Raw genomic sequence first — 57671 nt, forward strand, 5'->3', positions numbered from 1 at the left:
CGCCGTTCGGATGCCCTGGCCTCGCGACTGCTGGACGACCCGCGGGTCCGCAAGGTGTCATTCACCGGCTCGACAGAAGTCGGTCGCAGCCTGTTGGCGCACGCTGCGCGCACCATCGTGAACTCCGGGATGGAGCTCGGCGGCAACGCCCCGTTTGTGGTCTTCGGTGACGCTGACCTCGATGCGGCGGTCTCTGGAGCCATGGTCGCCAAGCTGCGCAACGGGGGGTCGGCGTGCACCGCGGCGAATCGGTTCATCGTGCACGCCTCGATCGCCGAGGACTTCGCCGGGCGCCTGGCCGAGGCGATGAGCCGGCTCACCGTCGGGCCAGGCTTGGAGCCCGGGACCGATATCGGTCCGCTTGTCAATGCCAAGACTCGTGACAAAGTATCGGGGTTGGTCAGCGGCGCCCTAGATAGCGGGGCCAAAGCTCTCGTCGGCGCCGCGGCCCCCAACCGCCGTGGCTTCTACTACATGCCCACGGTGCTGAATGCGGTGCCCGCGGATGCCGCGATCCTCGGTGAGGAAATCTTCGGCCCTGTCGCGCCGATCACCACGTTCGAACATATCGATGATGCTGTGGCGTTAGCCAATGCGACCGAGTACGGGTTGGTGTCCTACGTGTACACCACTGACCTTCGCACCGGTCTTCGTGTCGGCGAACAGCTCGACTCGGGGATGGTCGGCATCAATCGACCGGTGGTATCGGATCCCGCTGCTCCGTTCGGGGGCACGAAGCAGTCCGGGCTCGGCCGCGAAGGCGGCCACGAGGGGATGCTCGAGTACACCGAAACGCAGTATCTGGCCGTCGACTGGTAGCCGGTCGCCGCGGCCCACCGCGGCGGGACGAGTGATCGGCTCGTCTTCCGCGTAAACGACTGTGCAGCGGAGTTGCGTGACGGTAGGACTGCGCGCGTTGATCTGGTGCTGGTCGGTCGCCCGTGGATGCACTGAATTATTCTATGGCCGCGGGTTTCACTGGCCTCACGGATTAGCCTACGTCCTGCAAGTAGAGCGGTGCTGCGGTGATATGTGGCGCAGCATTTACCAACCAAACATCGTGGCGAACCTGCGCGGCGACCTGCGGCTTGCCAGCCGCCTTCCAGGGATTCGGTGTGCGCTCACGCAGGAGAGACCGGCCGCACAGGTTCCTTACCGACGTTCGTGGGGCTTAAAGCTTGACGTCGACACCGCCGGGCAGCGGTAGCATGCAGCACCAACCGCACACTCGCGCTTGGTAATTGGTGATGCGTCTCTAGTCGAAGGCCTCGGGGTTGCGCAGGTATGCCTTGCCGTTCGGGTAGGAGACAAGTTCACAGTTCAGGCCCCAGGGGGTGACGAAATACACCCAGCGCTGGCCTTCGTGCGGACCGCGACTCGGCGTTGGATCACCGAGCACACGTACGCCGCGGCGGCGCAACTCGGCAGCCGCTGCGTCGATGTCATCGACGTAGAAGGCCAGATGATGACCACCTATATCGCTGTTGAGAGGCACATCGCGCCGCTGGTTGGGTGCTTGGTACTCGAAGACTTCGAGCATGGCCTGCTCTCCGACACGAAAGAAATAGATCCGCGGGGCGATCGCGTCGTCGTCGATGTTGAGATGTTCGCTCATCCAGGTGCCCTCGCCACGCAGCGGACCGAGTCGGTAGAGGTATTCAAATCCCAACACATCTTCGAAGAATGCGCGTGCCTGGTCGAGATCGGGGACGGTGATACCGATGTGGTCGAGTCGGGCGATTGCGAGCGAGGGCATGGCGGCCTCCGATGGTCGAGGGGAATGGGTGTTGTGCGGGTCAGTGCTCATGGTCGGTGCAGCCCTCAGTCGGCGGGAAGAACACGACCGATGGTTTGGCATTCTCGTCAAGGCGCAGGCTGTGGTACATCGTCAGCGTGTGGTTTACGGCCAACGTTTCAACGCCGCCAAGTCGGCCAAGCCACTTGTCTAGGACGGGCTTGGCGGCTTGGGCTGCAGACGATTCATACATTGTCTTGAAGTACCAGTAGATGTGCTCGATCCCGACTTCCTGCCGCGCCAGTTCGCGTTTCTCGCCGGTGATCTCGAGTGCGTGTAGGGCGGCGTCGCGGATGTCCTTCATGTACTCGCGCTGAACGAGAACGTCCTCCCGCGTGCCGAGTCGAGTCAGGTGCCCGGTGATCATGGTCTGGAAGTCGAATTCGAGCGCGTAGTCGTGGTATGCCATGAAACCGGGGATGTGTTTGGACTGGGCGATGTTCGTGAACGGGACCCAGCCGGGATAGATAACGTCGACCAGCATCAAAACCTTCTGCTGGGGTAGGTAGATGAAGCTGTTTCCCGGCGCATGGTTATTGCCGCGGTAGTGCATCTCGATGATCTGACCGCCGAGGTCAAGACGATAGGTGTCCTTGAAGGTGATGTCTGGTGGTCGCCGGCCAGGGTCTGCGATTTCGCTCAGCAGTGTGTGGGTCTCCTGCTGAGCGATTCGAAGTGCTTCGTCGGGGAACTGATCCACCGCACCGATGTGATCGCCGTGGTAATGGGAGTAGATCACGTGGGTGATTGGCTTGTCCGTCACGTCGCGGATGGCTCGGGTCACTCGATCTTCCAGCGATGGTGGCGCATCAATTGCGATTACCCCGTCCTCGCAGACGATGAAGGCGCATTGGTAACCGCCGTCGGTGATCCAGTAGACGCCGCCGGCCACTTCCTCGACCAGATAGCCTGATGGCGGCACGGCTGGCCCTTTGGCCACCTCCGGGATAACGGGAACCTCGAATCCGCCAGTGTTGCTTGTCATTTGTGTCCTTAAGCGCGCCGCTGGGGAACCGATGACTACCCGCATCCGATCTGGTTCAGCGGCGGAGCGCTGCACCGGAGGAAATGACGAGCTGTCAAGTCGGATGGGCCTGAAGGTGAACTGATTCTTCGGACGTCCAGCGACGCACTGTGTTATCTGCAGGTGATAGTGGGCTGAGATGTGCACAGTGTGGCGCAGGTGCGTTAATCGAATCGAAATCGGTCATCTCGAGACATTGGACGTGCCCGCCTACGGCTGGTAGGACACCTGTTTTCGGCGGCGAAGTCGTGTGACCAACCTGTGGACCGCGGCAGACGGCGCGACGCCGAGGTCACGCATCGCGCCGCCACATAGCGCTGATAGAGCGCCGGCACCTCGTCGCCGCAGTCGCTGCGGTCTGTCACGTACAGCGAGGGACAGGTAACGAATAGACGAAGACGCTGAGCGGATCTCCAAAGTATCGACTACGCACCGTCGTAGTGCTTGACTGGGTTCATGAGGACGAACCTGCCCGACGGTGATGGTGGACGTCGAAAGCTGCAGATGATTCTCGGGGCGCTGGCGGTGATACCGTTCCTGTCCGGGTTAGCCGGGCTGCTTGCCGGTCCGAAGGCCCTGCCGGGAGTGGCCGCGTCGGATGCCACCGTCGACAGTGAGTACCGGTTTGTCAGTGCGTTCTGGCTGGCGTCAGCACCAGTGATCTGGTCAGGACTTCCGCGCATCGAACATCGCACAGGACTTTTCCGCTTCGTGACGGCCGTTATCTTCCTGGGCGGCCTGGGACGCCTGCTCTCGTGGTGGCAGAGCGGTCGGCCACATCCGGTATTCCTTGCCGCGACCATACTGGAGCTGGTCGGCATTCCCGCGCTGGCGATGTGGCAATCCCACGTTGCGCGGCGCAGCGCCCAGTCGGCGCTGAGATCTCCGGTCAGCGGACGCGGCAGTCGGGGCAAGCGGTCCCACTGCGTCGACGGCGCGTAGAAACGGCGGCTGCCCATCCGTCGCGGAGAACTTCTTACCAGCGTGATCGCGGCGGTCTACAGGTCGGTGACATTCGCCACGGCTTCGCGTATTGACCGGCTGCACAGAGACTTTGGTCCATAGTCCGGCGGCGGCGTGATCGCCGAGATGAATGTCATGTCCGAGACAGCAGCCGATCGAGACGTGCGCGGGGCTTCATCGCCGTCACGAGAGGGCTGCTGTCGCCCCTTCGTGAACTTGGTCCTCGCACCCGGTGATCTTCAGTAGGACCGCGGTGGGGTCGCTGTCGGCTGAACCGCGCCAGGCCACGTGCTGATCGGGTCGCACGACGGTGAGCGGGTGGTCGTAGCGGATCGCGGCGATCGGGTCGGTGAGCTCGATCGGGGTCAGCGGTATGCCGATGCGGTTGGCTTGGGCGACGAATCCCATCGCCGCCGTGGCGTCGCCCGGGTGGTAGAGGATGCTGAACCCGATTCCCATCGCGTCATAGAGCGACACCTGCGCGGACAGCCACGCGTGCGGCGCCCGGTGTCCGGGATGGCTAGACGGGCTGTAGACGGTGGCCGACCACGGCGTGACGGGTGCGGGATCTTCGGCGATGACCTCACTGTGGTAGCGCTGGTCGAGGGTTATGCCCTCACTATCGAACTGCGCCCTGACACCTCTCCACAGTGCATCGCCCCACGCCCGGCGGCGGCTTTCCGCCTCGTGGCCGTCGGCCTCGAGGACCTCGGCATCGATGGTGCTGAGCACTGTCTCATAGGTCTCAATCCACCGATCCACGTTGCTGGAGGCCTCCACGGCGTTGGTGACCGCGATCGGCCGCCGCTCGGCTTCGTAGCTGTCGAGCAGTGCGTCGCCACCCCAGCCCATCAGCGTCGCGGCCAGCTTCCACCCTAGGTTGAGCGCGTCGGCCATACCGGCGTTCATATTGTGGCCACCCCACGGTGCGCAGAGGTGTGCGGCATCCCCGGCGAGGAACAAGCGGCCCACTCGATAGCGATCGGCGATACGCTCGTGAATTTTGTAGACCCCCTTGTAGGTCAGGGTGAAGGGGATGTCCGGCCCGACGATGCGTTGCACGATCGCGTCGACGTCCACCGTGTCGAGATCGAGGTCGACGGGGTAGCCGGCGACGTGCGCGCACCAGCTTTTCTCGTCGATCGGTACTGCGAGTGCGTTGCCGTCCGGGTGGTACAGGGCGTTGAACGCGCCTGGCGTGATGCGCGAGTGCGTGAACACCTCGGGGGACTCCCAGTGCAGGAGCAGGTGCGCGGCGACACCGCCGCGCCCGGATCGGCTGATTCCTGCCGAGACGCGCACCGTGCTCTGCGCTCCGTCACAGCCCACGAGGTAGTCACTGCCTATGACCTGGCGGGTCCCCGTCGTGACCTGCTCGACTTCGGCGATGCATCCGTTCTCGTCCTGGTCGAGGGACACCAGCCGCCATCCCAATGCGACGGTGGCCCCGAGTTCGACCGCCCGGTCCCGCAGCACCTTCGTCGTGGTGGGCTGCATCACCAGCTGCGCGCTCTCCGCGACCCGGTCGCTGTCGTCGGCCCCCCGGAATGAGAGGCCCTGACGAAATGCGCCGTACTCGCGGCCGGTCAACGAGGTAGCGAGGACGACCTGTTTCTGCCAGGCCGGGGGTGTGGTGGCCGCTTGGCGCAGCGTGGTGGCAATCCCCCATCGACGAAACTGCTCAAGCGCGCGCGGGTTGAGCAGCATCGCCTTGACCGGCACGGAAGGGACTTCGGTGTCTTGTTCCACCAGCAGGCTCGCAACGCCGTGCATGCCGAGTTCGACACCGAGCGCCAACCCGATGGGTCCAGCGCCGATGATCAGGACGGGAACGCGATCGGGAAGACCGTGGGCGTCGTTGCTTGAACGCGCGTCGTGCTTGGCCCGCTGGTGTCCGGGTGTCGTAGATGGCGTCATAGCATCCTCAATCGTGACCTGATCTCGACCATGACGGTGCGTTCTGCGCAGGTGATAGTGGGCTGAAATATGCTTAGTGTTGCGCTGGTGTGTTAATCGGATCGAAATCGGTGATCTCAAGACACTGGGCGCGTCGACGTCTGGCTCGGGCGTCACGTGTTTTCACCTGCGGAGTCGTGTTACCAACCTGTGGACCTCGGCAGACGGCGCGACTCCGAGGTCACGCATCGCGGCCATATAGCGCTGATAGAGCGCCAGGACGGTGTCGTCGCGGCCGCTTGCATGCGCCAACGAGATCGCTAGCTGCCAGGCCTGTTCGCGGTCGGGGCTTACGCGCAGAACTTCATCGACCATCAGTCGCGCCTCTCGGTACCGGCTGAGCCGAAACGCCAGCTTGGCCGCGTCAATGCGTCCGTCGGTGAGACGCGCACCGACCTCGAACCGCCGTTGCTCCACCCACGGACCGGAGAGGGCGGCAAGGTACTGTCCACGGTTTGCCCGGGTGAGCGCCTCGATCATAGTGCGCAGCCGGATTTCGTCGTCTTGGCGGTCGGCCTGGGTCAGCCCGTCGAGCACGATCTGCGAGGTTCCGCAGACGAGTTCTGGGTGCGGAAAGGCGAACCGATTGCCGTTCTGCTGCGGAGCAAGCTCGTCGGGCAGTACCGCGCGCAGCCGGTAGAGCGCCTGCCGCAAGTAGCTGCTATCCGCGGCGTCGTTGCGGCTGTCAAACAGTGCGCCCAGGAGTTCCTCACGGGTCACCTCGCGCCGCGCGGCAAGCAGATAGCTCATCAATTCGATGCTCTTGCTTAGCCGCGGGTTGGCGGGCATGCCGTCCAGGGTCAGGGTCGCTTCACCGAACTCTTCCAGAACCAGTCGCGGAGCGCGTGCGGAGAGTTGGACTTGACTGTCGCCGGATAGCAGCGCCGTGAGCTCGTGCCAGCGTGACTGACGGTTGGGCGAGGCGTCGGCCGCGCGAACAGCCACTGCCGGAACGTCGGCCAGTGCGTTGAGCAGCAGATGCTGCGAACCGCGTGCCGAGGCTTCGCGTAGCGCCAGTTCGGCGGCTTCATCAGAGGCATCTTCTTTACCCAGTCGCCAATACGCTTCGGCTAGGTATGTTGCTACGGTCGCTAGCTCGAGTCTGCGATCGCCCAAGCGCATGCTCTCCACACACGCCTCGAGCTCGGTCAGTGCTTCGTCGTTGCGGTTGTCGAGTAGATGACACAGTCCACGCCACAGCTGGCAGAGTTCGCGGCTGAAAGCGTGGTTGTCGGCTCCCCCGGATTCAGCCTCCGCCAACGCCCGCCGTGCGGCCTCGGTGTCTTGGTGCAGCCGCAGTTGTAGCTTGGCCTCGTTGAGATAGCCGAAGATCCGGTAGACACGGGAACCCGTACCGGCGATGAGTTGGTGGCCCCGGTTCTGGGCCGTCCATGCCTCGTCGCGCCGCCCAAGGTCGATCATCAGGTCGACGGCGTCGAAGGCGTGCAGCCATGGCGGCTGCCATCCGCTACGGAGGACCTCGTAGATCTGCATCGCTTCGTGGATACGTCCAGTCGCACGCAATCCAGCAATCACCCACGGGACGCCTAGCGAACCTGGCCCGGAGTTTGGCCCTGTGGGTCTATCGAGTTCGCGCAGCCGGCCACGGAAGTAGCCGATACGCATCAGCAGCGCGTCTATCGTGTCAGACGGTGTGGAGGAGAACTCCGGAAACGGTGGTGCCCCACCCTCAGAAAGGGCCAGCAAGTTTTCGGCCGCGTCGCGTGCGCGTCCGGTTGGCAGACGGTCAGCGAGCACCCGTGCCTCAGTGAGCCGCCCGTCGTGCCAGCGGCACCAGGCAGCCAGTAACAGTGCTTCCTCGAAATAGGGCGAGTCCGGACCGGGTAGCCAGTCGTGTCCAAACCGTTCCAGAAGTCGGTTGCCGCGGCCGCTTTGCTCCATGGCGAATGAGCCGCGCAAGACGATCATGCCGACCTCTGGTGTCGGCGTTTTCTCGATTGCCACGAGGTCGTCGAGCCACCGTGTCGCCGAGGTGAAATCCATCCGCGCGACCATGTTGGGAAGGGCAAGCGCGGCTTGGCGCCAAGCGCGTTCGGTCTCACCCAGGCTCAACAGTGTGTCGACTGCCTCCACGGGATGACCGTTTTGGGCCAGCACCTCGGCGTAGTTGCTGCGCAAACGCCGTATCGTCTCGGCGTCCTCGGAGCCTGCAAGCCGTGCGGCAAGCCATTCGCGGAACAGCGGATACAGAATCAGTCGCTTCCGATCCGCTGACCAGGTGGCGGGAAGTCGTGTGGTAGTCAGTTGGACCATCAGCTGTGCTGCGTCGGGCTCCTCGAGCGCTATTGCAAACTCGACCGTTACTTCAGCTAGGAGGCTGGTGCGGGTCAGGAAGCTACGCGCGGACTGTGATAGCGGGGCTAGTACTTTGGCTGTCAAGCGGTCCGCCGTGCGGTTGCCAGCATTGTCGAGGCTGCGCCGCTGGGCGACTGCGAAGCGCGTGCCCGCCAGCCAGCCGTGGGTTTGGGCGAGCAGATCGGCGATCTCCTGGTCCGGTATGCCGAGTCCACCGAGCGCCTGTCCTGCCTCGTCGACATTGAGGTTCAAAATGTCATGGTCAATTTCCCCAACTGAGGTGTCCGGGTCGGCGGGGTCGATCTCCAGAACCACCTCGCTGTCGGAGATGAGCAGCATCCCGATGCCGGCGGGCAGGTATCTTGCTAGCGCTGAGAGGATGGCGAGAGCGTCGGTGTCAGCGGTTACTTTCTCGACGTTGTCGCAGACCAGCAGCAGTCCGCTGCCGGCCCAACTCTCGGCCAGCAGGCCGGCTGCCTCCACTGGCGGGATACCGTTGGCTAGCGCCTGGGATGCCGCCGGTGGGATGTGCGGCAGATGACAGGCTGCGGCGGACTCCAGGTATTTCAGCAGTCGTCCGGGCGCGGTCTCCGTGCCGTCCAGGGATAGCCAGGCCACAACGCGGTCAAGGGTGCGGACGGCCATTGCGACGCCCGTGGTTTTGCCGCTTCCTGCAGCAGCACACACCGTTACGACTCGATGGTCCTTCAGCAGATCAGTAATGCGCCGGTTGAGCCGATCACGGGTGAACATCTCGCCGCTGATCGCCGGGGGTGCGAGTTTGCGTTGGATCACCGGCTGCTGTTGGGCAGCCGAAACCGCACCGCACTCGTTTACCACTGCGCCAGCCTCATTCGGGTGACCAGCATATCGCCGCATCAGGATCACGCTGTGTGGTTTGGTCGATGATCTGCTTCGCTCAAAGGTGCTGCGTACGTATGACTTACTTGAGCCCACTCGCGGCGACCAGCTGAACTCCGGGCGTGCTCCATGGGTGGTTAACGCATTACGGCCATGGTGCATCGCTGTGCACACAGACAGCGACCAGCAGCGTATCGGACCGGGACCGCGACTACGCGATATCACCCCCCGCGGTGGACATCGCTAGTCAGCTGGCCCGGCAAAGACGCGGCAGGAGCTGCCATCGCTCAGCGGTTGCCCAGAGCCCAGACATAGCCGGCAAGCGCCTCGTTCCTGTCCAGCATCGAAGCGGTTTAGCCGCGGTGGCCCCGGGGCGCCGGCGGCCTCCTGAGGTCGCGTAAGTCACCGTTGTTCGTGCAACAAAAGTTGTCGATCCCGACAAAGCGGGATCGGATAACTCATACCAGCGGGTGGGTGCACACGTTGGCGCGGACAGCTCGCTGGATATGGCGTTCGACCGTGGGCTTGGCGGTGCCGCCCTTCTCCTCCCCTACCAGTACGGTCACTTCACGCCCGTCGATGGCCTCTGTCTGGTCGATCATGGCATGCGAGGACCAGCCGCCGACGTTGACCGTAAAGCCCGCGCTGGCCGAGACGCCGATGAACTGACCGTCGGCCACTACTTGGTCGTAGGAGTTGGTCCCGTAGTTCGACACCGGCATTTCCAGATATTTGGTGGGTGGACCGGCGCCGAAGAGGCTATCGGCGATGAGCTCGGCCACGTCGCGGTCATTCCACCGGAGCCAGACTTTTTGACGGTGCGGCCCGGGCGCCATCTCTTCCAGCGCTGCGCGCCCGATGAAGTCGTGGTCGAATCTGATGAGATGTCCGTAGCCCAGATCCCATGGGGTGACGTAATAGTCTTCGATGTGGTCGGACGCGAAGCTGCCCCCTATCGATGCATTGGCCTCGAAACCGTTGCCCGGCAGCCATTCCCGGAATGGCCTCATGTCGTCTCCGGAGTAGATCGCGGGAACGGGAGCAGCGATCCAGCCCGATTCGATGGCTGTGGAGGTGTAGGCGCGTGCTCCGCCTAGCCGAAGCCCGAATTCGTGGCCCGCCTCCAGCAGTGCCTCCCAAACCTGTTGTCCACCCTCGGAGGGTCCGACGAGCTCGAGGCCGGTGAATTCCTGTCCAGGAATTCCTGCCATCGTGTGGTTGAGCGCCCTGATGGGAAACCCGCTGATCTCGAACTCGCCCATGTTGAAAAATTTGATTCTCGGCAACGGCCCGCCCACAGCTTTTTCGACGATGCTGTGCGTCGCTGGGCCGTTGATCTGGTAGCGGAAGGTGAGACGCCGGCCGAGATTGGCTGCGGATCGTTCGTCTCGGGTAACTGTCACTCGGTAGTCACCTACCTCGGCCTGAAAGGCAGCCCAGTTGGGGCCGACTGGACGGGCGACGAGGCTGAATTCGTCGTCTTCGAACGCGAACAGGATCGCGTCGCCCACGAAGTAGCCGTCGTAGTTACACATGATGAGTTGCTTGGCTTTGTTTCGGCCGAAGTTGGTGAAGCCGTTGACCCCAATGTCGGACATCAGCCGTAGTGCGTCGGGGCCACGGAAGTAGATGTCGGTCATGTGCAGCGATTGATCGAACATGACTGCCGTCTCCTTCCAGGCTCGCTGTTCATCGCGCCAGTTCGTGTACTCCGGCTGCATGGGGAACACGTAGGGGCCCTGCGGCGCGTTGCGCAGCATTGTGACGACATTTCCGGCAGCGCGGATCTTTTCGTCGAGGTTCATTTCGCTTAGTACTCACTTCCTGAGGACGACGGTGGACGGTAGGGATATTCGGGTCGGCAGTCAGAGTTGGGAGCCAGCTTGGCGCCGGACCGGCAGGGTGTGGAACGGTCTGGACCACAACTTCCCCGTCGAAGGCGGGCAAGTTGTGCAGTGTCGCCGTGCAGTGGCCATGACGATGAACGACGACCTCGCCACCCCAGGTCGAGTTCGAGTTCCGCCTAACAGTGGGTTTTCCTCACACGACAAGGGAGCGGTCTGGTCGCCCGCCGGTTGCGAATGTACTGCCGCTGGTTGTGCCGGCACGGTGGAAGTGTCATGCGATCTCGTTAGAAGCCCGTTAGTGGGGTTGGCGTGCAGTTATGGACGTGTTAACCACCATTGCAAACGGCGTGGGCTGATTTGCACACTGAGGGTCAGAACGGCCACCGCGCCGGTCATTTCAGTGAATGGAGATTAGCTTTGACGCTTGGGATTCGACTGGACGGGCGGGTCGCACTTATCACCGGTGGCGGTAGCGGCCTAGGCTTAGCGATCGCCGAGGCGCTGCACGCCCAAGGCGCGGCAGTGGCACTTTTGGGCCGAAGCGAGAGCAAGCTGAAGCTGGCCGCCGAGCAGATTTCCGCCCTCGGCGAGCGTGTACTTGTCGTGCCGGCTGACGTGACCGACGATGCTGCTGTTACCGCAGCGATCAGCAAGGTGCTGGATTGGGGGGGCCGGCTGGATATCCTCGTCAACAGCGCAGCACCATTGTTGGTCAGTAGTCCGTTAAGTGATGTGGATGAGTCGGCGCTAACGGACGCGATGGCCGGCAAGACGACTGGCTATCTGCGAGTCTCCCGGGCGGCGCTACCGCATCTGCAAGAGGGCACGGGGCGCATCATCAACATCGCTGGGATGGCGGCCCACGTGATCGTCCCCGGCATCGGCATCGCAGCTGCCGTCAACGCCGCGGTAGTGGCTATGACCAGCTACCTCGGAGCCGAGGCTGCAGCAAAAGGTGTGCTCGTCAATGCGATATCTCCCGGTATGACGTTGACACAGGTGTGGAAGGATCGCCACGCGGCCACCGCTGAAGCGACCGGCAGTACTGCCGAGGCGGTACGCGACGGCATGGTGGAGAAGCTCGGCATTCGCCTTGGCCGATGGGGGCAGCCTGAGGAGATCGCCGCTGCGGCAGTCTTTCTCGCCTCCGACCTGTCGTCATACGTAACCGGGCAGGTGCTTCAAGTAGACGGCGGTCTTGGCAAATCGGTTATCTGAGACCAGCGGCTCGCCACGTCGTCCGTAGCTGGAATAGACAAGCAGCCAACAGTATCCGTCTGACCGGCGCTGCTGTTCGACATGCATCAACGACTGCCGGCGCGGGGCGCTGAAGTATCCGCGTTTGTCGCGGTCGGCGAGGATCTGTGAATCGGAACTGGCCAACGGTAGAGCCGCGCGTGATTCATCCGTGGGACAGCATGTCTTTTCGGGTTGTGTTCGGGATGCTTGCTGGCCCTCATCGTCACTGCGACGGCTAGGGCCAGTCAGCTTTCCTGGCCGATGGCAACGATAGCGACACCGAACGTTCCGCTGTGCGCCGGCATGGTCGTCGAACGATGCCGCGTAGGTCAGCTGCCGTGCCGACTTGAACATCTGAACACGCAACCAGGACGCGCTGCCGGGTGTGTCCACTGCAGTAGAGGATCTCCTTGTCGTAGCAGCAGTTTCGCGACGCGATGTCGGGGTTGCCAAGATACCGGGGCGATAGTGAGCGTACGGACGTTCAAGTGACCTCTCGATCTGAACGAGGGCGTTGGGTGGCACGTGCTGCGGGCAGACCCGGTGCGTTCGATCGGACCAGCTGCATTCGTCGCATCTGCGACCATATTTGTTGCTCTTATATCGGGTGAAATATCGCACATGTCTTGCTTTTTGCGACTAGAGCGCCGCTAAGATCCCTCAATGAGCTTCGACGAACTGGTACGCACACCGCAGGTCTCCATCGACGACGCGGACATCTTCGAAGCCCACGAGGGCGGGAAACTCTCCATCGAGCTGAAGGCGCCGTTAGACACACAACGGGCGCTTTCCATCGCCTACACGCCCGGTGTGGCTCAAGTCAGCCGGGCTATCGCGACCGATCACACACTGGCGAAGAAGTACACCTGGGCGAACCGATTGGTCGCGGTGATCAGCGACGGCACTGCCGTACTTGGCCTCGGCGACATCGGGGCTTCGGCGTCGCTACCTGTCATGGAAGGCAAGAGCGCGCTGTTCAAGACCTTCGGCGGGCTGGACTCCATCCCTATTGTGTTGGATACCAAGGATCCCGACGAAATCGTCGAGACAATCGTGCGGCTACGTCCGACGTTTGGCGCGGTCAACCTGGAGGACATCTCGGCGCCGCGTTGTTTCGAGATCGAGCGGCGCGTCATCGAGGCATTGGACTGCCCGGTGATGCACGATGATCAGCACGGAACCGCCATCGTTGTGCTTGCTGCTCTGCTGGGGGCCACCAAGGTGCTCGACCGCGACATGCACACGTTGCGTGTCGTTATCTCCGGCGCTGGGGCCGCGGGCATCGCGTGCGCGAACATCCTGTTGGCCAAGGGAATCAGCGACATCACCGTGCTGGACTCGCAAGGCATCCTGCACGCCGGTCGCCGGGACATGAATCCGTTCAAGGACGAGATGGCCACCAGAACCAACCCGCGGGGACTCACCGGTGGTCTCGCTGAGGCGCTCGATGGCGCGGACGTATTCATGGGGGTGTCGGCGGGTCTTGTCCCCGAGGAACTCATTGCGACGATGGCGCCGGGCGGCATCGTGTTCGCGATGTCCAATCCCGACCCCGAGATCCACCCCGACGCTGCACGCAAGTACGCCGCGGTGGTGGCAACGGGGCGTAGCGACTTCCCCAATCAGATCAACAACGTGCTGGCCTTCCCCGGCGTGTTTCGTGGGGCGCTGGACGCGGGCGCGCGCCGTATCACCGAAGCGATGAAGGTGGCTGCAGCTGAGGCGATCTTCTCGGTGGTCGGTGATGACCTCGCGGTCGACCACATCGTTCCCAGCGCTTTGGACCCGCGGGTCGGCCCCGCGGTGGCGGCCGCGGTGATCGCGGCATCGAAGAGCTGACCACGAGGATTCCTGGGCGATTCGGCCGTGACGGGTTTGGCCGGCGTCTCTCACGCAGTCAAGACGACGGAGAGAAAAGGTAGCGTGATTTCCAAAGTCTTGGTGGCCAATCGCGGGGAGATTGCGATCCGCGCGTTTCGCGCCGCATACGAGATGGGCTTGGCGACAGTCGCGGTCTATGCGTACGAGGACCGGAATTCGTCTCATCGGCTCAAGGCCGACGAGTCTTATCAGATTGGCGAGGTCGGCCGCCCTGTGCGCGCCTATCTGTCGGTCAACGAGGTCATCCGGGTGGCTCGGCACGCCGGCGCCGATGCCGTCTATCCTGGCTACGGCTTCCTCTCGGAGAATCCGGAACTTGCTGCGGCCTGCGCCGATGCGGGCATCACGTTCATCGGGCCCAGCGCGAACGTGCTCGAACTGACCGGTAACAAAGCGCGGGCCATCGCCGCGGCCCGGGAGGCGGGCCTTCCGGTACTGAGATCCTCGACGCCATCGGCATCGGTGGAGGAACTTCTCGGTGCAGCAGCGAACATGGCATTTCCGTTGTTCGTCAAGGCGGTGTCCGGTGGCGGTGGACGTGGGATGCGCCGCGTAATGCGGTCCGGGGACCTTCCCGAGGCGATCGAGGTCGCAAGCCGGGAGGCCGAATCGGCGTTCGGAGACCCGACGGTGTACCTCGAACAGGCGGTGCTGAACCCACGCCACATCGAGGTGCAGATCCTGGCCGACGGTCGGGGCAACATCATTCATCTGTTCGAGCGGGACTGCAGTGTCCAACGTCGTCACCAAAAGGTCGTCGAAATCGCGCCGGCGCCCAACCTGCCCAAGGAATTGCGAGCGAAGATCTGTGCCGATGCGGTCGCGTTCGCCCGACAGATCGACTACACGGGCGCGGGCACCGTCGAGTTCTTACTCGACGAACGCAGTCACCATGTTTTCATCGAGATGAATCCGCGCATCCAGGTCGAGCACACGGTGACCGAAGAGATCACCGACGTCGATCTGGTGGCCAGTCAGCTGCGTATCGCCGCGGGCGAGTCCCTGGCCGACCTCGGACTGAGCCAGGACTCGGTGCGATTGCGCGGTGCGGCCATGCAGTGCCGGATCACTACGGAGGATCCGGGCAACGGTTTCCGGCCCGACAGCGGTCGTATCACCGGCTACCGCTCGCCGGGCGGTGCCGGCATCCGGCTCGATGGCGGCACGAACCTCGGCGCCGAGATCGGGGCCCACTTCGACTCGATGCTCGTCAAGATGACTTGCCGTGGCCGGGATTTCACGACAGCGGTGGCGCGGGCCCGACGCGGGTTGGCGGAGTTCCGGATCCGCGGGATATCGACGAATATCCCGTTCCTGCAGGCCGTGGTCGACGATCCCGACTTCCGCGCCGGGCGGGTGACGACGTCGTTCATCGACGAGCGGCCACATCTGCTCACCGCGCACACCCCCGCCGATCGCGGCACCAAGATCTTGAACTACCTCGCCGAGGTCACCGTCAACTCTCCCTACGGCGATCGCGCCCGGGTATACCCGCAAGACAAGCTGCCCAATATTGACACTTCTATCGATCCGTCGGAGGGCTCCAAGCAGCTTCTAACGCAATTGGGACCGGAGGGGTTCGCACGCTGGCTTCGCGAGTCCGATGCCGTCGGTGTCACCGACACCACGTTCCGGGACGCACATCAGTCGCTGCTCGCGACTCGTGTGCGCAGCAGCAGCCTGTTGGCGGTCGCCCCTTACATCGCGAGGATGACCCCGGGACTGCTGTCGATCGAATGCTGGGGTGGGGCGACTTACGATGTCGCCCTACGGTTTCTGAAGGAAGACCCGTGGGAACGGCTGGCCGCGCTTCGGGAGTCGATTCCCAACATCTGCCTGCAAATGCTGTTGCGGGGCCGCAACACTGTCGGCTACACCCCGTATCCCGAAGTGGTCACCTCCGCGTTCGTCGACGAGGCCACCGCGACGGGGGTCGACATCTTCCGGATCTTCGACGCGCTCAACAGCGTCGAATCGATGCGGCCTGCCATCGATGCTGTTCGCGAGACCGGCTGTGCGGTAGCCGAAGTCGCCATGAGCTATACCGGCGATCTCTCCGATCCCGACGAGACGCTGTACACGTTGGACTATTACCTCAAACTCGCCGAACAGATCGTGGATGCCGGCGCGCACGTGCTGGCGATCAAGGACATGGCCGGGCTGCTGCGGGCACCCGCGGCCACCACGCTGGTGACCGCATTACGCCACCGATTCGACCTTCCGATTCACGTGCATACCCACGACACGCCCGGCGGCCAGTTGGCTACCTATGTGGCCGCCTGGCAAGCAGGCGCGAGCGCGGTCGACGGCGCAGCAGCACCGCTTGCGGGTACCACGAGTCAGCCTGCGTTGAGTTCGATTGTCGCTGCAGCGGCACATACCCGGTATGACACCGGACTTTCGCTACGTGCAGTGTGCGACATCGAGCCGTACTGGGAAGCGCTTCGAAAGGTGTACGCGCCTTTCGAAGCCGGTGGTCCAGCACCGACGGGCCGCGTCTACGAACATGAAATTCCTGGCGGCCAACTGTCGAACCTTCGTCAACAAGCGATGGCGCTTGGCTTCGGTGACCGCTTCGAGCAGATCGAGGCGAACTATGCTGCGGCCGACCGGATTCTCGGTCATTTGGTCAAGGTCACACCGTCGTCGAAGGTGGTCGGGGACCTCGCCCTCGCCTTGGTCGGCGCAGGCGTCACTGCCGATGAATTCGCGGCCGATCCAACACGATTCGACATCCCTGACTCCGTTGTTGGGTTCCTACGCGGTGAACTCGGCGATCCTCCCGGTGGTTGGCCAGAACCGCTGCGGACCAAGGCATTGGCGGGACGGACGCTAGCCAAGCCGATGGTTGCACTCACCGCAGAGGACGAAGCTCTACTGGCGGTGCCCGGGCTCAACCGCCAAGCCGCGCTCAACCGGCTGCTCTTTCCAGGACCGACAAGAGAGTTCGAAGCACATCGCGCAATCTACGGCGATACCTCGCGCCTATCGGCCAACCAGTTCTTCTACGGCCTGCGCCACGGCGACGAACACCGCATCCAGATCGATAAGGGTGTCGAACTGCTCATCGGGCTGGAAGCGATTTCCGAAGCAGACGAACGAGGCATGCGCACCGTGATGTGCATCATCAACGGCCAACTCCGGCCGGTGGTGGTACGTGATCTCAGCGTCGCCATAGACATCCCGGCTGCGGAGAAGGCCGACCGCGACAACCCCGACCATGTGGCCGCCCCGTTCGCCGGCGTGGTGACCGTGAACGTCGCCGTAGACGACGTCGTTGAGACCGGCGCGACCATCGCCACTATCGAGACCATGAAGATGGAAGCCGCCATCACCGCGCCAAAGGCCGGCACCGTGCGGCGAATCGCGGTGCTAGCGACCGCTCAAGTCGAAGGCAATGACCTACTAGTCGTCATCAACTGAGCAACACAGTCGACGACTCGTAGGTTCCACAGCGGCGATTGCTCGACGACGGCCCGGTCAGGGACGAGCGTCCAGCATCTCGCGATCACCTGTCCGCCAGCAGTGATCAGCAGTGTGTCACGGACAGGCAGGGGCAGCTCCCACCGCGCCCAGCGCGGCAGCCCGGGGCCTGTCGGGTCGCGGCGATTACCGCATCGGGCTTCGTCGCCCAAGACATCGACGAGGCGGTGATCGTGAGTCGCCGGTAGCCGAGTCGAGCTGGAGCCACTCACACAGTCGGCCTAAACCGCCCAGCCGGGTATTCCCCTTTGTCGTCATCCAATCTTGCAGTCAGTGCAATGCCCTCAAATTCTGCACCACGCAGCAATTCGTGTGTGGCCCTTGCGTTGAACGGGACGTAACTGCCGACGCGGACGGCCATGACGCCCCGGCCTGTGTGGGGCGGGGGCTCGGCGGCCGTAGCTGACGGCCGGCGGCTAAACGAGGATCTGCAACGGATTTTCGACGATGTTGACGAAAGCACGCATCCATTCGGCGGCGGTCGACCCGTCGATCGGTCGGTGATCCACCGACAACGTCACCCGCATGATCGTCGCGATCGAGAGTTCTCCGTTGTCGGCGACGGGTTCGCTGAGCGCGGCCCCGACTGCCAGGATCGCCGATTGTGGCGGGTTGATGATGGCGGAGAACTCTTCGGTGCCATACATTCCCAAGTTGGAAATGCAGAATGTGCCGCCCTCAATTTCTCGCTGGGCGAGTTTGCCGAGCCGGGCGCGCTCCGCCAAGTCATTGAGGTCTGCCGAAACCGCGGTGAGGCTTCGCCGCGCGACATCGTGTACCACAGGGGTGACCAGGCCGCGTTCAGAGGCCACGGCGACGGCGATATCCACTGCATCGAACTGCCGGATCGCGTGGTCGGTCCAAATCACGTTCATTGCGGGAATCAATGTATGGGCCCGGGCGGCCGCTTTGACCACCAGGTCGTTGACCGACACCTTGCGTGCGCCGGCCTTTTCCGCATCAGTATTCAGATCTTTGCGCAGTGCAAGCAGTTTGTCGACGCGACAGCTACCGCGCAGGTAGAAATGCGGGGCATTGCGTTTACTGTCGGTAAGCCGGGCCGCGATCGCAGAGCGGATACGTGTGTGCGGAATGTCTTTGTATCCGGCAAGGACGGTGTCAGCGCCAGCCGCGGTCGCTTCGATGGCATCCTCAGTCTGCTCGGTCGCCTCCGCCGTTGCCGGACTGCTGGGTGTTTGGGTGAGCAGTCCCTCGATGTCACGGCGCACGATCCGGCCGTTGGGTCCGGTTCCTGTCACCGCGGCGAGGTCGAGGTCGGCGTCGCGCGCTAAGCGGCGCACGAGCGGTGTGGCGAAGATCCGCCCGCCAGGCCGATGTTGGGTAGGTTGCGAGGCGGATTGGGCAGTTTCAGCCCGCACGTTCGTCGCGGGGCCATCGGTGTCGGATTGCGTTGTGCCGCTGGATTGCTGGGCCGATCCGTTGCTTGCGCTTGGCTCTGCACTAACTCCGAGGTCGCGCAGGGCGGCATCGACGTCGGCGACCGATTCGCCTGGTGAGCCGCTGAGCGCGATCGGCGCCCCGACCTCTACCTCGGTTCCCGGGTCGACGAGGAAATGCAAGATGACTCCGGCGTCCTCGGCCTCCATGTCGACCATCGCTTTGTCGGTCTCGACGGTGGCGATAGTGTCCGACTTCTTGAAGTCAACGCCCTCTTCGACTTGCCATTCGGAGAGGATGGCGGTTTCGGCGCCGGCTGCGATCGCGGGCATCCGCAGCAGTATGGGCACGTCAGGCCTCCAGCACTTGAGCGAGCTTGGCGGCGACCTCTTCGGTCTTGGCGATCGCGGCGCGTTCGAGCACCTTGCTGATGCTGGGCGATGCTTCTCCTCCGACCACACGTTCGATGGGGTGATCGAGCCAATCGAAATAGCGGCGTTGGATTTCGTCGGCCAGCCACCCGCCGTATGAGGTGCCGCGGGCCCCTTGTTCGGCGATGACCACCCGGTTGGTTTTCTTGATGCTCTCGCCGATGGTGTCCCAGTCGAGGCTGGCGCGGTCCAGCCACCGAAGGTCGATGACGTCGGCGTCGACACCACCGGCGTCGACGGCCTCCAAGCAGTAGTTGACCATCGCCAGATAGGAGATCACCGTGATCGCCGAACCAGACCGCCGCAGCGCGGCTTTACCCACCGGCAGTAGGTAATCCAGGTCCTCGACCGGCGCGTCTCCTGTGGAGGTGTAGAGGTCGACATGTTCCAGTACGACCACCGGGTCCTTGCACGTCAGAGCCGAATTCATGAGGCCGACATAGTCGAACGGTGTTGACGGGGCCACGATGCGCCAGCCGGCGGAGGTGGCGAAGATGCCGGCCGGGTCCATCGAGTGCTGAGAGCCGTACCCGGTTCCCATCGCGACCTTGCTGCGCAGCACTAGTGGCACGGGGTTGTCTCCACCGAACATGTGCCGTGCCTTGGCGATCTGGTTGAACAACTGGTCGGCGGCCACCCACATGAAGTCGGCGTACATGAATTCGACGATCGGTTTGTACCGTCCGTCTAGTGCAATCCCGCCGCCCAGGCCGGAGAACGCGTTCTCGCTGATGGGGGTGCCTAGTACTCGGTCGGGGAACTTGTCGCTGAGGCCTTTGGTCGCGCCGTTGGTGCCACCGTTGAGTCGGTGAATGTCTTCACCGAGGACGACGACTGAGGGGTCGGTTTCCATCCGGCGGTACAGCACCGCAGCGATGGTGTCGACGAATTTGCGTTGTTCGAGGGTGCCAGTGAAAGTGTCGGTATCGGTGAACTGCACATCGTCGAACTCGGAGAGATCGCCGCGCACGCCGATATCGACGAAGTCGGGGTCCGGCCATTCGTCAGGTTTGATGCGGCGCTGTCCGGGTTTGCCGCCGGGCAGCGGCTCGATGATCTGCGTGGCGACGTCGGTCATCGCAGCCTTCGCCCGGTCGGTGAACTGCTCCACCTGTTCGGCAGTGAGGATGTCGCGGCGGACGAGATGTGAACTGAGCTGGGTGATGGGATCGCGTTCGCGCCAGGACTTCTCTTCTTCTTTGGACCGGTATCCGAACGCGCTGCCGGGGAAGGGGCCGTTCTGATGAAAGTAGCGATACGTGTCGGCTTCGATCATGGTGGGACCGCGGCCGCTGCGCATGTGCTCGACCGCTTCGGTCATGGCCAAATGCACTGCGAGGGCGTCCATGCCGTCGACTTTCCAGCTGGGGATGTTGAAGCCGAGTCCGCGCGCCGACAACCGTGGCTCACCGGTGACCTCTTCGACCGTCGTAGCGACCGCGTAGCGGTTGTTTTCGATGAAGAAACAGACGGGTAGCTTCCACGCAGCGGCGAGATTGAACGACTCCAGCGTGGAGCCGATGTTGGCGGCGCCGTCGCCGAAGTAGGTAACCGTGACCGCGTCAGAGCCCGAGTAGCGGTCCGCCCACGCTTGACCGAGGGCCTGGGGCACCCCACCACCCACGATGGCGTTGGTTCCGATCGCACCGGCCTCACCCCACTGCAGATGCATCGATCCGCCGCGCCCTCGGCAGTATCCGCGCGAGAGCCCGCAGATCTCGGCCAGGCTGCGCAGCAGGACCGTGCGGACTTCGTCGGAGAGCTCGCTGGTCGGGTCGATGCCTTTGGGTGCGACGTGGCCAAGCGCCTTGGCCAGGAACTGGTGATGTCCGCGGTGGGATCCGTTGACGGAGTCCTCGCTAGTCAGCGCCAGCACCGAACCGACAGCGCCGCCTTCCTGGCCGATGCTCGAGTGGGCCGGTCCATGAACGAGGCCCTCGCCGGCAAGGCCGAGGACGAACTCCTCGAAAGCTCTGATGAGGGCGAGCTGGCTGAACATATTGATCAGCAGGTCGGGCTCGGCGGCGTCCCAATCTTCGGTGGTCGCCGATACCTGAACCCACGGCGAAGCGGGTTCCAGGGGGGTGTGGGTGCTCATAGCTGTCTCCGGGCTCGATCGGGGGTCCAGTCACACTCTAGAGACTGATTGGATCCAGAACAACCAGCCTCAGCGGGTTAATGCCGCGATACTGACATACTATGGCTACGAATGGCGCCAAGATAGGGAATGCAATGAGTTTCGCGGAAGCCGCTGCTGGTCGGTGCGCGATCGACCGGTCGACCGCCACCGTGCCGGATCCGCGCGAGGCGGTCCTGCACAAGTCACCGGTTGGCAAGGTGTAAGGACGCATCGGTGCTCGACGATCTTCTGGATCCATTCGCCAAATCGGACCCCGCCAGTCAGCGGGTGGCCGACCATCTGCGCCTGCAGTTGTTGCACGGCAGCATCGCCCCGGGTCAGCGCATCCGCCAAGGTGAAGTAGCCGCGTCGTTCGGGGTCAGCCGACTCCCCGTCCGTGAAGCGTTGCGGATATTGGCCGCCGAAGGATTGGTCGAGCTGCACGCAAACAAGGGTGCCCGCGTACCGCACTTGAGCATGAGGCAAGTCGACATCGTCTATCGCATGCGGGAGTCGCTCGAACCCCTGGCCCTCGCGGAAAGCCTGCCCTCTCTGACCTTTTCCGACGTCGCACGGCTGAGATGCATTCAGCATGAGATCGAGTCCAACGCCGACATCGAGCGCTTCCTGGACCTCGACCGAGAATTTCATCTTTACAGTTATCACGGCTGCACGGTCGAACCGCTCAGCTCGACGGTGGTGCGGCTTTGGAACACCACCCAACACCACCGGCGCAGCTTCGTGACCCTGACCGGGTCCGACCGGGCCTGGGTCGTCAACGCCGAACACAATCTGCTGCTCGACGCCATCGAACACGGCGACACTGAAGCGGGGCAGACCATCTTGGCCGGTCACATCCGCCGCACGCGCACCGAGTTGGCGCTACATCCAGAGCTGTTTCACTAATACGTGTCGACCAATTCTGGTCAGTATTCAAGCACCGCCATTCTCGGGAGTTCGTCGGTCCAGACCTCAGCGCCCGCTGTCACTCAATATTTCGGTACTGGGTGCGCCTGCATTGGGCCCGGGGCCATGTGCACCGGCCACGAACAAGTCAACTGTCAGGGCAATGAAGGCGTGTTCGCCCGCGATGGGTTCTGGGTGCAGGACAGCCGTCGTGACGAGGCTGCGCAGCAGCGTCGCGGCTATCGCCCGGCTCGATAGCGACGATGTGGTGGCGCCGGGAGTGCGGTCGAGAATTGCTGCTAGAACGCCGATTTCGTCGTCGATATTCGCCCTGACCCGTAAGCGGTAGCGGTCGTCGACGAGGGCTGCCTGAATGGCCACCGACAGCAGAGCTCGTCGTTGGCGCAGCGTCGCCAAGAACAGCTGAGCCGCCTCGAGTAGACGCTCACGTACCGGGCGGTCAGACCGGTCGGCGATGGTCTGCAGATCAGGGCCGACGTAAGCACGCCCAAGCACAGCCTCGATGAGGTCTGGCTTGGTGGCGAAGTGATAGAAGACCGACCCTGTTGCAACGCCCGCTCGGGCGGCGACGTCGCGGGTGGTGGTCGCCGTGATCCCTTGCGTTGCGAACAACTCGAGCGCGGCATCGAGGATCTGATCGCGTCGACTCGGGCGAGCACCCATAGTGACCTCCGTGAGCGAGAGCTTACGCGCGGCGAGTCGGACTCGACAGTGCGACCACCGCCCGCGATTAGAGCATTTGATCAGTGAGCTATCGCACTGCTCACGATCGGTTCTAACCGCTAAACTGACTATATGCTCAGTTTCGGGATCGTTCTGAGAGGCACATGATGTCAGCGCTGCGTACTGCCGCGCCGCCCATCGCCGTGATGTCCGTCGGCTCGGTGGGTCACCTGAACCCGATGCTTCCGGTCATCGCCGAACTCAGCAGGCGGGGACGCCGCGTTGTTGTCTACGGGCGCTCGCCGCAGCGCGCGCTGGTGGAGCGGGCCGGTGCCAGTCTGCGGCCGTATCCGGATGTACCCGCACGCGAGGGCCGGCCGCTGAAGACACCGATTGCATTTCTCGATCTGGTGGCCACCATGACGCGCCGGCTGATGCCCTGGTTGGTCGACGACATCGGCGACCTCGCCCCTTCGATGATGGTGCACGACGCCGCTGCGCTCTGGGGAAAGCTCGCCGCCCGTGTCACGAGCACACCTGCCGCGTCGGCGATTTCGACGTTCGCCTTCAACAACCGGTTCCGCGCACCCGACGACCCGGTGTTGAGCATCGGCACGCTTGTGCGCATGGCGACGAGCTGCTCCTACTCGGCAGGCACCCACTACGCATGGGAACGGTTGCTCTTGGCGATGCGCAGGCAGGTGCCCTTGGCGCCCCTGCGGCGGGCGATGGAGAATCTTGAGGACCTCAATATCGTCTTCACCTCACGCGAGATACAGCCGGCTGCCGAAACTTTCGACGACCGATTTCTGTTTGTCGGTGCCTCGATTGGCAATCGCGAACCCGACGACTCCTTTGCCTGGGATCGTTTAGAGGATCCGGTTACCTTCGTCTCGTTGGGAACAACGTTCTCCGACCGGGCCGGTGTCATCAGCCGTATCGTGCGGGCGCTCGACGGTCTGCCTGGCTCATTGGTGGTCGCCAGCGGCCATGTGTCGCCCGCCGAGATCGGACGGGTGGGTGCGCGCACGATCGTCACTAATCATGTGCCACAACCGGAATTGTTGGGTCGGGCAACGGTGTTCGTCACTCACGCCGGAATGAACTCGGCCATGGAGTCGCTGGCCGCGGGGACACCGATGGTAGCCCTGCCACAGGGGGCGGATCAGCCTCTGGTCGCGGCTCGCATCGCTGAACTCGGCACAGGAATCGACGCCGGATCCGATCCGACCGCCCAGGAGATTCGTTCGGCGGTCATGCGCGTTATAAGCGACCCTTCGTACGCCGCGGCCGCCCGCACCATGGGCAGGACTCTGATCGAGGCCGGGGGTCCGCGGCGCGCCGCCGACGCACTGCTCGAGTATGAGGAGTCATCGCGCAGCGCGGCGGTGTCGACGTGAGCGTCGCACTTGTCTTTGCCGCTGTCGTAGCGTCAATCCTGATGGCATGGATGGAAACCCTCGGCTGGGTCCTGTCCGGCGGTGTTCGATCCACCAGAGGCCGCCGTGTCGCTGAGTTCGCGTCGGCGGGACCATTCGATCTGCCCGCGCGCACACCGGTTTTGGTGTATCTGGACGGCATGGGGCGCCGCGGGCCTCGGCAAAGCCGCGACGGAGGTCACCTTGTGGCCGCCATCGCAGAGCATCTACCCCAGGCCCGCATCATCGTCGATATCTTTCCCTACGGACCGACAGGGGTACCGCTCGAGCAGCGACGCGTCACCGGGGTTGTGTGGTGTATCGCCAAACACGTCTTCCCGCCTCTGATCTGGCTGCGCAACCTTGCCCAGCTGCCGCTGTTGCATCTACCCGTACTCGGGACAGCGGTACGGACACAGTTGGCACTCGAAGTGGCTTCTCGACTGACCGCCGTTGGTCATACGCCAGGTCGGCCGGTCGTCCTGGTGGGATTTTCGGCGGGTGCACATGTTGCCGAATGCATTGCCGGCATCCTTGTTGAGCTCTGCGGCGGCAGGGTTCACCGGGTCCACATAGCGGGTGTGGATCGCCGTCCGACGGCGGCGCCGGGGTGCAGCATCCGCGTTGATTCCCGTGCCGATCGAATATGTGCACTGGTTCGAGTAGGGCTGCAGCGAGACATCACTTGTGGCGTTGAGGTGATGGGTGTGCATCACTTCGGACCGGAGGGCTGGACCAGTATCACGCCGCGCGCCAGCGACGGATCAGTGCCGGTCGAACTCGCTGCGGCTGCGGTCTCATCGGTTGTCGGTCAACTCGTGGGTGAGGGTTCCGACGGCGCCTGCGCAAATTTCACGAAGTCGCGGGACTGCTCTGCGCTCGCTGAGTGATCGCAATTCCCGATGCAGCCACAACCGGTCTTGCGGATCGCACATTCGCATGTCGCGCTGGCATGCTCAGGCCAGATGCCGGCGGTCGGAGGCGAGGTCGAGAACTTCACGTGCGCCGCGCAGTGCCGCGCGGCTGCGCTCGATGGCGGGTGCTTGCCACAGCACCGGCGCCTCGACGCTAACTGGGACTCCCTGCGGTAAGGCCCCTAGCATCGCCACGAGGTCGATGTTTCCCGCGCCGGGGAACAGCCGTGCGGTGCGACCCTGGTCTCGCAAGGCCTCGACGCTCGTGGGGCGTTCGGCCACGCCGTCACAGATCTGGACGTAGCGGATCCACTCCGTTGGCAATGCGGCTAGGTCGGCGGGTGTGTTCATGGCGCGGTCATAGTGCAGCGCGTCAACGAGCAGCCCGACATTGGGATGTCCGCAGCGTTCGACGATCGCCGCCCCCTGCTGCAGGTTCACGACGTCCGTCCATGGCATTGGTTCCAAGTTGGGTGTCAACCCGTAATCGGCTGCCAGATCGGCGAGTTCGGCCAGATGGTCGGTGAGGCGCAAGTGATCGGGATCGTTGCCGGTGACCAGGATCTGGCTGGCACCCAGGTAGGCTCCGGTTTCGAGAAAGGCGGCGAAGTCGCGCCGAATCCGGGTTTGGGGCTTGAGCCGCAGTACTTCGATATCGATCAACGCCAGTCCGGTGTCATCGAGTCTGCGACGGGTTTCGCGGATCAGCGGGGTCATACCGACCGTTGGGCGCAGAGGTTCGGCCTCGGTGGCCCGGATCAATCGGAGTCCGACGCCATCAAAGCCCGCCCGCGCGGCGCAGTCAACCATTTCGTCGGGCCCGAGTTCAACCACCGTTAGCGGCGCCAATGAGATTGGGCGGGTGACCGCGGGGGCCTCAGCTGTGGGCCTGTACATGCATACTCCTTGTCCCCCAACACCTCCCGCGGGCGCCGACCATGCCATTGTCGGACAACCGAGCCAGAATTTGGGGGTTCCCTCGCTGGGGGCGCCTGGGCCGCACCGTTTTCCTAAACCGGGCGCCGGTTCCGGTGATTTCTTAGCGAACCAGTCGAGTTCGACTGGTTTCAGCGGTGAGGGACACAGCGATCAGGCCGAGTAGCGCGCAGGAGGTGCCCCAGATGCCCGGGGATGCAGCCCACCCCGTGGACGCGACGAGCTGACCGCAGATGTAGGGCCCGAATCCCGCTGCGGCGATGGCACCCAGATTGAAGCCTAACGATGTTCCGGTGTAGCGGACGCGGCCGGGGAATATCTCTGCCATCATCGTGTATACCGAGGCGGCGATGAAGGGCTCGATTATCGCGAACAGCACCAGGATCGGGATGATCTGCCACAGGCTGGTGCTCGCACCGACGATGAGAAACAGTGGCACCGAGAGAAGAGCGTAGGCACTGTATCCGATGATGGCGATCGGTCGACGTCCCCGCCGGTCGCTGAAGTGGCCCATGACAGGGAACAGGGCTGCAGTTACCAGCAGTATGATCCCGAGCGTCGTATACACCTGGGCGAGTGTCATGCCTTTCACGGACACCAGGTGGATTCCCATGTACACCTTGAGCAGGAAGCTGGGGCCCAAGACTGCCATGGTCATGCACACGACTCGCAGCACGTCGGCCCACTGGTGCCGCAAGACGTCGCGCACTGGAGTGCGGGTCACGTTCGCCTCAGCGACGATGGCGGCGAATTCTGGCGAATCCTCAAGCCGCATCCGTAGGAACAGGCATCCGATGGTCAGTGGCAAGCAAAGCAGGAAGGGTAGCCGCCAGCCCCACTCGCGCATCGCCTCCGGGTCGAGGCTGGCGCTGAGCGCGGCGACGATCAGTGATGCGGCTGCGTAGCCCAAGCCGGCGCCGAATACTGGCGTTGATCCGTAGAGGCCGCGTCGGTGGGCTGGCGCCATTTCGACGATGTAGGTTTGCGCGCCGGTGAATTCGCCTCCTGCACTTACCCCTTGCAGCAGGCGCAGCAGGAGCAGTAGCACCGGTGCCCACAACCCGATTTGGGAGTAGGTGGGCAGCACGCCAACCGCGGTTGAGGCGCCACCCATGAGAAAGATGGTGGCCATGAGCACATTTCGCCGGCCCACCCGGTCCCCGATCGCACCGAAGATGATGCCCCCGAGCGGCCGAGCGAGAAAGCCGCCGCCGAAGACAGCCAAAGCTGCCAGTGTCGAGGCGGCAGGATCGTCGGAAGGGAAGAGCAGCGGCGCGAACACCACGGTCAGAAAGCCGTAGATGGTGAATTCGTAAAACTCGACTGCACTACCCAGAGTGCTGGCCGCTGTTGCTCGTCGAAGGGTGCTGCGATTCGACGCTATTTCCGTTGTCGACATGAATTGACTTCCTGATCAGAACGGCCGATGCCCGGCCCCCTACTGCCGGTGACGCGGCCCGCCCCGCGCGAGACGATGATGACCGACCTTGGCCTGTACCGCCCAGCCACTACTCATGGCCTAGCAGCTAGCTTTTTCCATGGTCACGGTCGGTTGTCTCTGCTAGGAAAACGTAGCGGCATCACTGATCGCAGCCTCCCCTGTCAGCCGCTGAGCGGGACAGTGTTCTTGTGAGATTGCGCGTCACGCTGGGTATTCAACGGCCCGGAAACCGTGTAATACCGCTGTCCTGCGACGAGGAGTTCTTCGGCCGGGAATTTGGTGATGACTTCGCAGCCGTCGGCGGTGACCACCATTTCTTCTTCGATGCGCGCCGCGCCCCACCCGTCACTGGCGGGCCAATAGGTTTCCAGGGCGAAAACCATTCCCTCCTCGATCACTTCGGGATGTTCCATGGAGACCAGCCGTGAGAATACGGGCTTCTCCCAAATCGACAGTCCCACGCCATGCCCGTATTGCAGGGCGAATGCGGCTTCCTCATCGGGAAAGCCGAATTCCTGGGCTGTCGGCCAGACCGAGACGATGTCGGCGGTGGTCGCGCCGGGCCGGACAAGGCGGATCGCCTCGTCCATGTATTCCCGGCAGCGCTTGTAGGCGTCGACCTGTGGTGAGGAGGCGCTGCCGACCGCGAATGTCCGGTAATAGCATGTTCGGTAGCCGTTGTAGCTGTGCAGAATGTCGAAGAACGCCGGGTCGCCCGGTCGCACGATGCGATCGGAGTACACGTGCGGGTGCGGCGCGCACCGCTCACCCGATATCGCGTTAACGCCCTCGACGAACTCCGAGCCCAAGTCGTAGAGGGTCTTGGCGACAAGGCCCACGCATTCGTTTTCGCGAACCCCGGGCCGCAGGAACTTGTACAGGTCGTCGTAGGCGGCGTCGACCATAGAACACGCGTGAGTGAGCAGCCGAATTTCATCGCGAGTCTTGATGCGCCGCGCCTCCAGGAACACTTGCTGACCGTCGACGACGGTGATGCCCGCCGCCTGCAGCGCGGCCAGCACCGGCATCTCGATCACGTCGACACCCAGCGGTTCGTTCAGCAACCCGTACAACTCGAGTTCACGTTTGATCTTGGCGGCGACGCTTTCCCCCATGCCCACCAACGGATTGATGGCACCCCGCAGAGTAGAGATGCCGGCGCGGGCACCACTGGGGTTACGTGGGTCGGCGCCGTGATGTGCCGCGTGCGGATCGCCGTCGGCGTGGGCATTCGAATAGTCCAGCCACGGGTTGTACAGCTGATGATGCTTGGCGGCCGACCCGAAGTCCCACACAATCGGTTCGCCGCCGCGCACCAGCAACGCGAACCGAATCAATTTGTCAACGGCCCACGTTCCGATGTGGGTTGCCGTCATGTACCGGATGTTGGCGAAGTCAAAAGCGAGCACCGCGCCGAGCTCGGAGCGCTCCAGCTGGTCGCGCAGCCGAGCGAGCCGCTCGGTGCGCAGTCGATCCATGTCGATCCGGGTTTCCCAGTCGACGGCATTGGGGCCAGTTGTCGGAATTGCCATCCAGAGCGGTCCTTTCGTCGCGGCGTGCGCCAACCTCTAACACCGCGATGGGAACCTCGCGTGGCACGCGTTAATCAATACTTAACACCGGTGGTGTCGGCTGCGTCAACCCGCTCGTGGACGTCCCCGTTTTCCTCGGCAGCCGAATATCGCCGTTGGGCGAAGGTTTGCGATGTGGCGTCAGCGGTGTTCTGTTCGACGACGTGCCAGATTCCTTGAGCCGCTTCGCTGCTCTCGTTGACGTAGGCGTGGGGGGTGGCCGAATCGAAGTTGATCGACGAGCCGGCCTCGAGAACGAAGGTATCGAATCCCAGATGCACGGTTAGTCGTCCCGACAGCAGGAACCCGTATTCGTGGCCGGTGTGACGCATCAGCCCGCCTCCGGATGAGGAGGTGCTGCCTGGGGGGTAGGTGACCAGCAATGCGTCCACTAGCGGGTCGGGACCTGGGGTTAAGCGTTCCCACGTCACCCCGGTGTCCATCACCAACACGGCCCGCTTGTCCGGGGTGACGACGGGCGCTGCGGGTCGCTCGGTGCGCGTGGCGTTGCCGGTGAGCAGTTCGTCCAGGGATATGGACAGCGTCGATACCAGGGAATACAGGGTCGCCACCGATGGCTGTGCGCGACCGTTTTCGATCTGCGAGAGCATGCTCGCCGAGATCCCGACCCGGCGGCTGAGTTCGCGCACGCTCAACTTCGCCGCGACCCGGGCGGCTTTCAGCCGTGCGCGGGCATCAGGCTCCACCTCGCCCCTCCCTTCCTCGTCCCCGAAGGGGCGCAACCGCGCCGCGGCAGGCGGCCCGAGCGTTGATTGTCACTGAACACGTCGGTGCACGGCAAATGCCGCGCCGCGTGGCCCCTTGGAACCAAGAGGCGCTCGAGTCATATTCAACGGTGCGCGTCGTCCTTCGCGGTCGCGAGTTGGGGATGCCACGGCTCAGCCGATATTGGTGTGCCCGGCCCAGTCGTTGTGAAAGAGGAACGCGTCGCTGGCCGGTGGCAGCGGTGCCTGCAGCTCCACCCAGCAAACGGGCTCTTTGCTGATCGGTGTGAATCCGTGGGAGGCCCCGACTGGGGCGAAGATGAGGTCTCCTGCGGCGGCGTGGTTGGTCTCGCCGTCGCAGAAGGTCTTTGTCTGCCCCGATAGCAGGTAATAGACCTCGTCGAAGGGGTGGATATGTTCTTTGGCGGTCTGTGGTATCGCCCCTGGGTTGGGGGTGAATTGGACGATGAACATCGTGTGGTGGCGTGAGCCGAGTAAGTCGTCGACCATCATGCGGATTTGCACGTTCTGGATGTTGGTTCCGTGGTATCCGGGCATCGAGATCGACCCGGGCGGAGCCATATCCGACTGTTCGAAATGACCGGCGAAGGGTTTGACAGGGTCCAGTTCGTCGACCGGCACGCCGTCGACGGGCACCGCGATTTCCGGTGCGCTGAACACTCCCGCGGTGCCCCGGCCGCCGATCGGGCGCGGGTGGGGGGTGTGGACCCGCAGGAACCGCGCCGGCGTGTCTGACGGGTTATTCCATGCGTGCCCGGCAGCGAAGGGGACCAGTCCGAAATCGTGGGGCTTCAAGGCGTAGCGCTTGTCGGCGATCGCTACCAGCGGGTTGCCTTCAAGAACGAAAAATGACTCCTCAAATGGGTGCCGATGACCCGGCACTGTTGCACCGGGCTGTAGCTCCACCAAAGCGACCGAAAGGTGGGTCGCACCCTGTTCGTGGTTGAGGAAGGGTGCCACCCGCACTCCCTGCCCGGGCTCGCTGGGATGCTCGGCGAATTGGCGGTCTTGCCCGCGGTAGACGCTCATCATGTGCGGCGCGCGGGTGTTCTCGGCTACTTGAGTCATGGGTACACCTTGACTTATCCCACCCCTGTTAATCAATACTGAACATCGGAAAGCGTGGTTCGCCGGTCACCCGGCCGGCTCCAGGCTGCCCCACTCCCGTCGCAGGGACCTGGACTTTTGACAAGGAGGCGGTCGGTGAAAGTCAGCGTGCTGGGACTCGGCCAAATGGGATCGGCGATCGCCGAACGGCTCATCGACGCCGGCCATTCGGTGAGCGTGTGGAACCGCACACCGGGTAGGGCGACCGATCTTGTGCAGCGCGGAGCTGTCGAGTTATCCGCCTTGCACGCGGCGTGGGACGCCGATGCCTGTATCACCATGCTGGCCGACTCCGCCGCCCTGATCGATGTGGCTCTGGGGCGCAGCGGGCTGGCGCTGGCCGACCGCGCCCACGGCAAGTACCTGATCGACATGAGCACCGTGTCGGCGGAATCCTCCAGCGAGGTCGGCAAGGCGGCGGCGGCCAACGGCATCAAGTACCTTCGCGCGCCGGTCAGCGGCAACCCCGGCGTGGTTCGTGCAGGCAATCTCACTGTCGTCGTTTCCGGTGAGCAGGCCGACTGCGTGGCGATCGAACCTCTGCTGCGTGATATCGGCCCCCACGTGTTCCGCGCCGGCGAGGGTGAAACGGCCCGCATCGTAAAGCTAGCGCTGAATCTTATGGTCGCCGGCACTGCGGAATTGCTCGCTGAATCCCTCGTCTTGGCGGAAGCCCATGGCGTGGAGCGCACCAAAATGCTGCAAATCCTCGGCGCCTCCGCAGCTGGTTCTCCGTTCGTCAAATACAAGACGGGCCCATTGTTGGCCGATGACTATACATCGACGTTCAGCACCCGCTTGATGCGAAAAGACCTGGATCTAATTCTCGACTCTGCCGCCGCTGGGGGCGCGCCGCTGCCACTTGCCGCGAACGTCCAACAGCTACTGCAGGCATGCATCTCGAGCGGACTCGGCGACTTGGATTTCATGTCACTGCTGATCCGCCTCAAACGCGAAGCAGGTCAGAGCACTTAATGCCAGATGCCGACGCCGCAGCGCAGACACCTGACCGCCGCGCATTACACGAAGACGAGAGAATCGCCATGCCGCTCGCACCCCTACTCGATGCGACAGAATTTCCGGAGACCGACCAGGATCTGCTGGCCACCGCGTCGAAGGCGTATGGGCATGTGCTTAACGCTTGGGCGGCGATCGGCAATAGCCCGGGCCTATTTAGCACCTACCTGCCCTTTGTGCGACAACTCAACGGGCCAGGCAAGCTCGAACCGCGCATCAAGGAATTTGTGGCAGTGCGCATTGCCGTCCTCATGCACTGCCGTTATACGGCTAGCCACCGCTGCACGGCCGCCCTGGCAAACGGAGCCACCGAGCAAGAACTCGCCGCAGTGGCCATTGGTGACTACAGCGGCTTCACCGAACGTGAACGGCTCGCTCTTCAATTGACCGATGAGATGACAACAGAGCTGCCGACCCGCAACCGTATGGATAGTCGAAGTGGCTTATCCGCACAGCTGGGCCAAGCCGCCCAAGCTCTGTTCGATCCCGGAGCGCTGGTGGAACTCACCATGAGCGTTGGGCTGTGGAACGCAATGACGCGGTTTCACCGAGTGATGGACATCGATCTCGACATGCCCGAGCCGCCCGCGGCCGTGGACTCCGCACTGTAGTTGTCCCACCGCGGCGGCACGGAGGTGCTCAGCGGTCGCTAACGGTCGCTCACCGTCAGGGCTTAGATGAGCTGGTATTGGCTTGGCTTGGGCGTGCTCATCTCATATATTGGGTGGTGCCTGTTGCGTTCGCTTCAGGAAGTGAGCCCGAGACCCAGCTGGACGACCGCGGCGCTCGGGCTTCGCGATTTTCATGGCCTTGGTCAGACGTCACGGATGCTCGTGACGGCGGGGTTGATGAGGTCTTCTTCAGGCTGTTTTTGGTGACTGTGCCGATGACCGCTTCGGGAGCATTTCGAGCCTCGTGCTGGGAGTATCCGGTCGTCGCTGATCCTGTCGGCGGCGCGATGGCCGTGCTCAGGCCACTCCAATCAGCGATGGCAATGGAGGGCGAGAGCGCATGGCCTGGTGCTGCTCACCCCAGGTTTGGCTGACGTGACCAGTCGTTATGAAAGGTGGTTCCGTGGCTGGCCGGCGGCAGCGGCGCCTGAACTTCCACCCAGCACACCGGCTCGGTGCTGAGGGGCGCAAAGCCATGAGATGTGTTGGTCGGCGCGAACATCAGATCGCCGGCGACCGCGCGGTCTTCCTGGCCGTCGGAGAAGGTCTGCGTTTCACCGGCGAGCATGTAGTAGATCTCCTCGAAGGGGTGGAAGTGTTCCTTGGCAGTCTTGGTCACAGTCCCCGAGCCGGGGGTGAATTGGACGATGAACATGGCGTGCTGGCGCGCGCCGAGCAGCTCGTCGACCATCATTCGGATCTGCACATTCTGGACATTGGCGCCGTGATAGCCCGGCATGGAGATTGACCCCGGCGGGGCCATATCGGATTGGTCGAAGTGGCCGACGTGGGGTCTGGCGGGGTCAAGCTCGTCGACCGGCTCACCGTTGCTAGGTGGCTCGGTTTCGGGTGCCTCAAAGACGCCCCATTGCCCGCGTCCGCCGATCGGGCGGGGTTGGGGGGTGTGGACACGCAAGATCCGCGCGCGGTGTTCGGACCGGTTGCTCCATGCGTGGGCGGCGCCGTGGGGCACTAGTCCGAAGTCATGGCGTTGCAGGGCATAGCTTTTGTCGGCGATCCGCGCCAGTAGGGTGCCTTCGAGGACGAAGAACGACTCTTCGAATGGGTGGCGGTGTCCACGCACGTGGGCGCCAGGCGCGATGTCGACAACTGCGACATTCAGGTGCGTCGCTCCCCCTGCTGAGCTGAGGAGCGGTGCAACCGATATGCCTTCGCCAGGTTCACTGGGGTGGGCCGCGTCAAACTGGCGGTCTTTGCCCCGGTGCACGCTGAGTCTCCGGGGGAATCGAGAATGTCCTGTCGGCTGAGTGATCGTTTCATCTTGACGTAGCCACCCCCTGTTAATCAATACTGAACATCAACGCGGTTCTGGTGATACCCAGGAGGCGCCGATTCTCGTCGATTGCGGCCCCGAGCCGCGCACAGGAGGAAGTGGATGAAGGTCAGTGTGTTGGGACTCGGTCAGATGGGCACCGCCATCGCCGAACGGCTTATCGATGCCGGCCACACCGTGATGGTGTGGAACCGAAGCAAAGGAAAAGCCGGCAGCTTGGTAGCGAAGGGAGCGGTCGAACTTCTTACCCCGCAACAAGCTTGGTCTGCCGATGCCTGCATCACCATGCTCGCCGACTCGGCGGCGCTGACAGAGATCACCCTGGGGCCTGGCGGTTTGGTTAGCGGCTTCCCCGACGCCGAGGAGAAGTTCCTTATCGATATGAGTACCGTCTCGCCTGAATCGTCGAGCGAGATCGCCACGGCCGCAAGGAAACACCGCGTCAAGTATCTGCGGGCTCCGGTGAGCGGCAACCCGGGGGTTGTGCGGGCGGGCAACCTCACCATCGTCGTCTCAGGTGACCAGGCGCATTGTTCGGCGGCGGAACCACTGTTGCGCGATATCGGTCCGCACGTCTTTCGTGCTGGTGACGGCGAAACGGCGCGGATCGTGAAATTGGCCCTCAATTTGATGGTCGCAGGTACCGCCGAACTACTCGCCGAATCTCTCACGCTCGCCGAGGCGCATGGCGTCGAGCGTGGGACGCTGTTGGAGATTGTGGGGGCATCGGCGGTGGGGTCTCCGTTCGTGAAATACAAGACGGAGCCGCTGCTAGCCAACAACTTTGCGTCAACGTTCAGTACTCGGCTGATGCATAAGGATGTGGATCTGATCCTGGCGTCGGCCGCCGCTGGCGGGGTCCCACTTCCGGTTACCGGAGTGATCCATCAAATGCTACAGGCCGGCATTTCTACCGGGCTGGCCAATCTGGACTTTATGTCGCTTCTGATTCTGCTCAGGCGGGGGGCGGGCCTGGCCGGGTGGAGTGGTTCCCGCCGTATCGGCTGACGAGCAAGAACAGACAACGGCGCCGGCTTGGCCCAATCGCGACCGGCGCTTGGTCGGCTGCGCTGGTTGCTGTCGAAATCTGTACCGCTGTATGGGCTTGTGGCGAGTTCCGTTACTGAGTCTTTCGCAATTTGCTTGTTCCGGATTCAGTTTGATCGTGCAAGTCGCCGGTGCGTGGTGCAGCTTTAGCGCCGGGGAGGTACTCAGCTAGCGACCGGCATCCTGAGCCGTGTGGCGGTGTCGGGTCGTTTGGCTCTGTTCGTGACGTCGGCGGTGTCTGAGAGGGTGTCGAACTGCGTGTCCAGTGGTTGGAGGCGCGCTTCCGAAAGGCAGTTTGACAGAGTTGGTTTCTGAAGCACTCCAACTGTCTTGCCGCGGGGAGGCGGACAACTCTACGTGACGCCGAGTGCCGTGAAACGAACTGAGAAATCGAGTCGTTCGACAACCGCTTGGCAGCCTCGACGTCCATGTCGCGCGTACCGTGGGCGCAGGCCCGTAGTGCAATGCCGCGGCCGCTCTAATTGCAGCGGCGTCCTGAGATTGGCCTATGAGTACCGTTCAGTATTACTTAATGGGCTGCGCGTCTGGTGTGCGGTTTGAGAAGCGACTGGAGCGGGTGCACAGGCGGCGGGCCGGCGCGCAGACCGCGATCGAGACGTCTACACCGTGGCGTTCGCCTACACCGTGGCCTTCAAGCCAAAAAAGATGTGACCGGTCAGCCTCTGGGTAAACGGCCCCGTCGCGGACGGTCACCACGATTGGCCATGAACATGGTGGGCGCCGGTCACGCAGCAGCGGGCACGGTAGGGCACATCGATTGACATCGCAAGGCGCCGCGCAACGTTGATCGCCTACGCGACACCGGTGTTATACGCGGGTGCGTGTGCCCGCAGAAGATGGTTGCCTCGTACCCGCATCGACTGAACTCGACCTATCTCGGCCCGCAGCCGCCGACGTCGGGCGACGAGCGCTGACAATCCACCGCGCGGCGCATCACGCTGTTCCCTCATCCCGCCACCGTGGCGGTGGCCGGAGGCAGTCCTTGCGACGATAAGCGTCTCAAAGCGCCGGGTTGCCGGACACCAACCAGATCAACGCACGCGATTCACGTGGACGGCGAAAAGCATGTCGGGCCATCTCCCGGCTCAGTTCATCAGGCGGAGAAGGAATAGGGGCCGAAGCGACCCCACGCCACGAATGCAGCAAGCGCCAAAATCACCAGATTGATCGCGACGTATGGAAACTCCCTGCGGCGCGCGTGCAGTACAACGGCTCCCAGCATGACCAACACCAAGCCAAGGGCAGCCGCCGGTACGAGTATCGACGCTATGCCGGTTAGGGCCGGAACGACTAAGCCGATCGCGGCGAGAATCTCCACGCTGCCGATCGATTTGACGAAAGCTGTGCTGGCGTCGGCAGCCCACGCTATGCCGATATCGACAAGCTGTCGTTTGCTCACGAAGAGCTTCATCAGACCGGCGCCGAGGAAGACGACGGCCAGAATGATCGCGACCGTCCATAAGGCAGTATTCACGGCTTCTCCTTGGGTATCCATCGGGCTAGCAGCCGGGCTGAAAGGTACTGCCGTGGTTCTGTATCGCGTGAAGCGCACGGAGGAGTGAGTGCACTCCGTACACTTTCGCAAGCCCGGCAAACGGCCCGCGGTTGGATCCTATTCGTGCCTTTATGGAACGTCAACATCCCATAACTGGGCCTGGACGTTGGTATAAGAGAGGAGCATGATTCAAGACGTGGAGACACAACTCGACGAGATCGCCCCCGGTATCTTTCGAATGTCCACGTGGGTGCCGGACATCACAGAACACGGCTTCACCTTCAACCAGTTTCTGCTGACCGGCGACGAGCCGTTCCTGTTTCACACCGGACAGCGTCAGCTCTTCCCCCTGGTGTCAGCCGCTATCAAGCGGGTGATACCGCTGGAGAAGCTGCGCTGGATCTCGTTCGGCCACATCGAGGCTGACGAATGCGGCGCGATGAACCTCTTCCTCGACGCCGCACCTAACGCCGAGGTCATCCACGGCCCGTTGGCGTGCATGCTCTCCCTGACTGATATGTGCGACCGCCCACCTGTTACTGCCAGCGTCGAACCCGGCGCACTACATGACATCGGCGGGCACCGGCTGCAGTTCATTCCTACACCGCACGTCCCCCACAACTGGGAGGCCGGTCTGTGGTTCGATGAGACGACATCCACCCTTTTCGCCGGCGATCTTTTTACTCATGCCGGCAAATGCGCGGCGATCACCGACTCCGACTGCGTTGCCCCCGCGCTGGACGCTGAAGGTCTCTTCCATGCGACCGGGCTGACGACCAACCTTGAGAGCACGCTGCACCAACTCGCCGAACTGGATCCGATCACACTTGCGCTGATGCATGGCGCAAGTTATCAAGGCGACGGCGCCGGCCAATTACGTGCGCTCGCCGACGGATATACCGCAATGGCGGACAGTAGTTGACAGTACTGAACTCGGTGTATGCCGGTCGGCCGACTCTTCAGTTCGGTTGCGGTCGCGTGATGATTCTCGACCATTAGACTATTCCCTACCGGCGATGAGTCGATCGGCAGCCTCTCGCATCGAATCGGACCAAGATCACCACAGAAGCCGCCACTAGGGCCTCGTGTTCGGCGGTGTCCAGTATCGTCCCCACTGGATTACTCGCCGCTGCGCTTCGGATATGTCCCGCCAGGTTGCTCGTCGTCTTGGTGCTGCTCTGCGATCGTCAGCCCTCGTATCACCGCTGCTGCGAGGGCCTTTCGCCGATAGTCGATACAGGGCAATGGAGTGCTGCTGTGCCGAACAAGTTGCACCGCAACTTATTTCGGGTGGTATGCACTTCATGGGGTGCATGCAATGGTCGGTTGCTAACACAGACTGGCTATGACTGAGCAAGCACGAGAGCGCCTGACGACGGAGAGAGACTTTGCACAGCAAAGCGCTGGTGCAGCCGGCACCGGAACAGACGTTCGCGCCGCCGTGTATCGAGCGATGGGCTGCCCACCTGGGGCGACTGTCGCCGTCGTGAAACAGCGGCGTCGATCGCCGGCGAGGGCGACGTCGCTGCAGGACCTTCGAGATGATCGAGAACCGTCATGCCCGCCGCATGGTCGGGCGATCATGTGTCGGGGCCTTTTCTACACTGCAAACAACACAAGTTCCGGCTGGCGAAACCCCGCCCGCCGACCTATCTGCGACGGCGAGGGGCCAGCATGGTGAAAGACCAGTTGCCAGCCAAGGATGCGACAACGAGTGAGCGCATAGCCGCCCATCTTCGCAATGCAATCCTTGCTGGCGAGATCTTGCCTGGCAGCCGGATCCGCCAAGAGGAGATTGCGGCCCGGTTTGGCGCCAGCCGGCTGCCTGTCCGCGAGGCGCTACGGATGCTCGAAACCGAAGGGCTGACTCAGCTCGAGGCGAACAAGAGCGCTCGCGTTCCAACGCTGGATCGAAGCGAACTCAGCATCGTCTACGAGATGCGCGAGCGGATAGAGCCGTTGGCACTGCGGTTGAGCCTGCCCCACTTGACCTCTCAACAGGAGTCCGAACTGTACTGCATTCAGGAACAGATCGAAGAGGTCGAGGACGACGTCGCGAGGTTCCTCGAACTCGACCGCCGTTTTCATCTCGAAACCTACGCCGGGTGCCCGAAGGGGGAATTACTGACCACAGTCACGCGCCTGTGGAATTCGACTCAACACTTCCGTCGGGCATTCATGCTCATCAACGGCAACGACCATCACTGGTTCGTTAACGCTGAACACCGTTTGATCTTGGACGCAATCTCGCGCCGCGACAGTGAGGACTGCGAGCGCTACCTTGCCGGGCACATACGTCGCACCAGGATCCTGTTAACTGAACACTCCGAACTGTTCCCCCACTGACGCTGAGGGGCCGCATCATCACCCCGCGCCGGCGTTGACACCTCGCGGCGGCAGGAGACAGCTTGCCCGGCGACGGCGCCTAAGTCGTGTTCTGCTCGGTGCGGGTGCTGATCGCTGCCTGCTGTTTGCTTTGCCAAGGTAACTCGTGGCGTCGTTGCCGTCTCGGGTAGCGATAGCGCGCCGGTGTTTGCCATGGTTGAAGGAGCGCTCGATGGTGTTGCGGTTGCTGGGGTTTCACATTCGGCATGGTGGTGGCCGGTCGTCTCTGCTGCCCTTGGCTTTTCGGCGGCCCGCCTCGTGTGCGACACTGCCCAGCCCGACTACAGTATCGGGGCTGTCGCCGAGCTGGCCTGCTGTAATCCAGCTCGACCGCGCTGCAGCGCTGATCGGTCCGCCGCGGATCTTGGCGCTCAGTCCACCGCGCTAGCCGCCGCCGGCGTGGTCATCGAACTCCTCGTGCGCTTCCGGCCATTCCTTCCCTGTGCCCGCCTGGATGTGCGCGCCAGCGGCGTGAGGTATGGGCACGTGCGTCGGTGGAGTTCACGGACAGAAGCAGGCCGGCCAGATCGGCATCCTCGTCGAGCAAGTCGATGACCGCGGCGTGAATCCGGGCATAGGTGCCATCGACCGACCAGCGCAGATGGCGTTCGGCCACCGACTGCCAGACACCGAACTTCTTGGGCAGGTCCCGCCATGGTGAACCGGTGTGATACCGCCAGATAATGCCCTCCAGTGTGCGTCGATGATCGTTCCATGGTCGGCCCCGCCGCCCCGCAGGCATCTCCCTTTCGATCAACGACCACAACCGATCAGAAATCACGTCAGCGCCAATCCCCGGAACAGCGTCGGGCGCACCACTATTCACTTTAGGCAGACACTTCCTAGCGCGGCGGCACACAACGTAACAGTCGAACACGATGCCGAGCCTTGACCAACCATAACGACGTCGTTAGCTAAATGAAGACACAAACAACTTGGCTCCCTCGCTCAATCCTTCCGCGAGGGGTAACGCTGCAGCTCGGTAGAACAACGCCCGTCCGGCGCGCGCCGCAGTTCCTCCACGCACGGCCAGCTCGGCATAGTCGCGCACCCGTGCCCGCAATTGGTCCAGCGGGACGATTTCGTCGACGATGTTGAGTTCATAAGCTCGCTGAGCACTAAACGGCACACCGGTTAGACAGTTCGTGATCATTGCCTTAGGCGGAACTCTATGCAGCCCAGGTATTTTCGCTAACGCCGGCCACGTTCCCAGGCTGGCCTCGATAGTGCCCATTCGCGCATGGTCGGCAGCAACAACGATGTCCGCGCTGCACAGCAGGCCGAACCCGCCTGCCAGCGCATCACCGTTGACGGCGGCGAGGATCGGCTTGCGGGCCAGGGCGAAATGACCGAAAAGGTCCACGGCGGCGCGCGCGAACGCTTGCACCGTTTCGGTTTTCACCAACTTCGGGATATTAACGCCAGCACAGAAGTTCGTCCCGCCGCCGGTCAGTGCGACGGCGTCGACGGAATCATCGGCATCGAGATGCTGCAGGGTCTGCGTGAGCCGCTCAGCGCTTTCAGCATCGAGCAGGTTACCAGGCGGGCTGTCGAGAACAACCCATGCCAGGTTGCCCTCGATGTCAACGCGGATCTCTGCCTGGTCCACCATTTACCCTCCATGTCCGTATTGGGTTGACTTCGACCGGTGCCCGGACCCGCTGCCGCCGCGGCTCTGCACGGATGTAGGTGGTGGTATCGGCCCCTTGGGAAGTTGCTGGCCGTCCTCGATTTGTGGTCGGCGTCGAAGCAGGGGGCGCACCGGATCGCTGTCGAACACATGAAACGGCGCGTGGCCCGCGGCGCCGGTGCCCCGACCAAGGCGATGGGCGCTTGAGAAGCCGCTCGTGACATCGGTCGATGGCAGTACTCGGCGTCGGCGATTCCCGCGGCCAGACCAGCGCCGGCAAGACGGTGGAGCTGCACCAGTCAACGCCGGTCCTCTCTCCGAGCTTGATAACGCCAGCAGGCTATCGACTTGGTCGTTAGCAGAGCAGAAATCGCCACGGTGGTCGACAACAACGAGAGTTCGCCAACGAATCGCGGCAGGCGGCGCCGAAGACGACAGGTTGGCCGATTTCGACACGATCAGTGCCGAGCTCGTAGCTACAGATCGTCCAAAGCCAACGACACCGGTGGTGTTTCAGGCATCGCCTGTGGGCGGCGCTTCGTAGGCACGAGGCGGGTGTGACACCGTCTGAGCGCCATCAATGTCAATCGGGTCGGCGCAAGGTAGAGGAGCATGCTGCATGTATGGTCGGACCAGTTCGCCACAGCCATCCCATGATTGGATGGAAAGGGGTTTGCACGTGCCGCTTGCCCCCGCTCGACGTGCCGGCCTGGTCGACCAGGCCATCGAGCAGCTCCGCGTCTGCGTCCTATCCGGAGAATGGCCGGTCAACAGCCGAATTCCCACAGAACTCGAATTGGTCCAGGTCCTCGGAGTGGGGCGAAACACCGTGCGCGAAGCCGTACGTGCGCTTGCACACAGCGGGATCTTCGAGGTGCGCCAAGGCGACGGAACGTACGTACGCGCCACCAGCGAGGTGGGAGGCGCCCTGCGTCGACTGTACGGCTCGGAACTGCGGCAGGTCCTTCAAGTCCAGCACTGCCTGGAGATCGAAGGTTGCCGGTTGGCCGCGACCGCGCGTACCGACGACGACTTAGTTGACCTGCGCGCGTTTCTAGCGTCCCGAACCAGCCTCGCCAGCCAGGAAACGATCGTCCACGGCGACACCGCGTTTCGTCTGGCGGTCGTGAACGCGTCGCACAACAGCGTGTTGGTCGAGCTCTATCGCGGGTTGAGCGAGGTGGTCTCAGCCAGCGTGGCCATCACCGGATCGGCGCAACGGCACCGGCTCATTTCTCGCGCGGGACTGGTCGACGCGATCGCCGAGCGTGATGTGGAACGCGCCGTCCGCGAAGCAGGCGTGTTCCTTGACGGACTGCCTGGTCAGGATTGCTGACGGCCGATATGCGCATGCGCAACCGTGCACTCGTTGGCATCTAACTCACTGTCAGAGTGGCCCCCGGCAGTGCCCCGCGACAACGATGGGCCGCCCACGTACGGGCGCCGGCGCCAATTCAGCATGGGGAATGTGCTGGGTTGGCCCCGCCAAACGCCAGCACGCAGAGGTGTTGAGAACACGACAGATTCGTTGCCATGTGCGCCTCGGCGGTCACGCGGGTAAGGCGGCCATATACACGGTGAAGCAACGGGGCGGGGGCTTCGCTGTGGAGCGCTGAACGACATGGCAATTGAGAACCTCAGTTGGCTCACGTGTCGGGGATCAGCACTTGCGTGCGCGCGCAATGCTGGGGCTATCGTAGCCGCCCACCGGTCGTGCGAGCCGATGGCCCGCCGCTGGTGCGTGCGTGCGATCGGTGTGCTGAACCGGCGTTAGAGTCGGGCCTCGACGTCGGCTGGTGCTGGGGGCATGTCCAAGTCGAAGTGCATGATGCGGTGGAACCGAGATAAGGCGTTCCACACGCTGATGTTCATCGTGAGTTCGACCAGCTCTCGCGGTGAGAACAGAGCCACCGCGTCGTCGAGAAGCGCCGGTGGCACACCGGAGGGGTTGCTGTGGTATGCGGACGCGGGGATGGCCTGCGTCATCGCATTGGCGAGGTCCAACGCCGCCCTTTCACGCTCGCTGAAGCCGCTGAAATCGCCCCGAGCGACATCGGCGAGCTCTTTCGGTGTCACTCCGTTGTTCTCCGCTGATGCGCAACGGTGGCTGACGGTGTAGCGACAGTGATTGAGCAGTCCAACGCGTACGGCCGCCAAGTCCTTGATTCGGATCTCGAGTTCTCCGGGCCCGTTGACCTGCCGCAAGAACGGGAGGTACGCGGCGAACAGTCCGGGACTGTTACCGATCGCCGCCCAGGTGTTCAATACCTGGCCGTATGCCTTCTCCCCCACTGCGAGCACGTCTTTGTCCGCCTCGGAGAACTCGTCGCTTGCGCGTAGTGGTACAAGTGCCACGGCAACTACCTTTCTGTAACGTGCTGACACAGCATGTGGGGCGAAGCAGGCCATGGTTGCGGCTCGCCGTCGTGGGGGCGAACCCAAGACGCGTCGTGGTCGCGGTGAACATCGGTGAAGCAGGCCATAGGGTCGTCGCAGTCCGGTCGCAGCAGAATCATGACTTCAGGGTGGTAGTGGCCCAGACGTCCGGCGTTCTACGGTGAGACGCTGAGTACGCGCCGCACGAATGGATCCAGAATAGCAGCGTAGCGGCTCGGCGATCTGGAGTACAAGCCTTTCTGGATCCACCTGTGCGTCGGCTAAAGGACGAGACTTGGGCGAGAAACACGCAATCGACGTTCGATTTACGCCGGAAGGCTGTGCGGGTCGACCGCTCGTTGGGTCGGTGGCCGGCGAGGACATCGGTGCCGTCGTCTGTGCGCGTATGAGGGTTGGTCCGTCAAATGTGCGCAACGTGTTGAGTGAGCGCTTCGAGGCGACTGCGCCGACTCGGGCACAACGTGTCGGCGCCGATCACACAGACCGGCTTTGTTCACAGGGCCGACGTGCATGGGCAAATACGTCGATCGTGGATAGTCTTCGTCCCCCGGCCGTGCTTGTCAGCGTCGGACCCAACGCGTGTAGAGATTGTTATCGACGTCAGTGAGCACGTGCAGTGGTCGCATTCTCACGATGCTCTCGGTTGCGGACGACAGGATTCGCGGCGACGGGCCGCCGTAGAGGTTTGGGTTGACGGTAAGGCATAGCTCATCGAGCACATCGTCGCGAACAAACTGTCCGAGCAGCGTCGGACCGCCCTCGACCAGGATCCGCCAAAGCCCTGTGCCCGCAAGGAATTCCAATGCTAACTTCAGATCGACGGTATCCTCGCCGCAACTAACGACTCTCACGCCAACTGCGCGTAGCGCCTCCCGTCGTTGCTGAGAGGCGTTGCGGCAGGTGAATACCATCGCACCCGGGGACTTCCATACGTCGGCCGCGGGGTCGAGGTTCAGTGCGGCGCTGATGGCGACGATTACCGGGGTTGTTCGCTGGCGCCGTCGTGAGCGCCACCCGATGAAGTCTGAGTCTGCAGCGATGGCTGCATAATTTTCAGTCGCCAGAGTGCGCGAGCCGACGACGATCGCGTCACTGAGTCCGCGCAAGGCGGCGGTGATGGCTATATTGCCGCCGGCACTATGGTCGAGCGAGTGATCGTCGCGGGTGCTCGCGCCGTCGATCGAGCAACTCATGCTCGCACGCGTATAGCAAATGCCCGACGCTGGAGCGATTTCCGGGTAGGCATACCGCTCTGCCAGGTCGATGATGCGCTCGGGGACGTCCTGCCGGAGGTCAAACATGGTCACGCATGTACCTTTCTTTCCGTGCTGTCGACTCGTCATCGCCCGAATACGTTGACGGCGTGGGTTATTGACTCGCTGCCTCGTGTGTGGCGTTGAGTCCGCCGAACGGGGCGGCGAGGTTGCAGCACCCGTGCGGGCGTACTGCCATGACGAACCGCTGAGAGCGGTACCGGTTCGGATGTCGAGTTTGATGTCAGTGAGTTCGGTTCCGGGGGCGCGTATTTCAGTCCGCCGAGAATGCCACGTCTGCGTTGCCTGCACGTGGTGTCCCGTGGCCACCATGGCCGGCGGGTCGAACCTGATCTTCCACCGAACGCCGTATGCACCGGCGTATTTCGCAGTCGGGATCCGACATCGGTATGCCGCAGGAGCATATGCACACAACGTTGCATCGATGGGCTGACCCTTTCCGGGCATGGTAACCGATGCACAGATCGTATCATATGCGACTGTATAATTTGTTACGTGAATGGGAGCCCGTACGGCTGCCGCCGAGGTCGTGATCCGCCTGCTCGAGCGTCGGTGCCGCGACGCCTGGCCGGCAGATGGACCGTTGGTCAACGCGTGCTCGAAATGGGTGAGACGCAATGGGGATTCATGGCAAAAGCGGCAGACGCCACAACGACGTACCGGGTTCGATGAGCCATAGCCGAGTCACGGTCACCCGCATGATGCGCAAGGCGCCGCTGATCAGGATCGCCGCCAGCGGTAATTCGCAGAAGATGGCGGTCGCGAGTGACAACAGCAGTGAGTCGGGGCCGGCGGTCATCACGTCGAACCACGCGTCGCAGATCAGTAGTACGCCGGTCGTGAAAGCGGTGAGTAGCAGCATCTGGCGGCGTAACACACCAAGAACTGCGGTCGAGGCCATGAACAGCACCAGGAGTACGTCAAAGCCAATCCAAGTAACGGCCCAGTTATGCGCGACATAGTTGGTCGGCAGTATGGCCGCCAAGTAGGCCAGCCAGGGGATCAAGGCCACTGCGCCTCCAATCATCAGGCTCAGGCGCAGTCGCCGAATGCGGGCCAGCACCTGTAGGGGCACCAACTCGTCCACTGGCTTTTCCAGCCGCACGATAAGGTCGCGGCGTTGTTGCGGGGTCATAGCCGCGATCGCGGCGTCGGAAATGATGTCAACCATCCCATCGGCTCCAGCTGTCAGGACATTGCTCGGCGGTGAACCGTGTCCCCTCGAGGTCAAACCTGTGCCAATACAAACGAGTTGGGTTGTCGCGCAGCGGGTTCCCGTGCGGTGGCGTCGCGTTCGGTCAGCGGGTGACTGGCCAGTCCCACACGGACATGTCGCCTCTGGGGTAATTCATGCACACATCCGTGGCTTTGGCCGCGACGCCTTTATTGTTGAAGAACGGCTTGGCCCAGTTGCCCCAACGCTGCGCCATCGGCTCGCCGTAGATGTTGGTCGCCACTTGCTCGGAGTAGGCCCGGCGTTCTGCGGGAGCGAGGCTGAAGAACCAGTTGATCCGGTCGACGGCATTTTGTTGGACGTCGGCGGGACGGTTGTTCTTGTCGATCATGTAGCGCTCGTAATAGATGGGAGATGTGTCGCGCACAGCGGCCAAGATCTGCTCGGCATCGCAGGGCGTCTGCCAGATCCGTGTGGGTATGGGATAGTCGTCGGTCGCGTCTGCGCGGGCCCAGCCACTGGATAGCGATGCCGCGATGACGCAGACGCTGGCAACGAGTGCCGTACGCACCGCTTTGTCCACGGATGACCACACGGTATTGCTTCTCTCTAGGCGTGAGGTGTCGCGGCGCTGGATAAGGTCGGAGTTTGGTCAGGGCAGTATGTCGCTACTGCTCTGGAAAGGAACTGCCAGGTCTGCTGGGTGGTGCTGTGTTGCAGATTGGTCGACAGGAACGTGGCCGTGTCAAATGCGCTGTGATCGACGTTAGTTGCTAAGCGTGTGCACGCAACCTTGCCCAGCCAGGCGTTGTAGTCACGTTGGCCGTAGACCCCGTAGGTCTGTAGCTGGGCAGCGAAGTCGGTGTCGGTGTCGGCACGCGCCGGGCCACTGTGGCTCAGACCAATCAGGATGAGCAGGGCCAGGGTGAGTACCCAGAAGACCAGCCGGAACGGTCGGGTACGCCGCTCTGTGTTGACCTCGTCCAGTGCGGAGTCACTGTATGGGTGTGCAAGTTCTGTGCGCATAATGGCCTCGTTGTGCGTCGGGATGACGCCGGTTTCCCAACATTCATGTGTCTCGTAGTTTCAATAGGGAGCTTATTAGTTTCGTTCTGGAACGTCAACATCCCACAAGGGAACGTGATTACGATTACTATGAGGGAATGGGTGGTGACGTCAAAGAGCTCTCCGGACCGCAGGCGCGGACGCGGGCGGCAATCCTCAGGGCGACGGCATCGGTGCTCGCGCGCGATCGCACAGCGACGTTGCCCGAGATAGCCGCGGCCGCCGAGGTGGGCCGTACTACGTTGCACCGCTATTTCATTGACCGTGACCGACTCGTCTATGAGGCCACCTTGGATTCGATCCGGGTGATCAACGAGACCATCGCCGCGGCCGCGACCGATGAAGGGCCGGCCATCGACGCGATGAGACGTCTGATCACTACGATGGTGCCGGTCGGTGACCGCATCGTGTTCCTGTTCGCCGATCCGGCCATCCTGCGCGATATCCCGGCTGAGAACCAGCCCGATCACACGCCGATCATGCAACTCATCGCGCGTGGTCAACAGCAGGGTGTCTTCGACTCCGAGCTGAGCGTCGAGTGGATCGAGCTGACGCTTTTTGCTCTGCTCCTACGAGGATGTCGGGAGGCCGCCCGTGGCGTCGTCCCCCCTCGCAGCGTCGTGACTTCGATCATTCGGATCTTCGAACGCGGTGTCACGCTCGGCTGATCCGTATTTGCCGGGCGGGCGACCAACAGTCGCTCAGCATGCCCGGTATGCGCGAGCCCGCGAGCCACGCCTGCCAGCGTCGGGTCAATCGGTAGCGCCGGCGTGGCACCGTTGACATCAGCCCGGACAAGGCTTTGTCGGTGCCCGCAGAGGTTGCGTTGATCCGCGCTGTGTCCGCCGCCGACCTAGGTGATACGCATATCAAGTCGGGACTGTTCCGCGACAGCAAGATGCTGACTGGCGCGTATCAGACTGCACCTTTCCCGCCCGACTGACGCGGCGCTCTTCGACGCCAGTCGTCCTGAACCTGCTCTCGGGACCGGGTGGCTCTAGGCGGGGTATGCGGTGCTGACGGTGGCGCGGATGGGGATTTGGACGTGTCCGCGTTCGACGCCGGGGCGTGGTGAGCCGCCGTTGGGTTCACCCCAGATGACGGTGACCTCGGTGCCGTCACGCGCGATGGCCTCGTCCAGCATCGCCAGGGAGCTGACCTTACCGACGTCACGGGTGTAGTTGATCCGTGTCGAGGCGCCGACGACGGTGTCGTTGTGCAGGACCGCGTCGTATTGGAAGGTGGAGTAGATCGGGGTCGGGAAGGTGAACGATTTGGTCGGCGGGTCGGAGAACAGGCTACGCGACCAGGCCTGGGTGACGTCCTCGTCGTTCCATACCAGCCACACCTTCTGGCGATGCGGACGCTCCGCGCCCGCCCGCAGCGCCTGCGCACCGATGAAATCGCGGTCCAGCTTGAGAACCCGGCCGTACCCGACATCCCAGGGAGTGACGTAGTAGTCCTCGATGTTGTCGCTGTCGAAGCTGCCGCCCAGCGACATGTTGGCTTCCGGGGTGTCGGCGCCCAGCCACTGCCGATACGGGCGCATCTGTTCGCCGGTGTAGATCGCCGGCAGCGGCAACGGGATCCACCCGCCCACCATGCCTATCGTGGAATAGGATTGGGCGCCACCGAGCTTGAGGTCGAATTCGGCGCCGGCGGCCAGCAACGCATCTTTGACCTCCTCGCGGTACTGCGAGGGACCGTAGATCTCCAGACCCGTCTGTTCCACCCCGGGTGTCCCGATCATGGTGTGGTTGAGCGCGCGCACCGCATGACCGGCGATGCTGAACTCCCCGATGCGGAAGAACTTGATCGCCGGCATGGTGCCGCCCGAAGCCTTCTCGACGATCTGCAAAGCGGCAGGGCCTTGCACCTGATACCGGAACAACGTGCGGCGCCCGGTCTTGTTGAAGCCGATCGCATCGTCACGCTTGATTTCGACGTCGTAGTTACCGTGTTCGGCCTGAAACCGCACCCAGTCCAGCGCCAACGGGGTGCCCACCGCCACGCACTCGTCGTCGTCGAGGCCGAACAGGATGGCATCCCCGATCAGCTGCCCGTCGTAGTTACACGCGATGAGTTGCTTGCCGCGGTTCTTATCGAATGTCGAGATGTTGTTGGCGGTGATATCGGAGAGCACCCGCAGCATGTCGGGGCCCTTGATGTAGACCTCGAACATGTGAAACGACTGATCATAGAGGACCGCCGACGTCGTCCACGCCCGCTGCTCATCCATCCAACTGGTGTACGCCGGCGGAAGAACGGGAAACTGGTAATACCCGTGTTGAGCATTGCGGAGCATGGCTAGTGCTCCTCCAGACTGGTGGATCTTGTCCTCGAGACTCCGGGGTGCTTCCGTCATGTCACGACACCTTCCAAAAGCGTGATCACTCACTGACATTGGGGCGATCTGAGCAGAAAATTAGCACAGCTTGCGTGCTCAAGCAATGACGCGGTTTTCACGATTTCGGGCTCACTCTGCTAGAGGATTACAGCTTCGGTAACCCCGAAGGATGTCGTGCCGCGTGACTGCATCGCCATCTTCTGGCAGTGTCAGAGGCATTGTGGCCCAGTGGTTTTCACTCCGTCCACTTGGTGTTCGGCCACCACGCTCGGCGGTCAGTCGGATCGCGGTGAAGCACCTGTCGAGCCTGTGGCCGAGCACAGGCTATTTCGCCTCGGATAACACCCTTTGCTCGCCCCAAGGTTTGGCCCGATTCGTCGTAAATGGGGCTGTCGAGTTGGCGACTCACTCACCGGTGTTTGGCCTGTCCTGTCCCCCACGCTCCGTTACCGCCGCGATCAGCCGCAGTCCAGCGCGCGACCGATCGGGTAACTCACGGCGGAGGGGTCTTCCAGTGATCGGTACCGGGCAGTGTCATCAAGAAACGCGGCGCGGGCGCCGCGCCAACGCGCTCCTCCGCCCCCGACCAACAACGGCCTACTCACCTACGGTATGACCCATTGCCGTGCAGTGATCAGTCCATCGCAACCGTCGGCGCTTACGGCTGCTGTTGCGAGGAACGGCACGCGATGGTTTGATGCCCCAGCCACACCGGTCCAGCGGCTTTCATTCCAAGGCGCTCTGCGGCCACCGCTGGTGTCTGTTTCGACCTGTTCTACGGGCTGGGGGAAACGGCTGCGCGCTGATTGACTTGGGCCGCTGACAATCTCAAGTGCTGGAAGGCGAAGGCGGGGCGTCGCTGATGACCTTCGCGGCGAGGGTACGCTCGCCGATGTCGTTGGGCTGTGTGTGGATCCCCCTGGCGCCGTTGTCCTCTGTTTCGATGAGAAGATGCCGTTCACTTGGACCGCGCAACCGTCGCTGCCCCATGAACGTCCGCCGCCCCGCGACAACGACTCACTTCTACATACGCACACGGGGCGGTTGGTTTGTGCGCCGTGTGAAAGAGTTCGCTCACAACCGCGTGCGTCGCGGGTGCTCTCAGCTGGCTTCCGTGAACGCGCCGGAGCCGCCTGCAGCTGCACAGACGTCGAGCCGTTGATCTGGAGAGCCATTGCAGCTCGCGATCTTCGCCTCAGGTCCCGGCGCGGACGCGCATCCCCAGTCCGGATTAGCTCGCAGACAGATCGCGAGCTGCCGTGTCGCCAAAGTGTAAGTCGCGCAATGCGCGCCGGGCATCGGAGGTCTTCGCTGGCAGCCGGTGCGTCCGCGTCGGAATTCACGTTGGCCGCAAGTGATGGGCGGCGGCGGATCAACGATGTTGGTCTGCAGACGACCAATCGTCCTCCTAGGCCAAGAACTTCGGTTGGGCGTTGGAATGGACCTACGAGAGCCGCCAGGCGCTTGGTGGGAGGGAGCACGATTGGCTTGGGGGATCTCGGCAGTGGTGGATGTGTCTGGCGAGGCTAGGGTTCGTGTTGGGATGTCTGGGGCACGGGTTTGGGTGGCTGCGATTTGTTTCGCAGACGCCGCTTTAGGCTCGCGCTTCTGAGTAGTTGAATGATGAAGTTCGTGGCCGTCAGCATGGGGAATACGCCGAGGAATGTTCGCTCGGATGGTGTTGCCCCGTGTAGGTGTTCCAGGCTGCCGAAGACGTAGAAGCAGCCGAGGCTGAGAAGGCCGGCAGGGATGCAGAATGCCAGCGGCGAACTACGGTCGGATATGGCTCGTCTTGCGGCCTCGACCTCCTCCTCGGTCATCGGTTCGCCTTTGCGTAGCTTGCGCACAACCGTTGAGATGCCCCCGATTTCGTCGCTTATCGGCAGTGCAGGTCGGCGCACCCGGCGGATCACGAACACCGCGCCCAAGGTGGTGAACAGCACCACGGCGGCCAAGGCGATGATGGTCAATGCCGCCCACGATGCCGTCATCATTGCTTCACTCCGAAATCGGACGCTTGGCGCAGTGGCCGAGTCCGCACCAGTGTGGGCCACCAGAACCACGGCCCGAGTATTCGCAGCAGACATGGCACGACGAACGAACGCACGATCAACGTGTCGAGCAGTAGGCCGATACAGATCGTGGAACCCACTTGACCGATGGTTCTCAGGTCGCTGATGAGCATGGCCAGCATGGTGAACGCGAACACCAGACCCGCCGAGGTCACCACTCCGCCGGTGCTTCCGAGGGCGCGGATCAGACCGGTGTGCAGTCCGGCGCCTATTTCCTCCTTGACGCGCACGATCAACAGCAGGTTGTAGTCCGAGCCGACCGCGACCAGGATGATGAACGTCAGGGGCAGCACCAGCCAGTGCAGGTGTAGGCCGATGAGGTGTTGCCACACCAGAACTGACAGGCCGAACGCGCCGGCAAATGAGAAGGCCACCGTGCCGGGAATAACGATGGCGGCGACCAGACTTCGGGTGAGGGTCATCATGATCAAGAAGATCAGGACGAACGCTGCGATCGCCACGATGAGCAGATCAGAGGCGGCGAGTTCTTTGATGTCCTTGTCGTTGGATGCCGCGCCGCCGATGTACACCTTGGCGCCGGCTAGTGATGTCTCCCGCAACGCTATTTTGACCGCGTCGGGAATCGCTTCGACATGTTGGACGCCTTCGGGACCCATGGCGTTGCCTTCGTGGGTGATGATGAAGCGCGCGGCCTTACCGTCCGGCGACATCATCAGTTTGATTGCCGTTTGGACATCCTGATTGTCGAAGGCTTCCCGGGGTATGTAGAAGAAGTCGTCGCTGCGGGATTTGTCGAAATCGTTGCCCACGTTGATCAGATCGTTGAACGTCTGTTCGGTCTGGGTGGACTGCAGGTTCGCCGGGCCGTAGGAGTTGACGACGATGTCCAGCAGCGCTTGTGAGTGTTCGGCCATCGTTTGCAGCTGCGAGATCATTTGCGGGAGAAGGTGATCGACGGCTTCGATGGATGCCGCAGCGTCGGCGATGTTGGCTTCCAGGGCATCGATGTTGTCGAGTCCGTCGAACAGGGAGCGGAAGGCCCAACAGATCGGGATATCGAAGCAGTGCGGCTCCCAATAGAAGTAGTTCTTCAACGGCCGCAGGAAGTCTTCGAGGTTGGCGATCTGGTCGCGCATGTTTTCCGAGACTTGGTGCAGATTGTCGATGGTGAGAGCGGTGGAGTGCAGCTCGTTGGCCAGGCTTTGGGTTAGGGCGATTGTCTGTTTCAAAGTTTCCACTGACTGCGCCTGGATCTGTGCCTGTTGGTCGGTGTTGGCGTTCTGCTGCTGGGCGAACGGCAGCTGTTGGCCGGCCCCGCTTCCCTGCGTGGTGAACAGGTAGGGGATGCTGGCGTGCTCCAGTGGCCGGCCCAGGGGTCTGGTGACGCTTTGCACCATCGCGATGCCGGGAAGGCGGATGAGCGCTTTAGCCACCCGGTCGAGGGAGATGAAGTCTGCGGAGTTGCGCATATCGTGGTCGGTCTCGACCATCAGCATCTCGGTGAATAGCTTGCTTTGCGGGAAGTGCCGATCCGCGGCGGCGAACCCCTGATTGGCCGGGGCGTCGGCGGGCTGATAGGTGCGGTCGTCGTAGCTGACCCGGTAGGTCGGCACGAACACCGCCCCTAGCATCACGACGGCGGTGCTGGCCGCCAGGATGGGCACCGGCCAGCGCACCACGCTGGCTCCGATGCGCCGGTAGAGGTGCGCCTTCACCAGTCGCTTGGGGTCAAACAGTCCGAAGATGCTGCCGATGGTCAAGATGGCCGGGCCGAGGGTGAGGGCGGCGGCGATGGTGAACAGCATGCTGATGGCGACCGCTGGCCCCATGGTGTGGAAGTAATTCAGTCGCGCAAGGCTCAGGCAGAAGCCGGCGCCGGCGATGGTCAGGCCTGAGCCGATGATGACGGGCAGGACGCCCTTGTAGGCGGTGAAGTAGGCGTCTTCGCGGCTTTCGCCGGCTTGGCGGGCTTCCTGATAGCGGCCCATCAGGAAGATGCCGTAGTCGGTGCCGGCTCCCAGCGACAGTGCGATGACGATGTTGACCGCAAAGGATGATAGTTCGATGTAGCCGAGATGGCCGAGGGTAGCGATCACCCCTTTGGCGACCAGCATCTCGATGAGAACGGTGGCCAGCGGCATGAACACCGTCGACACTGAGCGGTAGACCAGCAGCAGCATCCCGATGATGATGAAGATCGTGACGATCGTGACGTTGTTCAGGCTGCCGTTGGCAATGGTCAGCGTGTCTGATGCGAGCGGCGCTGCGCCGCTGACGAAGGCTTTGAGTCCGGGGGGCGGAGGTTTTTCGGCGACGATGTCGCGGATGGCGTCCACCGATTGGTTCGCTTTGAGTTGGCCGCTGTCGCCGGCAATACGTATGAGCACGTAGGCGGCTTTGCCGTCGACGCTTTGGGCTCCGGCTGCGGTGATCGGTTTGCCCCAGAGGTCCATGACGTATTGCACGTGGGCGGTGTCGTGCTTGAGCCGCTGCACCAGGTCGTCGTAGAACTGATGGTCTTCGTCGTTGAGCGGTCGGTTGGCTTCCAGCACGACCATGGTCAAGCTGGTGGAGTCGGATTCCTGGAATTTTTCGCCGATGTGCAGCATCCCCGACTGCGACGGCGCGTACGTCGGGACCATCGGGCCGGCGAGTTCTTCTGCGACCCGTTCGACTTGGGGCATGAAGGTGTTCGTCGACACGGCGAGCAACGCCCAGAACACGACGATCGGAACCGCCAGGAGTCGGACCGTGCTGGCGATGAACGGGCGCTTGGCGCGATGGGAGCTCATGCCGACTTCACCCGGCACGTCACATCGGCATCTTGACGAGTGGCCGATTGTTCATCGTGCACAACCCCGTTGACCAGTATTCGGCAGCCGACCTCACCTCCTTGGACCTGCGCAGAGATACTGCCGGACACTACGGTCAGTGTGGTGGTCTCGGTGTGTGACCACGGCAACTCAGTGAGCTGAACGGTGTGCGGATGGCCATCGATGTCGATATAGGACAGCATTCCGCCGGCGCCGAGCGTGCCGTCGAGTTCGTAGGTGAGCTGCTTGGGAGTGAATTGCTCGGGCGCTTGCGGACCATTCACGGCGATGACAGGCCCCGGCGCAGACGATTGATGCACCTTCCACATACCTATCCCACCCGCGCCGACCACAATCGCGGCAGCCAGCGGGAGCCAGGTCCTTGCCAAGGCCCTCCTGACCAGTGAACGTTGCTTCACGCGACCACCTTTCGGAATGAATCCCCGCACGTCGTATTCCTGCATGACGCCTGGACCTGTCCTCGACCAGCGATCAGCACAATCGACCGGACACCGGCTCGGTCGCCACCTGTTCGACGCGCCGCTGCGAACGCTATGAGCGACGCCGTAATCATCGTGAACGCCCGGTGTGGCGGGGGGTTGGTATCGAGAGAACTAGCGTAAGCCGCAGCTTCCGGCGGGGCGTATGCATCGGCGCTTGGCCGCTTCACGGTGCTGGGCTCGACTGTTGCGACTTGAGCGGCCGCCGCAGGGCCTGGTGACTGGCATGCTCGCTGAACTGGGGAGGCGGTCACGTCGTCTACAGAGTCCTCGTTCACCGGGACCCGCGGCATCGGTCCCCGCCCTCGAACGCCCATCACCGCAGTACCCCTTTCGCGTGTCTTTGGCGTCCGACTCCTAGATCGTTAGATAGCTGACCTATATAGCTATCTAACGATCTAGGGCCGGTACAGTCAGGCAGCCGACCTTGCATCCGCCCGGCGGTCCTTCCCCGCGGAACATTGCTCCACAACCACCGCCCGAAGGAGCCTATTCGTTCGCTTATGGAACGTCAACATCCCACAAATGAACGTGACCGTAGACCGAAGAGGGACTTGGGCCGAGATGGAGAATGCAGCAGTCGAAGGTGCCGCAACGACGGGGCGTCGCCCGCTGCAGGGGCGGCCACAAACACCCCTCATCGGCCATGCCGAACTGTCATTGCCGGCGCTGCGGCTTGCCGTCGCTCGCGACGACGGAACCACCTGTGGAGCAGGGAATGGCGAGCAAGGCTCTGCCATCGGGTCGGGCGGATACCTCGAGGTGAGCATGCGGGTGCCATGGTGTGATGAGAGGCGCTCGTCGTTGTTGCGCCTGCCTCCGAGGCCGCTGACAACCAACTCCCTCTCCGACAGAGACACGCCCACGGCGAAGCCCTCGAACACATGTGCGGTCTGTCCGGAGGGTGTCGGCTCGGCGGGTTCCGTCGCGCCGAAGCATCTGGCCCTATGCCGACGCATTTTCTTCGCCGTCGCCGAGCGCTTTGGCCGCTGTTGGTCCCAGCGTCCTAATCCAGAGGACGGCCGAAGGTGTCCCGCAGTCGTGCGGGACCCCACCTGCGGTACCTCTCCCCTACCCTACGACGAGCTTCATGTGTGTAGACGTGCGATTGCGTCAGTGATCGCACGAAACGCTGGTGCCCATGCGCGCGCCCCGGATCTCCCTGATGGAACGCGTCGCGAAGCTGAGGCGCGTCGCCCGCACCGAAATAGGGAAGCCTTGGCCGGTGTTCGTCGATCGCTCCGTCATCGCCCGGACTGGATGCGAACGGGTCCTGCGGGATGACTGCGCGAGCGGGGGGAGGACCGGTCTTCGCTATCGTTGCGCTCGTCTGTGGTGAGCATTCCGGAACCGGATAGGTCGCGTAAATCTGTGCCGGCAGACGCTATCTGGATAAGTCGACAGCGAACGCCCCGTTGAATGTGTTCTTAGGCTTGCTAAGCACCGCGGCCTGATGGTCGGGACCGTCTTCGATCCATTGAGCACCGAGATCAACTTGGGGTCTGCGGTCTCTTACTGCTGGCGACGTCTCGTTGGCGCTTTCGCGCGTGTGTCGCCCGGAGACGAGCCGCACATCGCCGACAGTCGAGACTTCTCTGGTCGACCTCGAGCTCTTTGATCGCATCCCCGGCCCACTGTCTGACGCTGGGGTCCCAGCAGAGGTACATCCAGAGCGGATATGAAGCGCCAGGACTATGAGGGCTCGACAACAAACGGTCGGCCACCCTGAGCCGGCTCAAACTTCGGTGCAGAAGTCCCTAGGGAGGCACAGATCGGGGATCTTGCACGGGCTTTTCGCCGGCGAACGTTCAACATTTCGCTGTTTTCGGCAGGATCTGGCACGGAAGGGTCAGTGCGAATTGGTTGTGCGCGGGGCTCGAAGACTTCTGGCGACGGCAAGCGTGTGTTGCGAATGTCCAATGCCATTGCACCGAACCCGACGGCGGGGCGGGCCCCGACGCCGATACACATTGCGGACCTGCGACCGCCACTGGCGGTGGATGCTTTACCACTCCCCCGGTGTGCGGGTGATTTCGTCGGCTCCCCCAGGACGCGCTCGTGGCTATCGCTGCCGTCGCAACCGTCGGTGCGCCATGCCGGTAGTGATCCTTCAAAGAGATTGGTTCATCGGCGGCGGGCTCGTGTAGCGGATCGAGCTGACTGCCGCGGACGAATATTCGTTGCCGCCCAACAGTCGGTCGGTTCGGCTCCGTGTCGGTGCTATAGCCAGTGACCGGTCGACTGGCTATCCACGCCGCGCGGCACGCTGGGCCTGACGCGCGGATCGCGCCTAGGTCTGCGATTGTCGCGAACGGCGACCAGCACCGCCCACCGGCATCCCTCGACAGTCGGCCGTACAGCCACATTGTCCCGTTTCCGACTAGGCGTTCGCCACGGCAGACGGGTGGTCGTTCGATGCGGGTGCGCGGCACTCGATAATGCCGAATGTCACACGCAAACGCAGGACATCGGAGCCCCGCTGCCTCATTGGCCGAGGCGACGGACGCAGTTTTCCGCGGAAAACTGCGTCAAGTCGCGGCATCGTCGCAGGTCATAGGGTTGTTGGCGAGATTGGCTGCCGACAATAGCTGACGAGGCGCTCGGGTTGCCGCGTTCACCCTCGTCAGTTTTCCGCGGAAAACTGACGAGATGTAACACCGAATTAAGCGTGTCGAAGTGTTCAGGAGTGCGCCGCAGCCGTAGTCTTTGGGAGCCTGTTTCCGTATTGGTCGGTAATCGCGACCGGAGCACACAAAGGGTCCTCTCCCCATGACTAAAGTTGTCACAGTTCTGAATCAAAAGGGCGGTGTCGGCAAGAGCACCGCCGTGGTGAACCTCGCCGCGGTACGAGCCGAAAAGCTGACCACCGATCTCGGCGCCGACACCCTCTCCCCCGTCGCCGCGGTGTCGATCGACCCGCAAGGGTCGGCCAAATGGTGGGCCAACCGTGTCGACTCCCTTCCCTTCCATCTCGTTCAAGCCCACGACGATCCGCTCGACTGGCTACGCCAACTCAACAATCTCCCCGGCATAGCTGAGGTGTATGTGGATACCGCGGGGTGGTTCGACCTCGACCCGGATAGCTCCGGAGACGGCCTTGGTGACGCATATTCAGCAGATGCGCTCAGAACTGTCCTGGATGTAACCGACGAAGCGATCGTCCCGATGCTGCCGGCGCCGATGTGTTTCGACCCGACAGCACGCACGATCCGCAAACTCCTCGAACCGCGCGGTATCCCCTACCGGGTCTTCATCAACGACTGGGACCCGCGCGATGGTGAACATTGGTTACACCAGACGCAGAAGTTCATCCGAGCGCAGGAATGGCCGCTAGCCGAGACCGTGGTGCGCCGCTATAAAATCCACACCAATGCCTCCAATGAAGGCCTTGTGGTCACCCAGTACAAGAAAAGTGGCTCGGCGGGCAACGCCGCGGCCGATTTCTACAGCCTCGCTGACGAGCTGAATACGA

The 57671-nt window shown here is 62.9% G+C and carries 42 protein-coding genes (1 of these 42 running past the window's edge); 16 read left to right on the plus strand and 26 right to left on the minus strand.

Features of this window, described 5'->3' with window-relative positions:
• A partial coding sequence (locus tag MCHLDSM_RS01345) for an aldehyde dehydrogenase family protein (RefSeq protein ID WP_048468540.1) occupies positions 1-819 on the plus strand: 819 nt, incomplete at its 5' end.
• Between the two features lie 436 nt (positions 820-1255).
• On the opposite strand, the gene MCHLDSM_RS01350 is transcribed toward MCHLDSM_RS01345, so the two are convergent.
• Together MCHLDSM_RS01350 and MCHLDSM_RS01355 are read right to left on the minus strand one after the other, a co-directional pair.
• Positions 1256-1807 (minus strand): VOC family protein, encoded by a 552-nt coding sequence (locus MCHLDSM_RS01350; protein ID WP_201780347.1) that lies wholly within the window; start codon positions 1805-1807, stop codon positions 1256-1258.
• On the minus strand, positions 1797-2780 hold the full coding sequence (locus MCHLDSM_RS01355; protein ID WP_048468542.1) for an MBL fold metallo-hydrolase: 984 nt from the start codon (positions 2778-2780) through the stop codon (positions 1797-1799). The genes MCHLDSM_RS01350 and MCHLDSM_RS01355 overlap by 11 nt, the downstream gene beginning before the upstream one ends.
• 495 nt (positions 2781-3275) lie before the next feature.
• Here MCHLDSM_RS01355 and MCHLDSM_RS01360 point away from each other — a divergent pair, with 495 nt between their 5' ends.
• Positions 3276-3761 carry a DUF4345 domain-containing protein gene (locus tag MCHLDSM_RS01360; RefSeq protein ID WP_048468543.1) on the plus strand — a complete coding sequence of 162 codons (486 nt, stop codon included), beginning with the start codon at positions 3276-3278 and terminating at the stop codon, positions 3759-3761.
• 204 nt (positions 3762-3965) lie between these two features.
• Here MCHLDSM_RS01360 and MCHLDSM_RS01365 read toward each other — a convergent pair whose 3' ends face one another.
• The 3 genes from MCHLDSM_RS01365 to MCHLDSM_RS01375 form a co-directional block, all read right to left on the minus strand.
• Positions 3966-5699 (minus strand): FAD-dependent monooxygenase, encoded by a 1734-nt coding sequence (locus MCHLDSM_RS01365; protein WP_048468544.1) that lies wholly within the window; start codon positions 5697-5699, stop codon positions 3966-3968.
• 162 nt (positions 5700-5861) lie between these two features.
• Positions 5862-8933, minus strand: a complete 3072-nt coding sequence (locus tag MCHLDSM_RS01370; RefSeq protein ID WP_082168651.1) for an AfsR/SARP family transcriptional regulator — start codon at positions 8931-8933, stop codon at positions 5862-5864.
• 440 nt (positions 8934-9373) lie between these two features.
• On the minus strand, positions 9374-10720 hold the full coding sequence (locus tag MCHLDSM_RS01375) for an aminomethyltransferase family protein (protein ID WP_048468545.1): 1347 nt from the start codon (positions 10718-10720) through the stop codon (positions 9374-9376).
• 459 nt (positions 10721-11179) lie between these two features.
• Here MCHLDSM_RS01375 and MCHLDSM_RS01380 point away from each other — a divergent pair, with 459 nt between their 5' ends.
• From MCHLDSM_RS01380 to MCHLDSM_RS01390, 3 genes are all read left to right on the plus strand, one after another.
• Positions 11180-11980: an SDR family NAD(P)-dependent oxidoreductase gene (locus tag MCHLDSM_RS01380; RefSeq protein ID WP_048468546.1), complete on the plus strand. Its 801-nt coding sequence runs from the start codon at positions 11180-11182 to the stop codon at positions 11978-11980.
• Positions 11981-12664: 684 nt separating this feature from the next.
• Entirely contained in the window at positions 12665-13840 is a 1176-nt protein-coding gene (locus MCHLDSM_RS01385; protein WP_048468547.1) for an NAD(P)-dependent malic enzyme, read from the plus strand.
• Between the two features lie 84 nt (positions 13841-13924).
• Positions 13925-17305 (plus strand): pyruvate carboxylase, encoded by a 3381-nt coding sequence (locus tag MCHLDSM_RS01390; RefSeq protein ID WP_048468548.1) that lies wholly within the window; start codon positions 13925-13927, stop codon positions 17303-17305.
• Between the two features lie 476 nt (positions 17306-17781).
• Here the strand turns inward: MCHLDSM_RS01390 and MCHLDSM_RS01395 are convergent, their stop codons facing one another.
• Positions 17782-19095: a 2-oxo acid dehydrogenase subunit E2 gene (locus tag MCHLDSM_RS01395; protein ID WP_048468577.1), complete on the minus strand. Its 1314-nt coding sequence runs from the start codon at positions 19093-19095 to the stop codon at positions 17782-17784.
• Positions 19096-19114: 19 nt separating this feature from the next.
• Positions 19115-21292: an alpha-ketoacid dehydrogenase subunit alpha/beta gene (locus tag MCHLDSM_RS01400; protein WP_048468549.1), complete on the minus strand. Its 2178-nt coding sequence runs from the start codon at positions 21290-21292 to the stop codon at positions 19115-19117.
• Positions 21293-21547: 255 nt separating this feature from the next.
• Here MCHLDSM_RS01400 and MCHLDSM_RS01405 point away from each other — a divergent pair, with 255 nt between their 5' ends.
• Positions 21548-22219 carry a GntR family transcriptional regulator gene (locus tag MCHLDSM_RS01405; RefSeq protein ID WP_234713814.1) on the plus strand — a complete coding sequence of 224 codons (672 nt, stop codon included), beginning with the start codon at positions 21548-21550 and terminating at the stop codon, positions 22217-22219.
• Between the two features lie 66 nt (positions 22220-22285).
• Here MCHLDSM_RS01405 and MCHLDSM_RS34825 read toward each other — a convergent pair whose 3' ends face one another.
• Positions 22286-22903, minus strand: a complete 618-nt coding sequence (locus MCHLDSM_RS34825) for a TetR/AcrR family transcriptional regulator (RefSeq protein WP_053082811.1) — start codon at positions 22901-22903, stop codon at positions 22286-22288.
• 164 nt (positions 22904-23067) lie between these two features.
• On the opposite strand from MCHLDSM_RS34825, the gene MCHLDSM_RS01415 reads away from it, so the two are divergent.
• Positions 23068-24303: a macrolide family glycosyltransferase gene (locus MCHLDSM_RS01415; RefSeq protein ID WP_053082812.1), complete on the plus strand. Its 1236-nt coding sequence runs from the start codon at positions 23068-23070 to the stop codon at positions 24301-24303.
• Complete coding sequence (locus tag MCHLDSM_RS37605) at positions 24300-25211, plus strand: hypothetical protein (RefSeq protein WP_131722572.1); 912 nt, start codon at positions 24300-24302, stop codon at positions 25209-25211. Before MCHLDSM_RS01415 ends, MCHLDSM_RS37605 begins: the two co-directional genes overlap by 4 nt.
• Positions 25212-25277: 66 nt before the next feature.
• Here MCHLDSM_RS37605 and MCHLDSM_RS01425 read toward each other — a convergent pair whose 3' ends face one another.
• The 5 genes from MCHLDSM_RS01425 to MCHLDSM_RS01445 form a co-directional block, all read right to left on the minus strand.
• On the minus strand, positions 25278-26132 hold the full coding sequence (locus MCHLDSM_RS01425) for a sugar phosphate isomerase/epimerase family protein (protein WP_048468551.1): 855 nt from the start codon (positions 26130-26132) through the stop codon (positions 25278-25280).
• A 142-nt stretch (positions 26133-26274) separates the two neighbouring features.
• Complete coding sequence (locus tag MCHLDSM_RS01430; protein ID WP_048468552.1) at positions 26275-27570, minus strand: MFS transporter; 1296 nt, start codon at positions 27568-27570, stop codon at positions 26275-26277.
• A gap of 203 nt (positions 27571-27773) precedes the next feature.
• Complete coding sequence (locus MCHLDSM_RS01435) at positions 27774-29144, minus strand: M24 family metallopeptidase (protein ID WP_048468553.1); 1371 nt, start codon at positions 29142-29144, stop codon at positions 27774-27776.
• Between the two features lie 74 nt (positions 29145-29218).
• Positions 29219-29890, minus strand: a complete 672-nt coding sequence (locus MCHLDSM_RS01440) for a helix-turn-helix domain-containing protein (protein WP_053082813.1) — start codon at positions 29888-29890, stop codon at positions 29219-29221.
• Between the two features lie 192 nt (positions 29891-30082).
• Entirely contained in the window at positions 30083-30997 is a 915-nt protein-coding gene (locus MCHLDSM_RS01445) for a cupin domain-containing protein (protein ID WP_048468554.1), read from the minus strand.
• Positions 30998-31132: 135 nt separating this feature from the next.
• On the opposite strand from MCHLDSM_RS01445, the gene MCHLDSM_RS01450 reads away from it, so the two are divergent.
• Entirely contained in the window at positions 31133-32011 is an 879-nt protein-coding gene (locus MCHLDSM_RS01450; protein ID WP_082168638.1) for an NAD(P)-dependent oxidoreductase, read from the plus strand.
• The gene (locus MCHLDSM_RS01455; RefSeq protein ID WP_048468555.1) at positions 32011-32664 is read left to right on the plus strand and encodes a carboxymuconolactone decarboxylase family protein; all 654 of its coding nucleotides are present in this window, start codon (positions 32011-32013) and stop codon (positions 32662-32664) included. The genes MCHLDSM_RS01450 and MCHLDSM_RS01455 overlap by 1 nt, the downstream gene beginning before the upstream one ends.
• 415 nt (positions 32665-33079) lie before the next feature.
• Here MCHLDSM_RS01455 and MCHLDSM_RS35500 read toward each other — a convergent pair whose 3' ends face one another.
• Positions 33080-33952: a cupin domain-containing protein gene (locus MCHLDSM_RS35500; RefSeq protein ID WP_168440051.1), complete on the minus strand. Its 873-nt coding sequence runs from the start codon at positions 33950-33952 to the stop codon at positions 33080-33082.
• A gap of 168 nt (positions 33953-34120) precedes the next feature.
• On the opposite strand from MCHLDSM_RS35500, the gene MCHLDSM_RS01470 reads away from it, so the two are divergent.
• Positions 34121-35026: an NAD(P)-dependent oxidoreductase gene (locus MCHLDSM_RS01470; protein WP_048468558.1), complete on the plus strand. Its 906-nt coding sequence runs from the start codon at positions 34121-34123 to the stop codon at positions 35024-35026.
• A gap of 1153 nt (positions 35027-36179) precedes the next feature.
• Here MCHLDSM_RS01470 and MCHLDSM_RS01475 read toward each other — a convergent pair.
• Entirely contained in the window at positions 36180-36560 is a 381-nt protein-coding gene (locus tag MCHLDSM_RS01475; protein WP_048468559.1) for a DoxX family protein, read from the minus strand.
• A gap of 217 nt (positions 36561-36777) precedes the next feature.
• On the opposite strand from MCHLDSM_RS01475, the gene MCHLDSM_RS01480 reads away from it, so the two are divergent.
• Both MCHLDSM_RS01480 and MCHLDSM_RS01485 read left to right on the plus strand, forming a co-directional pair.
• Complete coding sequence (locus tag MCHLDSM_RS01480) at positions 36778-37503, plus strand: oxygen-binding di-iron domain-containing protein (RefSeq protein WP_048468583.1); 726 nt, start codon at positions 36778-36780, stop codon at positions 37501-37503.
• Between the two features lie 752 nt (positions 37504-38255).
• Positions 38256-38927: a GntR family transcriptional regulator gene (locus MCHLDSM_RS01485; protein ID WP_048468560.1), complete on the plus strand. Its 672-nt coding sequence runs from the start codon at positions 38256-38258 to the stop codon at positions 38925-38927.
• A gap of 442 nt (positions 38928-39369) precedes the next feature.
• Here the strand turns inward: MCHLDSM_RS01485 and MCHLDSM_RS35505 are convergent, their stop codons facing one another.
• Entirely contained in the window at positions 39370-39747 is a 378-nt protein-coding gene (locus MCHLDSM_RS35505; RefSeq protein WP_131722573.1) for a transposase, read from the minus strand.
• Between the two features lie 129 nt (positions 39748-39876).
• Positions 39877-40578 (minus strand): enoyl-CoA hydratase/isomerase family protein, encoded by a 702-nt coding sequence (locus tag MCHLDSM_RS01490; RefSeq protein WP_053082814.1) that lies wholly within the window; start codon positions 40576-40578, stop codon positions 39877-39879.
• A 697-nt stretch (positions 40579-41275) separates the two neighbouring features.
• On the opposite strand from MCHLDSM_RS01490, the gene MCHLDSM_RS01495 reads away from it, so the two are divergent.
• Positions 41276-41932, plus strand: a complete 657-nt coding sequence (locus tag MCHLDSM_RS01495) for a FadR/GntR family transcriptional regulator (RefSeq protein ID WP_048468585.1) — start codon at positions 41276-41278, stop codon at positions 41930-41932.
• A 434-nt stretch (positions 41933-42366) separates the two neighbouring features.
• Here MCHLDSM_RS01495 and MCHLDSM_RS01500 read toward each other — a convergent pair whose 3' ends face one another.
• From MCHLDSM_RS01500 to MCHLDSM_RS01520, 5 genes are all read right to left on the minus strand, one after another.
• The gene (locus MCHLDSM_RS01500) at positions 42367-42951 is read right to left on the minus strand and encodes a carboxymuconolactone decarboxylase family protein (protein WP_158023714.1); all 585 of its coding nucleotides are present in this window, start codon (positions 42949-42951) and stop codon (positions 42367-42369) included.
• Positions 42952-43553: 602 nt separating this feature from the next.
• Complete coding sequence (locus MCHLDSM_RS37990) at positions 43554-44294, minus strand: dihydrofolate reductase family protein (protein ID WP_048468586.1); 741 nt, start codon at positions 44292-44294, stop codon at positions 43554-43556.
• A 598-nt stretch (positions 44295-44892) separates the two neighbouring features.
• Positions 44893-45438 carry a hypothetical protein gene (locus MCHLDSM_RS01510; protein ID WP_048468562.1) on the minus strand — a complete coding sequence of 182 codons (546 nt, stop codon included), beginning with the start codon at positions 45436-45438 and terminating at the stop codon, positions 44893-44895.
• Positions 45439-45565: 127 nt separating this feature from the next.
• Positions 45566-46012 (minus strand): DUF5078 domain-containing protein, encoded by a 447-nt coding sequence (locus MCHLDSM_RS01515; protein WP_407661926.1) that lies wholly within the window; start codon positions 46010-46012, stop codon positions 45566-45568.
• 38 nt (positions 46013-46050) lie between these two features.
• Positions 46051-46467 carry a DUF732 domain-containing protein gene (locus MCHLDSM_RS01520; protein ID WP_082168644.1) on the minus strand — a complete coding sequence of 139 codons (417 nt, stop codon included), beginning with the start codon at positions 46465-46467 and terminating at the stop codon, positions 46051-46053.
• A gap of 137 nt (positions 46468-46604) precedes the next feature.
• On the opposite strand from MCHLDSM_RS01520, the gene MCHLDSM_RS01525 reads away from it, so the two are divergent.
• Entirely contained in the window at positions 46605-47174 is a 570-nt protein-coding gene (locus tag MCHLDSM_RS01525) for a TetR/AcrR family transcriptional regulator (RefSeq protein ID WP_082168645.1), read from the plus strand.
• Positions 47175-47503: 329 nt separating this feature from the next.
• Here the strand turns inward: MCHLDSM_RS01525 and MCHLDSM_RS01530 are convergent, their stop codons facing one another.
• From MCHLDSM_RS01530 to MCHLDSM_RS01545, 4 genes are all read right to left on the minus strand, one after another.
• Entirely contained in the window at positions 47504-48910 is a 1407-nt protein-coding gene (locus MCHLDSM_RS01530) for a hypothetical protein (RefSeq protein WP_322788664.1), read from the minus strand.
• 1469 nt (positions 48911-50379) lie between these two features.
• Complete coding sequence (locus MCHLDSM_RS01535) at positions 50380-50847, minus strand: hypothetical protein (RefSeq protein ID WP_048468564.1); 468 nt, start codon at positions 50845-50847, stop codon at positions 50380-50382.
• Complete coding sequence (locus tag MCHLDSM_RS01540) at positions 50844-53678, minus strand: MMPL/RND family transporter (RefSeq protein WP_048468565.1); 2835 nt, start codon at positions 53676-53678, stop codon at positions 50844-50846. Before MCHLDSM_RS01540 ends, MCHLDSM_RS01535 begins: the two co-directional genes overlap by 4 nt.
• Positions 53675-54163: an MmpS family transport accessory protein gene (locus tag MCHLDSM_RS01545; RefSeq protein ID WP_048468566.1), complete on the minus strand. Its 489-nt coding sequence runs from the start codon at positions 54161-54163 to the stop codon at positions 53675-53677. The genes MCHLDSM_RS01540 and MCHLDSM_RS01545 overlap by 4 nt, the downstream gene beginning before the upstream one ends.
• Before the next feature lie 2805 nt (positions 54164-56968).
• On the opposite strand from MCHLDSM_RS01545, the gene MCHLDSM_RS01550 reads away from it, so the two are divergent.
• A protein-coding gene (locus tag MCHLDSM_RS01550; RefSeq protein ID WP_048468567.1) for a ParA family protein crosses the window boundary here: on the plus strand, positions 56969-57671 show its 5' portion. It continues 17 nt past the right edge of the window; the window shows 703 of its 720 coding nt (coding positions 1-703); the start codon lies at positions 56969-56971; the stop codon falls past the right edge of the window.

The sequence above is a fragment of the Mycolicibacterium chlorophenolicum genome (assembly GCF_001044235.1).
Lineage (GTDB): Bacteria > Actinomycetota > Actinomycetes > Mycobacteriales > Mycobacteriaceae > Mycobacterium > Mycobacterium chlorophenolicum.

What these genes read in the sequence shown, in the direction of transcription:
- MCHLDSM_RS01350 (WP_201780347.1), bottom strand. Translation starts at nt 1,807, where the DNA reads ATGAGCACTGACCCGCACAACACCCATTCCCCTCGACCATCGGAGGCC.
- MCHLDSM_RS01355 (WP_048468542.1), bottom strand. Translation starts at nt 2,780, where the DNA reads ATGACAAGCAACACTGGCGGATTCGAGGTTCCCGTTATCCCGGAGGTG.
- MCHLDSM_RS01360 (WP_048468543.1), top strand. Translation starts at nt 3,276, where the DNA reads ATGAGGACGAACCTGCCCGACGGTGATGGTGGACGTCGAAAGCTGCAG.
- MCHLDSM_RS01365 (WP_048468544.1), bottom strand. Translation starts at nt 5,699, where the DNA reads ATGACGCCATCTACGACACCCGGACACCAGCGGGCCAAGCACGACGCG.
- MCHLDSM_RS01370 (WP_082168651.1), bottom strand. Translation starts at nt 8,933, where the DNA reads ATGCGGCGATATGCTGGTCACCCGAATGAGGCTGGCGCAGTGGTAAAC.
- MCHLDSM_RS01375 (WP_048468545.1), bottom strand. Translation starts at nt 10,720, where the DNA reads ATGAACCTCGACGAAAAGATCCGCGCTGCCGGAAATGTCGTCACAATG.
- MCHLDSM_RS01385 (WP_048468547.1), top strand. Translation starts at nt 12,665, where the DNA reads ATGAGCTTCGACGAACTGGTACGCACACCGCAGGTCTCCATCGACGAC.
- MCHLDSM_RS01395 (WP_048468577.1), bottom strand. Translation starts at nt 19,095, where the DNA reads ATGCCCGCGATCGCAGCCGGCGCCGAAACCGCCATCCTCTCCGAATGG.
- MCHLDSM_RS01400 (WP_048468549.1), bottom strand. Translation starts at nt 21,292, where the DNA reads ATGAGCACCCACACCCCCCTGGAACCCGCTTCGCCGTGGGTTCAGGTA.
- MCHLDSM_RS34825 (WP_053082811.1), bottom strand. Translation starts at nt 22,903, where the DNA reads ATGGGTGCTCGCCCGAGTCGACGCGATCAGATCCTCGATGCCGCGCTC.
- MCHLDSM_RS01415 (WP_053082812.1), top strand. Translation starts at nt 23,068, where the DNA reads ATGATGTCAGCGCTGCGTACTGCCGCGCCGCCCATCGCCGTGATGTCC.
- MCHLDSM_RS01425 (WP_048468551.1), bottom strand. Translation starts at nt 26,132, where the DNA reads ATGTACAGGCCCACAGCTGAGGCCCCCGCGGTCACCCGCCCAATCTCA.
- MCHLDSM_RS01430 (WP_048468552.1), bottom strand. Translation starts at nt 27,570, where the DNA reads ATGTCGACAACGGAAATAGCGTCGAATCGCAGCACCCTTCGACGAGCA.
- MCHLDSM_RS01435 (WP_048468553.1), bottom strand. Translation starts at nt 29,144, where the DNA reads ATGGCAATTCCGACAACTGGCCCCAATGCCGTCGACTGGGAAACCCGG.
- MCHLDSM_RS01445 (WP_048468554.1), bottom strand. Translation starts at nt 30,997, where the DNA reads ATGACTCAAGTAGCCGAGAACACCCGCGCGCCGCACATGATGAGCGTC.
- MCHLDSM_RS01455 (WP_048468555.1), top strand. Translation starts at nt 32,011, where the DNA reads ATGCCAGATGCCGACGCCGCAGCGCAGACACCTGACCGCCGCGCATTA.
- MCHLDSM_RS01470 (WP_048468558.1), top strand. Translation starts at nt 34,121, where the DNA reads ATGAAGGTCAGTGTGTTGGGACTCGGTCAGATGGGCACCGCCATCGCC.
- MCHLDSM_RS01485 (WP_048468560.1), top strand. Translation starts at nt 38,256, where the DNA reads ATGGTGAAAGACCAGTTGCCAGCCAAGGATGCGACAACGAGTGAGCGC.
- MCHLDSM_RS01490 (WP_053082814.1), bottom strand. Translation starts at nt 40,578, where the DNA reads ATGGTGGACCAGGCAGAGATCCGCGTTGACATCGAGGGCAACCTGGCA.
- MCHLDSM_RS37990 (WP_048468586.1), bottom strand. Translation starts at nt 44,294, where the DNA reads ATGTTTGACCTCCGGCAGGACGTCCCCGAGCGCATCATCGACCTGGCA.
- MCHLDSM_RS01510 (WP_048468562.1), bottom strand. Translation starts at nt 45,438, where the DNA reads ATGGTTGACATCATTTCCGACGCCGCGATCGCGGCTATGACCCCGCAA.
- MCHLDSM_RS01520 (WP_082168644.1), bottom strand. Translation starts at nt 46,467, where the DNA reads ATGCGCACAGAACTTGCACACCCATACAGTGACTCCGCACTGGACGAG.
- MCHLDSM_RS01525 (WP_082168645.1), top strand. Translation starts at nt 46,605, where the DNA reads ATGGGTGGTGACGTCAAAGAGCTCTCCGGACCGCAGGCGCGGACGCGG.
- MCHLDSM_RS01530 (WP_322788664.1), bottom strand. Translation starts at nt 48,910, where the DNA reads ATGTCAGTGAGTGATCACGCTTTTGGAAGGTGTCGTGACATGACGGAA.
- MCHLDSM_RS01535 (WP_048468564.1), bottom strand. Translation starts at nt 50,847, where the DNA reads ATGATGACGGCATCGTGGGCGGCATTGACCATCATCGCCTTGGCCGCC.
- MCHLDSM_RS01540 (WP_048468565.1), bottom strand. Translation starts at nt 53,678, where the DNA reads ATGAGCTCCCATCGCGCCAAGCGCCCGTTCATCGCCAGCACGGTCCGA.
- MCHLDSM_RS01545 (WP_048468566.1), bottom strand. Translation starts at nt 54,163, where the DNA reads ATGCAGGAATACGACGTGCGGGGATTCATTCCGAAAGGTGGTCGCGTG.